At 72.6% G+C, this 57,061-nt stretch carries 48 protein-coding genes, 5 pseudogenes and 1 riboswitch (1 of these 54 cut by a window edge); of the genes and pseudogenes, 24 read left to right on the forward strand and 29 right to left on the reverse strand.

The window, feature by feature from the left end:
- Positions 1-123: 123 nt before the first annotated feature.
- The 3 genes from ACIBO1_RS06335 to ACIBO1_RS06345 all read right to left on the reverse strand — a co-directional run bounded on the left by ACIBO1_RS06335 (position 124) and on the right by ACIBO1_RS06345 (position 2,203).
- Positions 124-228, reverse strand: a complete 105-nt coding sequence (locus tag ACIBO1_RS06335; protein WP_396741961.1) for an Ms5788A family Cys-rich leader peptide — start codon at positions 226-228, stop codon at positions 124-126.
- A 45-nt stretch (positions 229-273) separates the two neighbouring features.
- Complete coding sequence (locus tag ACIBO1_RS06340) at positions 274-1,059, reverse strand: DUF2993 domain-containing protein (RefSeq protein WP_396741963.1); 786 nt, start codon at positions 1,057-1,059, stop codon at positions 274-276.
- Between the two features lie 109 nt (positions 1,060-1,168).
- Complete coding sequence (locus ACIBO1_RS06345) at positions 1,169-2,203, reverse strand: hypothetical protein (RefSeq protein ID WP_396741965.1); 1,035 nt, start codon at positions 2,201-2,203, stop codon at positions 1,169-1,171.
- Positions 2,204-2,453: 250 nt separating this feature from the next.
- Between ACIBO1_RS06345 and ACIBO1_RS06350 the strand changes: the two genes are divergently transcribed.
- The 3 genes from ACIBO1_RS06350 (at position 2,454) to mshD (ending at position 5,146) form a co-directional block, all read left to right on the forward strand.
- The gene (locus ACIBO1_RS06350; protein ID WP_350699330.1) at positions 2,454-3,191 is read left to right on the forward strand and encodes a response regulator transcription factor; all 738 of its coding nucleotides are present in this window, start codon (positions 2,454-2,456) and stop codon (positions 3,189-3,191) included.
- Between the two features lie 110 nt (positions 3,192-3,301).
- On the forward strand, positions 3,302-4,168 hold the full coding sequence (locus ACIBO1_RS06355) for a polysaccharide deacetylase family protein (protein WP_396741967.1): 867 nt from the start codon (positions 3,302-3,304) through the stop codon (positions 4,166-4,168).
- Positions 4,169-4,225: 57 nt separating this feature from the next.
- Positions 4,226-5,146, forward strand: coding sequence for a mycothiol synthase (gene mshD / locus ACIBO1_RS06360; RefSeq protein WP_396741969.1), 921 nt, complete (start codon positions 4,226-4,228; stop codon positions 5,144-5,146).
- Positions 5,147-5,152: 6 nt separating this feature from the next.
- On the opposite strand, the gene ACIBO1_RS06365 is transcribed toward mshD, so the two are convergent.
- Positions 5,153-5,998 (reverse strand): NUDIX hydrolase, encoded by an 846-nt coding sequence (locus ACIBO1_RS06365; RefSeq protein ID WP_396741971.1) that lies wholly within the window; start codon positions 5,996-5,998, stop codon positions 5,153-5,155.
- Between the two features lie 76 nt (positions 5,999-6,074).
- Here ACIBO1_RS06365 and ACIBO1_RS06370 point away from each other — a divergent pair, with 76 nt between their 5' ends.
- Positions 6,075-7,043, forward strand: coding sequence for a Gfo/Idh/MocA family protein (locus tag ACIBO1_RS06370; RefSeq protein ID WP_396741973.1), 969 nt, complete (start codon positions 6,075-6,077; stop codon positions 7,041-7,043).
- A 62-nt stretch (positions 7,044-7,105) separates the two neighbouring features.
- Here the strand turns inward: ACIBO1_RS06370 and ACIBO1_RS06375 are convergent, their stop codons facing one another.
- The 4 genes from ACIBO1_RS06375 to ACIBO1_RS06390 form a co-directional block, all read right to left on the reverse strand.
- Positions 7,106-8,110 carry an anion permease gene (locus ACIBO1_RS06375; RefSeq protein WP_396741975.1) on the reverse strand — a complete coding sequence of 335 codons (1,005 nt, stop codon included), beginning with the start codon at positions 8,108-8,110 and terminating at the stop codon, positions 7,106-7,108.
- Between the two features lie 4 nt (positions 8,111-8,114).
- Complete coding sequence (locus ACIBO1_RS06380; RefSeq protein WP_350699318.1) at positions 8,115-8,741, reverse strand: DUF47 family protein; 627 nt, start codon at positions 8,739-8,741, stop codon at positions 8,115-8,117.
- A 129-nt stretch (positions 8,742-8,870) separates the two neighbouring features.
- A complete protein-coding gene (locus tag ACIBO1_RS06385) occupies positions 8,871-9,800 on the reverse strand; it encodes a PPK2 family polyphosphate kinase (RefSeq protein WP_396741977.1) in 930 nt (309 codons plus the stop codon).
- Between the two features lie 58 nt (positions 9,801-9,858).
- Positions 9,859-10,365: a DUF402 domain-containing protein gene (locus ACIBO1_RS06390; RefSeq protein ID WP_350699314.1), complete on the reverse strand. Its 507-nt coding sequence runs from the start codon at positions 10,363-10,365 to the stop codon at positions 9,859-9,861.
- A gap of 67 nt (positions 10,366-10,432) precedes the next feature.
- Here ACIBO1_RS06390 and ACIBO1_RS06395 point away from each other — a divergent pair.
- Both ACIBO1_RS06395 and ACIBO1_RS06400 read left to right on the forward strand, forming a co-directional pair.
- A pseudogene (locus ACIBO1_RS06395) lies at positions 10,433-11,866 on the forward strand (ATP-dependent DNA helicase); the annotation flags it as partial.
- Positions 11,867-11,989: 123 nt separating this feature from the next.
- Positions 11,990-12,667, forward strand: a pseudogene (locus ACIBO1_RS06400) (ATP-dependent DNA helicase); the annotation flags it as partial.
- A 79-nt stretch (positions 12,668-12,746) separates the two neighbouring features.
- Here ACIBO1_RS06400 and ACIBO1_RS06405 read toward each other — a convergent pair.
- Positions 12,747-14,045, reverse strand: a complete 1,299-nt coding sequence (locus ACIBO1_RS06405) for an AI-2E family transporter (protein ID WP_396741979.1) — start codon at positions 14,043-14,045, stop codon at positions 12,747-12,749.
- A gap of 170 nt (positions 14,046-14,215) precedes the next feature.
- Here ACIBO1_RS06405 and ACIBO1_RS06410 point away from each other — a divergent pair, with 170 nt between their 5' ends.
- Both ACIBO1_RS06410 and ACIBO1_RS06415 read left to right on the forward strand, forming a co-directional pair.
- The gene (locus tag ACIBO1_RS06410) at positions 14,216-14,554 is read left to right on the forward strand and encodes a GroES family chaperonin (protein ID WP_396741981.1); all 339 of its coding nucleotides are present in this window, start codon (positions 14,216-14,218) and stop codon (positions 14,552-14,554) included.
- 143 nt (positions 14,555-14,697) lie between these two features.
- On the forward strand, positions 14,698-14,865 hold the full coding sequence (locus tag ACIBO1_RS06415; RefSeq protein WP_162854396.1) for a hypothetical protein: 168 nt from the start codon (positions 14,698-14,700) through the stop codon (positions 14,863-14,865).
- Between the two features lie 16 nt (positions 14,866-14,881).
- Here ACIBO1_RS06415 and ACIBO1_RS06420 read toward each other — a convergent pair whose 3' ends face one another.
- Positions 14,882-16,384 (reverse strand): PrsW family intramembrane metalloprotease, encoded by a 1,503-nt coding sequence (locus tag ACIBO1_RS06420; RefSeq protein ID WP_396741983.1) that lies wholly within the window; start codon positions 16,382-16,384, stop codon positions 14,882-14,884.
- An 18-nt stretch (positions 16,385-16,402) separates the two neighbouring features.
- On the reverse strand, positions 16,403-17,617 hold the full coding sequence (locus tag ACIBO1_RS06425; RefSeq protein WP_396742457.1) for an aromatic acid exporter family protein: 1,215 nt from the start codon (positions 17,615-17,617) through the stop codon (positions 16,403-16,405).
- Between the two features lie 175 nt (positions 17,618-17,792).
- On the opposite strand from ACIBO1_RS06425, the gene ACIBO1_RS06430 reads away from it, so the two are divergent.
- On the forward strand, positions 17,793-18,482 hold the full coding sequence (locus ACIBO1_RS06430; protein ID WP_396741985.1) for a metal-dependent phosphohydrolase: 690 nt from the start codon (positions 17,793-17,795) through the stop codon (positions 18,480-18,482).
- A gap of 48 nt (positions 18,483-18,530) precedes the next feature.
- Here ACIBO1_RS06430 and ACIBO1_RS06435 read toward each other — a convergent pair.
- A pseudogene (locus ACIBO1_RS06435) lies at positions 18,531-18,743 on the reverse strand (DUF4031 domain-containing protein); the annotation flags it as partial.
- Between the two features lie 23 nt (positions 18,744-18,766).
- On the opposite strand from ACIBO1_RS06435, the gene ACIBO1_RS06440 reads away from it, so the two are divergent.
- Positions 18,767-20,161, forward strand: a complete 1,395-nt coding sequence (locus tag ACIBO1_RS06440; protein ID WP_396741987.1) for an FAD-binding oxidoreductase — start codon at positions 18,767-18,769, stop codon at positions 20,159-20,161.
- A 45-nt stretch (positions 20,162-20,206) separates the two neighbouring features.
- Here ACIBO1_RS06440 and ACIBO1_RS06445 read toward each other — a convergent pair whose 3' ends face one another.
- Complete coding sequence (locus ACIBO1_RS06445; RefSeq protein ID WP_396741989.1) at positions 20,207-20,707, reverse strand: hypothetical protein; 501 nt, start codon at positions 20,705-20,707, stop codon at positions 20,207-20,209.
- Positions 20,708-20,817: 110 nt separating this feature from the next.
- Complete coding sequence (locus tag ACIBO1_RS06450) at positions 20,818-22,677, reverse strand: glycerol-3-phosphate dehydrogenase/oxidase (RefSeq protein ID WP_396741991.1); 1,860 nt, start codon at positions 22,675-22,677, stop codon at positions 20,818-20,820.
- 50 nt (positions 22,678-22,727) lie between these two features.
- Here ACIBO1_RS06450 and ACIBO1_RS06455 point away from each other — a divergent pair, with 50 nt between their 5' ends.
- From ACIBO1_RS06455 to ACIBO1_RS06465, 3 genes are all read left to right on the forward strand, one after another.
- Positions 22,728-25,319, forward strand: coding sequence for a S8 family serine peptidase (locus tag ACIBO1_RS06455; protein ID WP_396741993.1), 2,592 nt, complete (start codon positions 22,728-22,730; stop codon positions 25,317-25,319).
- A 73-nt stretch (positions 25,320-25,392) separates the two neighbouring features.
- Complete coding sequence (locus tag ACIBO1_RS06460) at positions 25,393-26,334, forward strand: GNAT family N-acetyltransferase (RefSeq protein ID WP_396741995.1); 942 nt, start codon at positions 25,393-25,395, stop codon at positions 26,332-26,334.
- A 69-nt stretch (positions 26,335-26,403) separates the two neighbouring features.
- The gene (locus ACIBO1_RS06465; RefSeq protein ID WP_396741997.1) at positions 26,404-26,643 is read left to right on the forward strand and encodes a hypothetical protein; all 240 of its coding nucleotides are present in this window, start codon (positions 26,404-26,406) and stop codon (positions 26,641-26,643) included.
- Between the two features lie 52 nt (positions 26,644-26,695).
- On the opposite strand, the gene groL is transcribed toward ACIBO1_RS06465, so the two are convergent.
- From groL to ACIBO1_RS06480, 3 genes are all read right to left on the reverse strand, one after another.
- A complete protein-coding gene (gene groL, locus ACIBO1_RS06470) occupies positions 26,696-28,318 on the reverse strand; it encodes a chaperonin GroEL (RefSeq protein ID WP_350699293.1) in 1,623 nt (540 codons plus the stop codon).
- Positions 28,319-28,591: 273 nt separating this feature from the next.
- A complete protein-coding gene (locus ACIBO1_RS06475; RefSeq protein ID WP_396741999.1) occupies positions 28,592-30,028 on the reverse strand; it encodes a hypothetical protein in 1,437 nt (478 codons plus the stop codon).
- Between the two features lie 126 nt (positions 30,029-30,154).
- Complete coding sequence (locus ACIBO1_RS06480; RefSeq protein ID WP_099852798.1) at positions 30,155-30,355, reverse strand: cold-shock protein; 201 nt, start codon at positions 30,353-30,355, stop codon at positions 30,155-30,157.
- 210 nt (positions 30,356-30,565) lie between these two features.
- Between ACIBO1_RS06480 and ACIBO1_RS06485 the strand changes: the two genes are divergently transcribed.
- On the forward strand, positions 30,566-31,096 hold the full coding sequence (locus ACIBO1_RS06485; protein ID WP_396742002.1) for a GNAT family N-acetyltransferase: 531 nt from the start codon (positions 30,566-30,568) through the stop codon (positions 31,094-31,096).
- Between the two features lie 1,011 nt (positions 31,097-32,107).
- Here ACIBO1_RS06485 and paaN read toward each other — a convergent pair.
- The 4 genes from paaN to ACIBO1_RS06505 form a co-directional block, all read right to left on the reverse strand.
- Positions 32,108-33,781 carry a phenylacetic acid degradation protein PaaN gene (gene paaN, locus ACIBO1_RS06490; protein ID WP_396742004.1) on the reverse strand — a complete coding sequence of 558 codons (1,674 nt, stop codon included), beginning with the start codon at positions 33,779-33,781 and terminating at the stop codon, positions 32,108-32,110.
- Between the two features lie 52 nt (positions 33,782-33,833).
- Positions 33,834-34,853: a GNAT family N-acetyltransferase gene (locus tag ACIBO1_RS06495; protein WP_396742006.1), complete on the reverse strand. Its 1,020-nt coding sequence runs from the start codon at positions 34,851-34,853 to the stop codon at positions 33,834-33,836.
- A gap of 282 nt (positions 34,854-35,135) precedes the next feature.
- The gene (gene thrC / locus ACIBO1_RS06500; protein WP_396742008.1) at positions 35,136-36,422 is read right to left on the reverse strand and encodes a threonine synthase; all 1,287 of its coding nucleotides are present in this window, start codon (positions 36,420-36,422) and stop codon (positions 35,136-35,138) included.
- 9 nt (positions 36,423-36,431) lie between these two features.
- Positions 36,432-36,567: riboswitch (SAM riboswitch) on the reverse strand.
- A gap of 195 nt (positions 36,568-36,762) precedes the next feature.
- Complete coding sequence (locus ACIBO1_RS06505; protein WP_396742010.1) at positions 36,763-37,212, reverse strand: DoxX family protein; 450 nt, start codon at positions 37,210-37,212, stop codon at positions 36,763-36,765.
- A gap of 400 nt (positions 37,213-37,612) precedes the next feature.
- Between ACIBO1_RS06505 and ACIBO1_RS06510 the strand changes: the two genes are divergently transcribed.
- Positions 37,613-38,359, forward strand: a complete 747-nt coding sequence (locus ACIBO1_RS06510) for a DUF4232 domain-containing protein (protein ID WP_396742012.1) — start codon at positions 37,613-37,615, stop codon at positions 38,357-38,359.
- Here the strand turns inward: ACIBO1_RS06510 and ACIBO1_RS06515 are convergent.
- Both ACIBO1_RS06515 and ACIBO1_RS06520 read right to left on the reverse strand, forming a co-directional pair.
- On the reverse strand, positions 38,296-39,195 hold the full coding sequence (locus tag ACIBO1_RS06515; RefSeq protein ID WP_350699279.1) for an ABC transporter permease subunit: 900 nt from the start codon (positions 39,193-39,195) through the stop codon (positions 38,296-38,298). The two genes, ACIBO1_RS06510 and ACIBO1_RS06515, sit on opposite strands and share 64 nt — an antisense overlap.
- A complete protein-coding gene (locus ACIBO1_RS06520) occupies positions 39,195-42,062 on the reverse strand; it encodes an alpha/beta fold hydrolase (RefSeq protein ID WP_396742014.1) in 2,868 nt (955 codons plus the stop codon). The genes ACIBO1_RS06515 and ACIBO1_RS06520 overlap by 1 nt, the downstream gene beginning before the upstream one ends.
- A 367-nt stretch (positions 42,063-42,429) precedes the next feature.
- Here ACIBO1_RS06520 and ACIBO1_RS06525 point away from each other — a divergent pair, with 367 nt between their 5' ends.
- The 8 genes and pseudogenes from ACIBO1_RS06525 to ACIBO1_RS06560 form a co-directional block, all read left to right on the forward strand.
- On the forward strand, positions 42,430-43,602 hold the full coding sequence (locus ACIBO1_RS06525; protein ID WP_396742016.1) for a hypothetical protein: 1,173 nt from the start codon (positions 42,430-42,432) through the stop codon (positions 43,600-43,602).
- Positions 43,589-46,264: a nitrate- and nitrite sensing domain-containing protein gene (locus ACIBO1_RS06530; protein ID WP_396742018.1), complete on the forward strand. Its 2,676-nt coding sequence runs from the start codon at positions 43,589-43,591 to the stop codon at positions 46,262-46,264. Before ACIBO1_RS06525 ends, ACIBO1_RS06530 begins: the two co-directional genes overlap by 14 nt.
- Positions 46,261-46,731 (forward strand): roadblock/LC7 domain-containing protein, encoded by a 471-nt coding sequence (locus tag ACIBO1_RS06535; RefSeq protein ID WP_131055729.1) that lies wholly within the window; start codon positions 46,261-46,263, stop codon positions 46,729-46,731. The genes ACIBO1_RS06530 and ACIBO1_RS06535 overlap by 4 nt, the downstream gene beginning before the upstream one ends.
- Complete coding sequence (locus tag ACIBO1_RS06540; protein ID WP_396742019.1) at positions 46,728-47,210, forward strand: DUF742 domain-containing protein; 483 nt, start codon at positions 46,728-46,730, stop codon at positions 47,208-47,210. Before ACIBO1_RS06535 ends, ACIBO1_RS06540 begins: the two co-directional genes overlap by 4 nt.
- Positions 47,188-47,952, forward strand: a complete 765-nt coding sequence (locus tag ACIBO1_RS06545; RefSeq protein ID WP_350699269.1) for an ATP/GTP-binding protein — start codon at positions 47,188-47,190, stop codon at positions 47,950-47,952. The genes ACIBO1_RS06540 and ACIBO1_RS06545 overlap by 23 nt, the downstream gene beginning before the upstream one ends.
- Before the next feature lie 41 nt (positions 47,953-47,993).
- Positions 47,994-48,503: a hypothetical protein gene (locus ACIBO1_RS06550; protein WP_396742021.1), complete on the forward strand. Its 510-nt coding sequence runs from the start codon at positions 47,994-47,996 to the stop codon at positions 48,501-48,503.
- Between the two features lie 38 nt (positions 48,504-48,541).
- Positions 48,542-49,127 (forward strand): annotated as a pseudogene (locus tag ACIBO1_RS06555) (ATPase); the annotation flags it as partial.
- A gap of 95 nt (positions 49,128-49,222) precedes the next feature.
- A pseudogene (locus ACIBO1_RS06560) lies at positions 49,223-50,839 on the forward strand (AAA family ATPase); the annotation flags it as partial.
- A 198-nt stretch (positions 50,840-51,037) separates the two neighbouring features.
- On the opposite strand, the gene ACIBO1_RS06565 reads toward ACIBO1_RS06560, so the two are convergent.
- The 6 genes from ACIBO1_RS06565 to ACIBO1_RS06590 form a co-directional block, all read right to left on the reverse strand.
- Positions 51,038-51,538, reverse strand: coding sequence for a GNAT family N-acetyltransferase (locus ACIBO1_RS06565; RefSeq protein ID WP_350699264.1), 501 nt, complete (start codon positions 51,536-51,538; stop codon positions 51,038-51,040).
- 103 nt (positions 51,539-51,641) lie between these two features.
- Positions 51,642-52,613, reverse strand: a complete 972-nt coding sequence (locus ACIBO1_RS06570) for a hypothetical protein (RefSeq protein ID WP_396742024.1) — start codon at positions 52,611-52,613, stop codon at positions 51,642-51,644.
- A gap of 54 nt (positions 52,614-52,667) precedes the next feature.
- Positions 52,668-53,078: a DUF3263 domain-containing protein gene (locus tag ACIBO1_RS06575; protein WP_396742026.1), complete on the reverse strand. Its 411-nt coding sequence runs from the start codon at positions 53,076-53,078 to the stop codon at positions 52,668-52,670.
- A gap of 153 nt (positions 53,079-53,231) precedes the next feature.
- Positions 53,232-54,239, reverse strand: coding sequence for an ABC transporter permease subunit (locus ACIBO1_RS06580; RefSeq protein WP_396742028.1), 1,008 nt, complete (start codon positions 54,237-54,239; stop codon positions 53,232-53,234).
- Entirely contained in the window at positions 54,236-55,246 is a 1,011-nt protein-coding gene (locus ACIBO1_RS06585; RefSeq protein ID WP_396742030.1) for an ABC transporter ATP-binding protein, read from the reverse strand. The genes ACIBO1_RS06580 and ACIBO1_RS06585 overlap by 4 nt, the downstream gene beginning before the upstream one ends.
- Before the next feature lie 154 nt (positions 55,247-55,400).
- Positions 55,401-56,186, reverse strand: a complete 786-nt coding sequence (locus tag ACIBO1_RS06590) for a DeoR/GlpR family DNA-binding transcription regulator (RefSeq protein WP_350699255.1) — start codon at positions 56,184-56,186, stop codon at positions 55,401-55,403.
- A 284-nt stretch (positions 56,187-56,470) separates the two neighbouring features.
- Between ACIBO1_RS06590 and ACIBO1_RS06595 the strand changes: the two genes are divergently transcribed.
- Positions 56,471-57,061, forward strand: partial view of an SIS domain-containing protein gene (locus ACIBO1_RS06595; protein WP_396742032.1) — the 5' portion only. 339 nt of this gene lie beyond the right edge of the window; only the first 591 of its 930 coding nucleotides appear in the window; its start codon is at positions 56,471-56,473; its stop codon lies off the right edge, out of view.

The raw sequence follows: 57,061 nt of genomic DNA on the forward strand, positions 1-57,061 counted from the left end.
TAGGAACGGATCACGGGATTCGTGCGACGGCGCCGCTGCCGGGCGTCCGGTGGGGTGCACCGGGATCAGGTACGCGTACCCCGAGTGCCTTAGGCCGCTAGGCGGCCCGAAACAGCCCCGCCGTCAGATGACGGGGCGACACAGGCAGGTGGCCACGCGGCACAGGTCGACCGCGCGCCGTTTGGTGAGGAGCGTCCCCATGACCAGGGAGCCTACCAGCGATCTCATGAATCTCCACCGGGCCGACCAGCATCCGGGACGTCGGCGCCGGGGTCAGCCGACCGAGTTGATCGGTACGTCCCGTGCGTCCGCGGTCACCGTCAGCCCCTCCGGCCTCGGCACGACCTCCCGGACGGTGAGCTGGAACGGCAGCTCCGGCAGGGGTACGTCGACCGAGATGCTGCGGGCGAAATTGTTCAGCAGAGTGCGGGCGATCGCGACGTTGGGCAGCCCCTCGGCGTCCAGGTCCTCGAAGCGGAGCGCGATCTGCCCCTGCTCACCGACGACGATCTCGGCGATGCCGGTGACGGTGAGCCGCTGGCCGAGGACGTCCAGCGGGGCGGTCACGGCGAGCTTCCCGTCCTGCTCACCGAGGGTCAGGCCCTCGCGGTCGAGCAGCGCGGCCAGACTCTGGTAGCTGATCGTGCCGGTCCCGTTGACCGTCTCGGCCACCACCTCGCCCTGGCCGGTGCGCAACGTGTCCAGCGAGGCGCGCACGTTGCGGGCGTCCACGTCCAGGCTGGGCAGCGCGACCGCGTCACCCTGCACCGAGCCCTGTACGTCGCGCAGCCGGATGGTGATCCGCTCGTACCGGCCGTCGAGCACCTGGGTGAGGAAGGGGAACCCGCCCAGCTCGACCTCGGGCGGAGAGGACTGCGCACCCTGCTGGGCCACCTGCTGGCGGACCTCGTCGGCGATGGTGCGTTCGGCCACGTTCGCCGCGACCCGGTCGGCGATCGCGATCAGCCCGACGAGTACGAGCAGCAGGACGACGAAGCCGATCAGTACCTTGCGCCCCCGTCGCCGCGGTCGCCGTCCATAGGTCTGCTCGTGCTCCACGCCTTCTCCTGTCCTGTCGCGTCGACACCGGTCGAATCACCGGTACGCCCGGCGGCGCACCGGTGTTACCCGATGTCCGGATCCCTCAACCGCCCGCCGCAGCGGCCGGCTACAACACCAGTCGGCACATCAGGTACGCGGCCGGGGCGGCCATCGCGAAGCCGGCGAGCGGCCCCTGCACGTGCCGGGCCGCCCACGCGTCGGGCAGCTCGCCCGCCATCAGTCGACCCGCCGCGGCGTACCCGGAGGCCAGGTCGGCCAGCACGGCGACGACTGCGGTGACCAGGCCGATGATCGCGGCCCGGGTCGGGGTGAACGGGGTGACCAGATAGCCGCCGAGCAACGCGCTCACGAGCGTACCCACCATGGCGCCACCGACCACCCCGGCGGCCCCGCGCGGCACCTGGGGCGCGAGTCGGGGCCAGGCCGCGACGGCGTCGGTCAGCCGGGCGACGGTGAGCGCGACCGCGCTCGCCGCGAGGCAGACCGCGATCGCCTGGGTGCCGGCGGGAACCCGGGTGAGCACGATGAGCGTGGCGAAGGCGACCGGGCCGAGCACGATGGTCGCGGTGGTCCGCACCGAGTCGGTCACCCGCACCCGGTCCACCCGCCGGACCAACTGGCCGAGCACCGCGACGAGCACCCCGCCGACCGCGACGTAGAACAGCGGCAGGAGGCGAGGTTCGGCCGTGCGGATGGCCACGGTGTCGGCCACGGCGGCGGCCAGCACGCCGGCACCGATCACCACCGCGGAGGCCGGCGGCCGGTTCACCACCGTCCAGGCCAGCACGAACAGCACCTGGACGAGGAACACCACGATGGCGAAGGGCACCCGGTCGCCGGGCCCGGAGGTCTGCGCGCCGACGATCAGACCGACGCCGAGCAGCGCGGCGAACCCGCCGACGGCGAGGGAGAGCTTCTTGGGGACCTCGACCGGTGGTTCCTCGTCCTCGTCCTCCTCCTCGTCGAGCGCGTCGTCGGCACGCCGGGGCGAGCCGCCACGGCGCAGCCGTCGCGGGCCCCGGGAGCGGCCCCGCTCCTCGGTCTCGACGGCCGGACCGGTACGCGGTGCCGAGCCCTCACCGGAGGGCGCGTCGTCCGCCCACGGGTCGCGGTCGGTCTCGGGCGAGTTGGAGGGAAACACCCACCGATCGTGCCAGACCATATGCACAACTCGGGTGCCACGGTTTCCGCGACGTTAAAACCTGGGCCGCGATCAGGGGCAGAAGGTGCAAACAGGAAACCGTGACAAGGTCCAAGCCGGGCCATCGGCTAGTCTCAAGCCGAAACCCGCCCGTCAGCGACGCCGGGACCCACGGAAGTTCCCAGCGCCCACTCGTCCTGAGTGCCGCTGGTCGCGTGCGGCCACACCGGCCGCCGGGACGGAGGTGATCGTGGAGATCCTGCTGCTGGTGACCGCACGGGCAGGCGAACCATCCGCAGTGCTGCCGGCACTCGACCTGCTGCCGCACTCGGTTCGCACCGCACCGCGCGACGTCCGCACCCTGGTCGCCGGCCCGAGCCCGGACGCCGTACTCGTCGACGCCCGCTCCGAGCTGAGCGAGGCGCGGGCGACCTGCCGCATGCTGCACGCCACCGGGCTGGGCGTACCGCTGGTCGCGGTCGTCACCGAGGCCGGCCTGATCGCGCTCAACGCCGACTGGGGCGTGGACGACGTCATCCTCGCCTCCGCCGGCCCGGCCGAGGTGGAGGCCCGACTGCGGCTCGCGGTCGGCCGGTTGAGCAACGCCACGGCCGGCGCCGGCGGCTCGATCCGGGCCGGCGAGCTGATGATCGATCCGGACACCTACGCCGCCAAGCTGAAGGGTCGCCCGCTCGACCTCACCTACAAGGAGTTCGAGCTGCTGAAGTTCCTGGCCCAGCACCCGGGCCGGGTGTTCACCCGCGACCAGTTGCTGCGCGAGGTCTGGGGCTACGACTACTTCGGCGGCACCCGAACGGTGGACGTGCACGTTCGCCGCCTGCGGGCCAAGCTCGGCTCCGAGTACGAGTCGATGATCGGCACCGTGCGCCAGGTGGGCTACAAGTTCGTCGTGCCGTCGAACCGGGCACTGGCCGAGGCCACCGAGCACGCGGCCCTGGCGCTGCGCCCCCTCACCGTCGAGGGCTAAATCCCTATACGCCCCTTTTGGTCGACTTGCCGGCCTTATGGTGACTGCCGAGTCGACCAGCAAAAGGGGCTGCGGTGGGCACGTATTACGGGAGCTCGGCACGACGACCGGTGGGCGCGGCACAGGCGGTCGGCATCATCGCGCTCGTGGTGTCCGCGGTGCTCGGTTCGGCGTACCTGCTCGGGCGCAACCTGCTGCCCGAGGAGCCGCGCAACGACTCCGCGGTCACCGCGACCGGTGCCGAGCACCCCGAGTACGCCGACCAGGTCCCGCCCTCGGCGGACTCCCCCGCACCCACCGGCACACCCAGCTCCGTCCCGCCCAGCGGCGTCCCGCACGACCCGGACCACGGCGAGAACCAGGACCCCAACTTCGGCCCGATGGGCACCCGGGTCACCACCGGCACCGGCACCGTCGCCCTCACCTTCGACGACGGGCCGAACCCGGACTACACGCCCCAGGTGCTCGCCCTGCTGCGGGAGCACCGGGTCACCGCGACCTTCTGCCTGGTGGGCCAGAACGTCCAGGCGTACCCGTGGCTCGTCCAGCAGATCGTGGCCGACGGCCACACGCTGTGCAATCACAGCTGGGACCACGACGTGACGCTGGGCGCGCGGTCACCGGAACAGATCCGCAACGATCTGCTGCGGACCAGTGAGGCGATCCGCGCCGCCGTGCCGGACGCCCCGATCGCCTGGTACCGCCAGCCCGGCGGCGCCTGGACGTACTCCCTGGTCGCCACCGCCCGGGAACTCGGCATGACGCCGCTGCACTGGACGCTGGACACCTCCGACTGGCAGCGGCCCGGCGCGACCCGGATCGCCGCGTCGGTGCTCGACGGGGTGCAGCCCGGTTCGATCGTCCTGCTGCACGATGCCGGAGGCGACCGACAGGGCACAGTGGACGCCCTGTACCGCATCCTGCCCGAACTGAGCGGCCGGCTCGACGTACAGGCGTTGCCGCGTCACGGCTTCTGACCGGCGTCGTCCCGCCCACCGCCGCGATGCCGCCGGTGACCCGGATACGGTGACGGGATGAGCGGCACTCGATCGACCGGCGACCAGGTCCACCGCACCGAGCGGCTCGGGCCGACGGAGATCGCCGAGGTACTGGCGCTGGCCCGGGCGGCGGGCGACTCCGACGGCGCGGACCCGCTGGACGAACACGTCCTGCTCCGGCTGCGCGACGAGCGGGCACCCGCGATACACCTGCTGACCCGCGACGACGGCACCCTCACCGGGTACGCCCACCTGGACACCGGCGACCCGGGCAGCGGGATCGGGGCGGAACTCGTGGTGCACCCGGCGTACCGGCGACGCGGCATCGGTCGGGCGCTGGCCCGGGCGGTGGTCGCCGCCGCACCCGGGCCGCTGCGCGCCTGGGCACACGGCGACCACCCGTCGGCCGCCGCGCTCGCGGTGGACCTCGGCTTCCGCCGCGCCCGGGTGCTCTGGCAACTGCGTCGACCGCTGACCGCACTGGACCCGCCACGCCTGCCCGACGGGGTGGAACTGCGTGCGTTCCGCCCCGGCCAGGACGACGACGCCTGGCTGACCCTGAACGCGCGGGCCTTCGCCGACCATCCCGAGCAGGGCCGGTGGAGCGCCGACGACCTGCGGGTACGCCTCGACGAGCCGTGGTTCGATCCGGCCGGTTTCCTGCTCGCCGTCGAATCGGCGACCGGTCGGCTGCTCGGCTTCCACTGGACGAAGGTGCACGAGCGAGAAGGCTCGGCGCGCATCGGCGAGGTGTACGTACTCGGGGTGGACCCGTCCGCACACGGCGGCGGTCTCGGTCGGGCGCTGACCACGGCGGGGCTGGCGTACCTGCGGGAGCAGCGCGGTCTGGACCGGGTGATGCTCTACGTCGACGAGTCCAACACCGGCGCGGTGGCGCTCTACGAGCGGACCGGGTTCGCCCGCTGGTCCGCCCACGTCAACTACCACCTGGGCTGAGGCGGGTCAGTGCGTCGGCGGGTCGCCCAGATAGAAGCGGGGATCGACCTCGTCGGAGAGGTCCAGCACCGGCGTGATCGGGGTGGCCGCGTCCCGGGCCGCCGCCGCTCGCGCCACCGCTGCCAGGTCGTCGCAGGCGGCCACCTCGGCGAGTGTGACCTGGGTCGGCGGCAGCATCGTCAACTCACCGGCCGCAGCCCGTCGGCAGGCGTCCGCAGGACGGATCCAGAGGGCGTGGTCGGCCTCGCCGGAGACCTCCCGGGTCCGCTGTCCCTCGGGCAGCAGCGCGACGAAGAAGTACGTGTCGAAGCGGCGCGGCTCGAAGTCCGGAGTCACCCAGCGGCTCCACGGCAGCAGCAGATCGGAGCGGAGCGTCAGGTCCCGCGCGGCCAGCAACTCGGCGAAGCCGGTACGCCGCTGCTCCAGGTCGACCCGGGCGGCCTCCCAGCCGTCGTCGCTGACGTCGCCGACCACCCGTCCCGTGTCCGGGCCGGCGAGCAGCACCCCGGCCTCCTCGAACACCTCGCGGGCCGCCGCGCAGACCACCGCCTGCGCGGCCTGCGGCGGCACACCGAGCCGTACGCCCCAGTCGGCCGGCTCGGGCCCCGCCCAGTCGAGGTGTGCGGTCGAGTCCGAGGGGTCGACGCCGCCGCCGGGGAAGGCGTACATGCCGCCGAAGGCCATCGCCGCGACCCGGCGGATCAGGTAGACCTCGAAGCCCTCGTCGGCCGGGCGCAGCAGCAGCACGGTGGCGGCCGTCCGGGGAACCGCGGGAACCCCGCCCGACGCCTGGAACCGGCGGGCGTGCTCCACCAGCGCGGGCGGCGCGGGATAACCACGATCCAGGGTCATACGCCGAGCTTAGAGCGATGTCCCGAGCGGTGGATCAGCGGTGCCGCCCGGAGGTGATCTTCGGTAGCGTCACGCCATGACTCGTTGGGGCATCCTGGCCACCGGCCACATCGCCGCTCGCTTCGCCGAAGACCTCCGCCTGGTGCCGGGCGCGGAACTCGTCGCGGTCGGCTCACGGACCGCCGAGAGCGCCGAGCGCTTCGCCGAACGTCACGGCGTGACCCGAGCGCACGGCACCTGGGACGATCTGGCCGCAGACCCCGAGGTGGACGCGATCTACGTCGCCACCCCGCACGCCGCGCACTACGAGGCGGCACGCACCTGCCTGGCCGCCGGCAAGCCGGCGCTGGTGGAGAAGCCGTTCACGCTCGATCTGGCCACCAGCACCGAGCTGGTCCAGACCGCGCGCGCGGGTGGCGTCTTCCTGATGGAGGCCATGTGGATGCGGTGCAACCCGCTCATCCTGCGCGCCTGCGAGTTGATCGCCGAGGGGGCGATCGGCACGGTCACCGGCGTACGCGCCGACTTCGGCGTGGCCGGGCCGTTCCCGCCCGAGCACCGGATGCGGGCCCGGGCGCTTGGCGGGGGTGCGCTGCTGGACCTGGGCGTCTACCCGGTGAGCCTGGCCCACCTGATCCTCGGCGTGCCGCAGCACGTCCGGTCGTGGGCGAAGCTGGGCCCGGAGGGCACGGACGAGAACACCGGCATCGTCCTCGGGTACGACTCCGGGGCCGTCGCCACGCTGAGCTGCGGCATGGTCGGGGCGACCGGGCTCACCGCCTCGATCATCGGCACCACCGGGCGGATCGAGCTGCCCGATCCGTTCTTCCGGCCGGACGGCTTCGTCCTGCACCGGGCGGACTCGCCGGCCGAGACGATCAGCGCGGAGCTGGTCGGCAACGGCTACCAGTACGAGGCGATCGAGGTGCAGCGCTGCTTGGCCGAGGGGCTGACCGAGAGCCCGCTGGTGCCGCACTCGGCGACCCTGGAGATAATGACCCTGCTGGACGACGTCCGCGCGCAGATCGGCGTCTCCTACCTCTGAGCGATGTTAGGAAGGGTCCCCTGCTATGCGCGAGGCGTTAGCAGGGGACCCTTCCTTTCACCTCAGCTGAACAGGGGGCGCACGACGAAGTACATCAGCGCGCCGATCGAGCCGGCCGCCGGGAAGGTCAGGATCCAGGCGCCGACGATGTTGCCGGCCACGCCCCACCGCACGGCGGAGAGCCGCTTGGTCGCCCCGACGCCCATGATCGCCGAGGTGATCGTGTGGGTGGTCGAGATGGGCGCGCCGAGCACCAGCGCGTTGAAGTAGAGCACGCCGCTGGCCACGGTCTCGGCCGCGAAGCCCTCCGGCGGACGCAGGTCGATGATCTTCCGCCCGAGGGTACGGATGATCCGCCAACCACCGGCGTACGTGCCGGCGGCCAGCACGGCGGCCGAGGTCCAGAACGCCCACTCCGGGATGTAGGTGGCGTCCTCCTGGTAGCCACCGACGAAGAGGGCGAGCACCACGATGCCGATGGTCTTGGCGGCGTCCTGCATGCCGTGGCCGACCGACATGGCCGCCGCCGAGGCGGTCTGCGCCCAGCGGAAGCCCCGGTTCAGCTTGCCCGGGTGACCCTTGCGGAAGATCCACTGCACGGCGATCATCGCGATGTAGCCGAGGATGAAGCCGACCATCGGCGACAGGATCATCGGGATGATCACGTTCTCGCCGATGCCCGACCAGAGCACGGTGCCGGAGGCCGCCACGGTCGAGCCGACCAGGCCACCGATCAGGGCGTGCGAGGAGGACGACGGCAGCCCGAAATACCAGGTGATGATGTTCCAGGTGATCGCGCCGATGACACCGGCGAAAACGATACCGAGGCTGGACACACCGGTGGGCAGAGCCACCAGCCCGCTGCCGACGGTCTTGGCGACCTCGGCGCCGAAGTGGGCGCCGATGAAGTTGCCGACCGCCGCCATGGCGAGCGCGACCCGGGGTGTGAGCGCCCGGGTGGAGATGCTGGTCGCGATCGCGTTGGCGGCATCGTGGAAGCCGTTGGTGTAGTCGAACACCAGGGCCACCCCGATCACCGCAAGCACCGCGATGAGCTCGGGACTCACAGGATCAGGACTCCTTGACCGCGATGGTCTCGACGGTGTTCGCCACGTGCTCGAAGGCGTCGCACGCGGCCTCCAGCTCGTCGGCGACCTCCTTCATCTTGAGCACGGTCAAGGCGTCGTACTCGCCGGAGAAGAGCCGCACCAGCAGCATCCGGTACGCCTGGTCGCCGTCGTTCTCCAGGCGGTTGATCTCGATCCAGTAGTCCTCCAGGTCCTTCATCGACTTCAGCCGGGGCATCGCCTCGGCGGTCAACTTGGCCTGCTGGTCGAGGACGTGCACCAGCTCGTGCATCTCCCGGGGCAGCGAGGGCAGCTTGGTCAGCCCGTACAGGTAGAGCAGGTTGCCGACCGCCTCCAGGTGGTCCATCACGTCGTCCAGCAGCGACCCCAACCGGTAGATGTCCTCCCGGTCGAACGGAGTGACGAAGGTCGAGTTGATCTTCTTGAACAACTCGTGGGTGATCTGGTCACTGTCGTGCTCGACCTCGGTGAGCCGTTCGCTGACCGACTGCACCTCGACATCGGGCAGGGCCAGCTCGTTCAGCAGCGCGGTACCCCGGACCAGGTTCTGCGCAGCCCTGGTGAAGAGCTCGTAGAAGGCGCCCTCGTTGGGGCGGAATGAAAACCTCACAGCACGGACCTCGTCGTGTCGGTGGTAGGGGTGCAGCCGCCGTCCGGCGCCCTGCTGAGGGAATGCTAGGGAACCCCCCGAGCGGTCCTTCGTCGGCCCACCCCTGGCCAGGTGCCATTCACCGCTCGTTCAACTTCCGTTCACCTTCAGCAGACCCGCTGTGCTCAACAACCGCTCCCGTTCACCCGCGATGTCGAAATCCGCGGGCGGATACCCGAGCGAGAGGGTGTCGAACGTCTCACGCAGCAGGTGCGCCACCGCCCAGTCCCGATACCACTTCCGGTCCGCCGGCACCGCGTACCAGGGCGCGGCGTCACTGCCGCACCGACCGAGCAGCTCCGCGTACGCGGCCTGGTAGTCGTCCCAGCGGGCGCGGGCGTCGACGTCGGAGGGGTGGTACTTCCAGTGCTTCGTCGGGTCGTCCAGCCGGGCCAGCAGCCGGCGCGCCTGCTCGGTGTGCGAGATGTGCAGGAAGACCTTGACGATCGCCGTCCCGCCGTCGGTCAACTCCCGCTCGAAGTCGTCGATCTCGGCGTACCGGGGCCGCCAGACCTCCTCCGGCGCGCGCTCCTGCACCCGGGGCACCAGGATGTCCTCGTAGTGCGAGCGGTTGAACACCCCCAGATGACCTGCGGGCGGCAGCGCCTGTCGGATTCGCCACAGGAAATGGTGCCGTAGCTCCTCGGCGGTCGGCGGCCCGAACGCCCGGATGTGCACGCCGAGCGGGTTCATCGCGCCGACCACCCGCTTGACCGTGCCGTCCTTGCCACCGCAGTCCATCGCCTGGAGGACCAGCAGCACCCGCCGTCCCGACCCCGGGTCGGCCTTCGCACCGGCGAACAGCATCTCCTGCTGGCGGGCCAACCCGTCGCCGACCCACCTGACCTGCCGGCGGGCCCAGCCCTTGCGGTCCGGCCCGGTCACCTCCGGGCCGGGCAGCCCGGGCGTCGCACGCGAATCGATCGCCCCGAGGTCGACCGGCCCTCCGGGCGGCACCCGGAGCAGGTCGCGTACCGCGCCGCCGACCGGCGCCACCACGTCAGTTCCCTCGTAGCCCATCGCAGCATCATCGCGCGGCGACGGTGGTGGCGCGCGGCGACGCCGACGCGAGCCGGGCTCAGACCACCAAGGCCAACCATTTGCGGTACGCGGAGGCGAACGGCTCGGTGCCGTCACCCAGGGCACCGAGCAGCCACCGTGCCGCCGCCTCGGCCTCCACCACCAGGTCGTCGGGGTAGCCGAAGCGGGCCCGGTGCTCGGCGAACTCGTCCTCGTCACGCAGCTCGACCAGGCCGGTCTCCCGACGCCGGACCACGTCCAGGTCCAGGTCGATCAGGTGCACCGTGTCCTCGCCCTCCCAGCGGGCCGGGCTGGTGATGTCGCAGTAGACCTCGCTGGTGCGCGGGGGCGGGTTGAACATGCCGGTCCACCAGGCGTGGTGCGGCACGAGCAACACGAACGGGATCTGCTCGACCGACGGGCGGCCGTGGTAGACGGAGCTGGTGCCGGCCGACACGCCGAGCCAGACGCCGAGGTCGTCCTCGGTCAGCCGGCGGGCCGGGTAGTCGCGGTGGGCGCTGCCGTCGTACTTGCGGTAGATCACGCGGACCACGTCGCTCGGCATGAGTCGCACCCTAACCGATTCCGCCCACCCGTCGCCGTCAGGAAGTTACCGGACGACGGGGAGATATCTGCCGCACCGTGACACCGCAACACGGCCGCTCGGTACGGTCCGCGTCCGCCCCGGCGGGTACCGTGCCACGGTGACTCCGCCCCGTACCGCCACCGGCTCCGCCCGCGCCAAGGCCCACCGTCGAGGTGACCGGCCCGGCGGTGCCGACCTGCTCGCCGCCGCGGTCGGCGCGGTGCCCGGCGGCGCGGCCCGTCCCGGTCAGCAGCAGATGGCCACGGCCATCGAGGAATGCGTCTCCTCCGGCGACCACCTGCTGGTGCAGGCCGGCACCGGGACCGGCAAGTCGCTGGCCTACCTGGCACCGGCGCTGACCGTCGACGGTCCGGTGGTGGTCTCCACCGCCACCCTGGCGTTGCAGTCCCAACTGGTCGAGCACGACCTGCCGCGACTGGCCGACGCGGTCGAGCCGGTGCTCGGCCGGCGGCCGACCTTCGCCGTGCTCAAGGGCCGCCACCACTACCTCTGCATGGCCCGCCTGGAGAACTCCAACGAGGACGAGCCGGAGGACACCCTCTTCGACGCACCGACCGAGCGCCCCAGCGGCGGCACCAAGTGGCTGGGCGAGGCCGGTCGGCTCGGCAAGCAGATCCAGCGCCTGCGGGACTGGGCCATGGAGACCGACACCGGCGACCGGGACGAACTCGACCCGGGCGTCGACGACCAGGCCTGGCGGCTGGTCTCCATGCCGGCCCGGGAGTGCGTCGGCGCGAGCCGCTGCCCGTACGGCGCGGAGTGCTTCGCGGAGGCGTCCCGGGCCCGCGCCCGGGAGGCCGACATCGTGGTGACCAACCACAGCCTGCTCGCCGTGGACATGCTCGCCGGACGGCACATCGTCCCGCCGCACAAGCTGCTCGTCGTGGACGAGGCGCACGAGCTGGCCGACCGGGTCTCCTCGGCGGCCCAGGCCGAGCTGACTCCGGAGATGATCGACCGGTCCGCCCGGCGGGCCCGCCCGTTGCTGCGGCCGGAGACCGCCGAGGCGCTGACCGCGTCCGGTGACGCCCTCGCGGTCGGGCTGGCCGAGGCACCGGTCGGGCGGATCACCGGTGGACTGCCCGACCCGCTGCGCGAAGCCTGCACGCTGCTCGACGCGGCGACCCGGGCAGCACTGGACAGCATCGGCGACATCAAGGCCGACGACCCCGACCCGGTACGCAAGCAGCAGGCCAAGTCCGTGCTGGACGAACTCTCCACCACCGCCCAGCGGCTGCTGGACGAGGCGGAGCACGACGTGGCGTGGGTGGAGCGCAACGACAACAGCGGGCGGCGGGCGCTGGTCGTCGCGCCCCTCTCGGTCGCCGGCACGCTCGCCACCCACCTGTACGACGAGCGGACCGTGGTGGCCACGTCGGCGACCCTGGCCCTGGGCGGGCGCTTCGACACCGTGGCCCGGGCCCTGGGGCTGGACGCGCCGCCGCCCGCCCCGCCGACGCCGGCCGCCGCCGCGCTCGCCGACACCACCCGTCGGCCCCGGACGGCGTCGGGCGGCGCGACGCCGGTCGACACCGGATCGGGCGGCGATCCCGCCGGGTCCACGGCCGAGGCGGCGACCGACTCCGGCGCGGGCTGGCGGTCGCTGGACGTCGGCTCCCCCTTCGACTACCCCCGCCAGGGCATCCTCTATGTGGCCGCGCACCTGCCCCGGCCCGGTGTCTCCGGGCTCCCGGACGCCGCCGGGGAGGAGTTGCTCTCACTGGTCACCGCGCTGGGCGGCCGTACGCTCGGGCTGTTCTCCTCCCGGCGGGCCGCGCAGCAGGCGGCGGAGTTGCTGCGGGCGCGCACCGACCTGCCCGTGCTGCTCCAGGGCGAGGAGGCGCTGCCGCTGCTGGTGCGCAGGTTCCGAGAGGAGCGGTCGAGCTGCCTGTTCGGGGTGATGTCGCTGTGGCAGGGAGTGGACGTGCCCGGTGACGCGTGCCAGTTGGTGGTGATCGACCGGCTGCCCTTCCCCCGGCCGGACGAGCCGCTGGCCGCCGCGCGGGCGGCGGCGGTGGACGCCCAGGGCGGCTCTGGTTTCGCCGCCGTCAGCGTTCCGATCGCGGCGGTACGCCTGGCCCAGGGGGTCGGGCGACTGATCCGGGCCACCGGTGACCGGGGCGTGGTGGCGGTGCTCGACTCCCGGCTGGAGACCGCCCGTGGCTACGGGCCGTTCCTGCGCCGTTCACTGCCGCCGTTCTGGTACACGACCCGGCGTGAGGTGGTCCAGGGCGCGCTGACCCGGCTCGCCGCCGACTGACGTCGGCTCGACCGCGCCGGGCAAGGCTGGGCCAGGCCGCGGACCCAAGCCGAGCCGGGCAGGGCCCGGCCACCGTCGGTCAGGGGGCGCGGGAGGCGACGACCACCGCGTCCGGCGGGGTGTCCGGCACGCGGCGTGCGGCGAGGCGGCGTACCGCCGTGTTGAGCACCGCGATCAGCGGCACGGCGACGAGGGCGCCGGTGATCCCGGCGAGCACCACACCGGCGGCCAACCCGATGATCACCGCGAGCGGGTGGATGGCCACCGCCCGGCCCATGATCAGCGGCTGGAGGATGTGCCCCTCCACCTGCTGCACGCCGATCACCACGCCGAGAATGATCAACGCGGTCACCGGACCGCTGTCGACCAGCGCGACCAGCACCGCCACGCCACCGGAGAGCGTGGCGCCGACGATCGGGATGAACGCGCCGAGGAAGACCAGCGCGGCCAGCGGGAACGCGAACGGGATGTCGAAGATGACGAGGAAGATCCCGATGCCGACGGCGTCGATGAAGGCGACCAGCACGGTGGCCCGGACGTAGGCGCCCAGGGTCGCCCAGGAGGCCCGACCGGCGTCGTCGACCTTCCACCGCGCCGCCACCGGCAACAGCCGGACCAGGAACCGCCAGATGACGGTGCCGTCGCGGAGGAAGAAGAACGCCGCGAAGAGCACCAGGACCGTACCGGTCAGCACCTCGGCCAGGGTCGCGGCGGTGGAGAGGGCGCCGCTGGTGAACCGCTCGGTGTTGTTGTTCACGAACTGCTGGATCTCCTCGATGTACCGGTCGAGGTCGTTGTCGGACAGGTGCAGCGGCCCGGTCTTGAGCCAGTCCTGGATCTGTTGCAGTCCCTGGGTCGACTTCGCGGCCAGTTCCGGGACGCCCTTGATGAACTCGTTGACCACCAGGGTCAACGTGCCGATCACCGCGGCCAGGCCGGCGACCAGCACCACCGCCGTCGCCAGCGACCTCGGGAACCGGGCCCGCAGCAGCCACCCGACGGCAGGGGCCAGCAACGCCGACAGCAGCAGGGCGACGGCGAGCGGAATGATCACGATGCTGATCGTGCTGACGACCTTCACCAGCGCCCAGAACACGACGCCGACCACGATCAGCCGCCAGGACCAGCCGGCGGCGATGCGTAACGCGTGCGGCACGTCCGCGTCGTCGCGGCTGGAGGTGGAGGCGGGCCCGGGCTCCGGTGACTCCTCGTCGACCACGGTGGCGGCCGACGTCGCGGCCGGACCGGGCCGCGACGGTGAGGCCGTGGCGGCCGGCTCCGGCACGTCCGGTGGCCGGTTCCGGGCGGTACGCACCGAATCCCGACCCGACTCGTACGCGCGACGCACGCGGCTGCGGATCCGCTCGAACCGGCTCACGGGCACCTCCAGGCAGATTTCGGCCCGCGCATGGGCGCCAGGGGCGGACAGGATACGTCCGACCGCTCCACGGTAGGGCAAACTTCCGCCACACATTGCCCCCACGGACGGCTGCCCAACCCGGGTGACCACCGGTGGTGCGTCGGAGGCGACACGGTAGCGTCTGCGGCGTGACAGCCGACCCGAATCTCGACTCCGGCCTGCCCATCCGGCTGCTGCACGACCGCGTGCTGGTGCGGGTGGACGGGAGCGAGGGCGAGCGCCGGTCCACCGCCGGCATCGTCATCCCCGCCACCGCAGCCGTGGGCAAGCGTCTGGCCTGGGCCACCGCCGTCGGAGTCGGGCCGCACGTACGCTCGATCGTCTCCGGTGACCGGGTGCTTTTCGACCCGGACGACCGCTCGGAGGTGGAGCTGCACGGGCGTGGCTACGTGCTGCTGCGCGAGCGTGACGTGCACGCGGTGGCCGCCGAGCGGGTCGAGGAGGACGCCACCGGGCTCTATCTGTGACCCCGGTGGCACCGAGACACCCGGCGACGGCAGCGCCCCTCGTGGGCTGCCCGACCATCCCCGAACGGCACTGACTCCGTCCGCGTCGTTTGCCACGCTCCCCGGCGGGAAGCCAGCCGCACCACCGGCCCTGGGGAGGGACGATGCCGGTATTCGTGAAGAAGGTGCTGGCCTGGGGCAGCCTCGCGTTCCTGATCTACTTCATGGCCTTCCGGCCGGAGGGCGCCGCCCAGATGTTCCGGTCGATCGGGGCGGCCCTGATGATGATGGCGCAGGGGCTCGGGGACTTCCTGACCAGCCTGATGGCCTGAACAGGCGCCCGCCCGCTCAGCGGTGGCCCGGCGGCCAGTGCGCGGGCGGGTGCTGCCCGTGCCAGCCGTACGGGCCGTACCCGGCGGGATAGGCGGGCGGCGGCGGGGGCTGCGGTGGCGCGAGCACCACCGGGATGGGCACCACCGGCTCCTCCGGTGCCTCGACCGCCCGCTGTGAGCCGTCCGGGAAGCGCAGGTGGTATCGCTGCCCGTCCCAGACACCCACCGGGGTCTGCGGGTCCCGGCCCACGAAGTACGACCGGTACAGGCTGATCGAGTCCAACAACTCCCGTTCCTCCCGTGCCGTCCGTTCCCGGTCGGCGGGCCGGCGGTCCAGGCCCCGCGTCGCGCCGTCGCGCAGCAGCGCCAGCCGGGTCGCCGCGAACTGGTAGCCGCGCATCGCCCGCAGCCCGGCCTCGCCACCCACGCGCTGCGCCCACACCCGGGCCGCGTGCCGCCGCCCGAGACTGCTCAGCGCCGCCACCTCCGGCGGGGTCAGCCACCCGGCCCGGACGTAGTCGGGCAGGACCCGCTCGGTGAGCCGACCCTCCCAGGCCCGCAGCCAGACCGCGAAGCCGACCATGCCGAAGAAGATCGGCACCATCACCCCGACGATGCCGACCACCGAGATCAGCACCTCGCCGGTGGCCTCGGCCAGCGTCGGCAGCAGGTTCCACGCGCCGTGCAGCATCATCGCCAGCAGCAGGCCGGCGACCGGGGCGAAGAAGCGGACCCGCCGGTCGGCCGACCGGGCGGCGATACCGAGACCGATACCGGCCAACGAGGTGAACAGCGGGTGGGCGAAACCGAACAGCAGGATCCGGCCGATGAAGATGGCGATGACCTGCTGTGCGCCGGTCGCCGGGCCGTACTGCTCGACGCCGGAGGCGTACCCGAGGCCGCCCAGGTAGAGGATGTTCTCCACCATCGCGAAGCCGATCGCGGAGAGTCCGCAGTAGACCAGTCCGTCGGTGATGCCCGACCACTCCCGCCGCCGGAAGATCAGCAGCAGGATCGGGCCGAGGGTCTTGGTCAGCTCCTCGATGAACGGTGCGACCAGTACCGCGGTCAGCCCGGCGGGCAGTCCCTGGTCGTCGAACCAGTTGGCGGCCGTCTCGTTGACCAGCAACGAGATCGACGTGGAGACGAAGGCGCCCCAGGCGAAGCAGAAGATCAGATACTTCAACGGCTCCGGTTCGTACCGGTCGAGCCAGAGGAAGCAGGCCACCAGCACCGGGACCGGCAGGATCGCGGCGGCCGTACCGACCAGCAACGCCTCCGTGCCGATGCTGGCACCGATGGTGAAGATGATGAAGATCGCGCCGACGGCGATCAGCAGGATCACCCCGGCCAGCACCAGGGCCCGCCGCCAGCGGAACCGGCGACGTGGCATGCCGGGCGCGCCGGGGCCACCGGGTGGCGCGCCGGGCACGGGAGGCGACGGCGGCAGGTATCCGCCGGACGGGGTGTCGGCCATGCGGTCAGCGTAGTCATGCCGAGCCCACCCGGCCCGGCGCATCGGCACCACGCCCCCGGCTCAGCCGACCGGGGGTGCGGTGGGCGCCTTGGCGGCCGGTTCCGGGCCGGCCGGAGCACCGGGCCGGTCCAGCTCACCGAAGGACTGCCGGACCAGCCGGTTCGCCTCCTCCTGGCTGATCCCCGAGGCCACCATCAGGTCGCTGGCGGTGGTACGCACCTGGGCGACCACCACGCTGCCGGAGAACCCGACCCCCTCCGCGTACGCCCGGCCGGCCTCGCTGACCGCGCGCAGCGACCGTTCCCGGGCCTGCTCGGGCTCCTCGCCCTGGGCGAACTCCTTCTTGAGCAGGCGGACCGACTCGGCGAGGTGCGCGACCGCGTCCGGCATCGGCCCCGGGACCGGTTCGTCGTCCTCGATCAGGGTGACGGCCCGCCGGATCAGCGTGCCGCTGTTGCGCATCGCCCGGTCGATCGGCTCGGCCGCCTCGGCGTAGTGGGTCAGTTCGCTGCGCCGGTGCCAGCGCGCCGGGGAGAGCAGGGCCGTCTCCTTCGCGCCCTCGATCGCCTCGGTGAGTGCGGACAGCTCCTCCTTGTTGTCCCGCAACCGGTCCAGCGCCTGCTGGATCCGGTCGCGGTCCCGGTCGCGCAGTCCGTCGGCGGCGTGGTCGAGCTGCTCGGCGAGCAGGTCCAGGGCCGGCCGGGCGGCGCGGTTGAGCACCCGTAGCGGGTTGAGTGGCAGCAGGACGGCGGTGACCAGCAACGCGATGCTGCCGCCGACGAGCGCGTCGATGAACCGGGGGATCTCCAGGTCCTCGACCGACGGGCTGAGCGTCGCGATCAGCACCGCGGTGGCCGCCGCCTGGATGACGATGGCGACGCTGCCCCCGGCGAAGATGGTGAGCAGGATCGCCGAGGTGACGATCAGTCCGAGCTGCCACGGACCGGTGCCCAGGAAATAGACCAGCAGGTCGCCGACGAACACCCCGACACCCACCCCGATGATCAGCTCGGCGGTCCGACGGAACCGTTGGCCCACCGAGACGGCGAGGGTGCCGACCGCCGAGATCGGCGCGAAGACCGGCTGCGGGTTGCCCAGCAGTTCGTGCGCGGCCACCCAGGCCAGCCCGGCCGCGAGACCCGCCTGGAGGGCCAGGGCGAGCGACATCCGCACCCGGTGCAGGCGGTCCTTGAGGGTCGCCTTGCCCCGGTGGTGCAGTTGCGCGACCGTCTCCGCGATCCGCTGCGTGTCCACGTCCGACAGGCCGTCGCGCATGCGGTTGCCGCGCAGCAGGCGCAATCGTCGGTCCCGGGCCACCGCCATGGCCGCGACTACCCACGGCACGACCGGACATTCCTCGCCGACTAGGTGCACCCTCCCGTCGGGTGACGGTCGGTGCGTCGGGAACACCGGGGACGGGACGCCCACCCGGTGCGGCAGACTCGTCCGGGTGACCGGGCTGATCGAACGCTGGCGTGCCGCCGCCCGCTCGGCGGGCGCGACCACGCCGACGGCGGTGGACGACGCCGGGGCCGAGCTGCTCGCCCGGTGGCGGGAGCCGCACCGCCACTACCACACCGTCGACCACCTGACCGCCGTGCTGGACGTCGTCGACCGGTACGCACCGGCCGCGTCCCGACCCGACCTGGTCCGGCTCGCCGCCTGGTGCCACGACGCGGTGTACGACCCCCGGGCACCCGGCGACCGCAACGAACGCGACAGCGCGGCGCTCGCCGAGGTCCTGCTCACCCGGGCCGGGCTGCCCGCCGCCGAGGTTGCCGAGGTCGGCCGGTTGGTCCTGCTCACCGCCGGGCACGCGGTGGACCCGGCGGACGCCGACGGTGTGCTGCTCTGCGACGCCGACCTGGCGGTGCTGGCCGCACCGGAGCCGGAGTACGACAGGTACGCCGCCGCGATCCGCCGGGAGTACGCCCACGTGCCGGAGCCGGACTACCGGGTCGGTCGGGCCCGGGTGCTCGCCGGCCTGCTCGCCCTGCCCGCGCTGTTCCGGTCAGCTCCGCTGGCCGACGCCGGACAGGCGCGGGCCCGGGCCAACCTGAGCCGCGAACTGACCGCCCTGACCGGCCGGGATCCGGGCGGCGAGGTGTTTGGGGCGGCGCAGTCCGGTGGCCCGCAGTAGCCGGACCAGTTCGCGGCTCGGCACCACCTGCGCACCGAGCCAGACCGCCATCGCGAAGCGCTCCGCCGGGATGTCGTAGTGGTCCCGGTCGAAGCCGCGCCGGGGAGCGCCAAGCGTCTCGGCGAAGGCGTGCAGCTCGGCGACGGAGACGTCACTGATCAGGTGGGACCAGAGACGACCCCGCGCCGGCCAGGCCGGCCGGTCCACGTAGATCACGGCAGCCACGGTACCCGGCGGCGACCCGAAGTTGATGATCACCATCGGCCGGTCGTAGCCTCGGCCCCATGGCCAGCCTCCTCGACGACCTCCGCGCCGCGCTCGGCCCGGACGCGGTCCTCACCGACCCTGACCTGCTGCGCGGGCACGAGCGGGACGAGGCCGACCTGTGCGAGTCCGGCACGCCGCTGGCGGTGGTCCGGCCGCGCCGCACCGAGGAGGTGGCCGCCGTGGTCCAGGCGGCCGGGCGGCACGGCGTACCGGTGGTGCCGCAGGGCGCGCGGACCGGGCTGGCCGGTGCGGCGAACGCCGTCGCGGGTGCGGTGGTGCTGAGCACCGTGGCGATGGACGCGATCCTGGAGATCGACCCGGTGAGCCGGATCGCAGTGGTCCAGCCCGGCGTGGTCAACGCGGCGCTCAGCGCGGCCGTGGCCGCGCAGGGCCTGTGGTACCCGCCGGACCCGGGCTCCTGGGAGTCCTCCACGATCGGCGGCAACGTCGCCACCAACGCGGGCGGCATGTGCTGCGTCAAGTACGGCGTCACCACCGAGTACGTGCTCGGCCTGGAGGTGGTGCTCGCCTCCGGCGAGGTGCTGCGCACCGGCCGGCGTACCGCCAAGGGGGTGGCCGGGTACGACCTCACCCGGCTCTTCGTCGGCTCCGAGGGCACCCTCGGGGTGATCACCGAGGTGACCGTGGCGTTGCGGCCCGCCCCGGCGGAGTCGTTGACCCTGGTGGCGGTCTTCGGCTCCACCACCGAGGCGGGCGACGCGGTGGCCCGCGTGGCCGCCCGTGGCCTCTCCCCCAGCCTGCTCGAACTGCTCGACCGCACGCACCTGGTGGCGATCGAGGCGTACCGGCCGATGGGGCTGCGCACCGACGCCGAGGCGCTGCTGCTGGCCGCCGTCGACACCGGTCCCCGCGCCCCCGAGGACCTGGCCGAGTTGGCCGCCGTCTGCACGGACGCCGGTGCCGCCGAGGTGTACACGGCCACCGACGCGGTGGAGGCCGCCGCCCTGCTACAGGCCCGACGCCTGGCCCACCCGGCGATGGAAAAGTACGCCTCGGACACGTACCCGGGCGGCAACGGCGGCCTGATCATCGACGACGTGGCGGTGCCCCGGGCGGCGCTGGCCGCGCTGCTCGACGGGGTCGCCCGGATCGCCGCCGAGTGCCGGGTGCCGATCGGTGTGGTCGGTCACGCCGGTGACGGCAACATGCACCCCAACATCGTGGTCGACCGGGCCGATCCGGCCAGCCTGGAACGGGGCCGGCGGGCCTTCGACGAGATCATGCGGCTCGGCCTGGCACTCGGCGGCACCTGCACCGGTGAGCACGGCGTGGGGCTGCTCAAGCGGGAGTGGCTGGCCCGCGAGATCGGGCCGGTGGGCGTCCGGGTGCATCAGGCGATCAAGGACGCACTCGACCCGTCCGGGCTGCTCAATCCCGGCAAGGTGCTCTGAGCGGCACGATGCTCGTTCCCGGCGAGGTGCTCCGGGCGGGCGGCCTCAGCCGACCATCTCGGCCGGGGTGTTCTGGGTGAGCAGCAGCAGGATCTCCTCGGCCACCTCGGGGCGTTCCTCACCGGGGCAGTCCTGCGAGGTGATCAGACCCGCCGAGGTGAGCAGGCTGGACGTCAACGCGCCGACGCAGGTGACCCGGTAACCCCGGGCCTCGTCGGTCTCCTTCGCCAGCCCCGGATCGGCGAGCAGCTGCTGCAACCGCTCGCGGTGCTCCTCGCTGAGCGTGCCGGTCGAGGTGACGCCGTCGCCGGCACAGTCGATGCACTCCCACCGGCCGTCGGGGGCCACGTTCAGGGTGCGCAACGGACCGTCGCTGCCGAGGTTCTGCAACAGGCTGACCCGCCCCTGGCCGCTGGTCGCGGCGCCGCCGGCACCGGGCTGGTCGGCGGTCGACCCGCTCGCCGACGTCTCCGGTTCGGCGCGCTGGCCGAACGGGGCGCATCCGCTCAGGGCGACCATCACCAGGATGGTGACGGGCAGGGACACGAGCCGTGACCAGGGTTGCGCTATCACGCGCGGAACTTACCTTACCGTAGGTAGGGCACGGAACCGTCCGGACGGACATCCACCGCGCCCGATCTCCAGAATGGACACGGTCAGCGCGGCAGCCCGGCCGCGCCGTCGTCGGCGCCACGGTCCGCCGGGTAGCCGCGCACGTCCGGCGCGCCCAGCCGGGCGGCGTCGGCGGTCGCGTCGTCCGGCATCAACTGGGACTGCCGCTCCGCCTCCACCCGCGCCCGGTAGTGCGTCACCTCGCGCTCCCGGCGGGCCGCGTCCCAGCCCAGCACCGCGCCCATCAGCTCGGCCGCGTGCTCGGCCGACTCCAGCCCCCGGTGCGCGGTCTCGAAGGAGATCCGGGTACGCCGGGTGAGCACGTCCTCCAGGTGCAGCGCACCCTCGGCACGGGCCGCGTAGGTCACCTCCGCCGCGAGGTACTCCGGCGCGCCGGCCAGCGGGGACGCCTGCAACGGGTCGGCGTCGATCAGGGCGAGCAGGTCCAGAGTCAGGCTGCCGTAGCGTTCCAACAGGTGCTCAACCACCCCGACCGGCACCCCGTGCCGACGGGCCAGGTCGGCCCGGTCCCGCCACATCGACGCGTATCCGTCCGCGCCGAGCAACGGCAGGTCGGCGGTCCGTGACGGGCGTTGCGTACCGAGCCGGTGGGCGGCCCGGTCGACCACGTCCGACGCCATCACCCGGTACGTCGTGTACTTGCCGCCGGCCACCAGCAACAACCCGAGCATCGGCTCGATGACGGCATGCTCCCGGGACAGCTTCGAGGTGGAGTCCGCCTCACCGGCCAGCAACGGGCGCAGCCCGGCGTAGACGCCCTCGATGTCGGCCGTGGTCAGCGGCCGGTCCAGCACCGTGTTCACCTGCCGCAGCAGGTAGTCGATGTCGCTGGCGGAGGCCGCCGGATGCGAGCGGTCCAGTCGCCAGTCGGTGTCCGTGGTGCCGATGATCCAGTGCCCGCCCCAGGGGATCACGAACAGCACACTGCGAGCGGTACGCAGGATCAGCCCGGTCTCGCCGGTGATCGCCGAGCGGGGCACCACCAGGTGCACCCCCTTGGACGCCCGGACCCGGATACCGCGCCGCAGCCCGACGTCGTCCAGCATCCGCGACATGTCGTCGGTCCACACGCCGGTGGCGGCGATCACGGTGCGGGCGCGTACCTCGAACTCGCCCTCCGGGGACCCGGCCGGTGCCTCCAGGTCGCGGACCCGTACCCCGGTCACCTCGCGGGCCTGCCGGATCAGCCCGACCGCCCGGGCGCTGCTCACCACCGTCGCGCCCAGGCTCGCCGCGGTGCGGGCCAGCGTCACCACCAGGCGGGCGTCGTCCACCTGGCCGTCGTAGTAGCGGATCGCACCGGCCAGTCCCTCGGTGCGCAGGCTCGGGAAGACCCGGCGGGCACCCTCGCGACTCAGGTGCCGGTGCAGCGGCATGCCCCGGCCGCCGCCGAAGAGACCCGCGAAGACGTCGTACGCGGCCACTCCGGCGCCGTAGTACGCCCGGCGCAGCACCCGGGCCGGAAGATCGCGTACGCCCTGCCCGGCGGGGAGCGGCACCAGGATCGGCACCGGACGCACCAGGTGCGGCGCCAACCGGGTGGCCAGCAGCCCCCGCTCGGTGAGCGCCTCGTGCACCAGGTTGAACTCCAACTGCTCCAGGTAGCGCAGGCCGCCGTGGATCAGCTTGCTGGATCGGCTGGACGTGCCGGCCGCGAAGTCGCGGGCCTCGACCAGGGCCACCTTCAGCCCACGGGAGGCCGCGTCGACGGCCGCACCGGCTCCGGTCACGCCACCGCCGATGACCAGTACGTCGAAGCGCTCGGCCCGTAGCCGACGCAGGTCGTCGGCCCGGCGGGCGGGCGAGAGCTGGCCGGCAACGGATCGCAAGACGTGGGGATCGCGCACCCGTCCACGGTAGCCGCAGCGATCACCTGGTGGCATGCGACGGCCGCCCGGGACGGCCGGTGGAAGCCGGACCGTAAGGTGTGCGGATGCGTGACGATCACTTGACGTCCGGTGACGCCGGCAGTCCCTGGGCCGTTGTCGCAGCGGTGCTGGTCGGTGGCGTGACGGTCACCATCGCCCTGCTGACACAGGCCGGTGGTTGGCTGGTCGACCAGGTGCTGCTGCTCAGCGGGCTGGACCGGTTCGTGCCGCTCTGGCCGCTCGCCAGCCTGTTCGCCGTGCTCCTGATCGGTGCCGCCACGCTGCCGCTGGCCCTGGTCCCCCGCTCGACCACGATCCGCGCCACCGGCCGGGTCTGGCTGGCGGCGACGCTCGCGATGGGCGTACTCGGGCTGCTGCGGACGATCCCCCCGGTGCACCACGAGGCGTACCTCGCCGCACTGGCCGTGACCGCCGCGCTGCTGGCGCTGCTCGCGCACCGGCTCTCCCCCCGTCTGGCCCCCGCTCCCCGCCGCGCCCGCCCCGGGCCGCTTTCGCCGCCCGGTTGGCCCACGACACCGCCCGGCTGGCCCACCCCGCCGCCGGGATGGCCCAGCACGCCGCCGGGTCCGCCCGGGGCGGGGCCGGAGTCGCCCGGAGAGCAGCCGGTCGCTGCTCCGGTCAGCGATCGTTCCGGACCGGTTGATGATCCGTCGGACGCGGTCGGGCCCGACCGGGCCGCGCCGCCGGCTCCCCGGCCGACCGTGGTGACCCTGCTCGGCATCGCGGGTGGGCTGGTCCTGCTGATGCCCTGGGTCCGGTTCGGCGCGCTCGGCGGGCTGCTGGAGACGCTGCTGGCCGGGCTGGCCGCCGCCGCCGTGGGAGCGCTGGCCGGCGAACTGCTGGACGCCCGCTTCTGGGGCCGCCACGAGGTCGGCGAGCCGCCCCGACCGGCCCGGCTGGTACTGCTCGGCGGGCTGGTCGCCGGGGTGGTGCTGCTGCTGGTCGGCGCCGGTACCGGCCAGTCGGGTGCCCAGTTGCCGCTGCTGCTGACCCTGCCACCGGCCGGCTTCGCGCTGGCCGCGCTGCGGGCCCTGGCCCGGCGAACCGACCGGCGGCACGGTCGCCTGCCCACCGCCTGGCTGGTCGGGCTGGGCGTCTTCGGTCCGTTGGCCTTCACCGACCCGGAGGAGGTCACCCTGCTGCTGTCGGGCAGCCGGGACATCCCGTTCTGGGTGGCCGTCACCACCGGTGCCGGGCTCCTCATCGCGCTGCTGCTCTCGACCGCGTACGCGCTGGTGCTGGCCCGGCCCTCGGCACGCCCGCCGCGCCGGGCCACGGCCTGGACGACCGCCGTGGTGATGCTGCTGACGGTCGGCGTCGGAGGCGTCGTCGCCGGCCAGCCGGGGCTGCACGGGGAACGGTTGTTCGTGGTGCTGCGCGAGCAGGCCGACCTCACCGGCCTGCCGGCCGGGGCGGGCAAGGCGGGCCGGGACGCCCGCGCCGAAGAGGTCTACCGGCGGCTGGTCGACACCGCCGAGCGGACCCAGGCCGACCTGCGCCGGGATATGCGCCGCCTGCGGCTCGACCACACCGCCTATTACCTGGTCAACGCGATCGAGGTGGACGGCGGGCCGGTCACGCGGGCCTGGTTGTCGACCCGGCCCGAGGTGGCGAGGGTCCTGGTCAGCCAGCGGTTGCGCCCGCTACCGGTGCCGGACGGCACGACGCGTGGCGACGCGTCCGCGCCGACCGGACCACCCTGGAACATCACCATGATCGGTGCGGACCGGGTCTGGTCCGAGCTGGCGGTGACCGGCGCCGGGGTGACCGTGGGCAGTTCCGACTCCGGGGTGGACGCCGCGCACCCGGCGCTGACCCCGGGCTTCCGGGGCGGCGACGACTCGTGGTTCGACCCGTGGAACGACACCCGTACGCCGACCGACCGCAGCGGGCACGGCACCCACACGGCGGGCAGCGCCGTCGGGCGGGGCGGCATCGGCGTGGCACCGGGAGCGCAGTGGGTGGGCTGCGTCAACCTCGACCGCAACCTGGGCAGCCCCGCCGCGTACCTGGACTGTCTCCAGTTCATGCTGGCGCCCTTCCCGCCGGGCGGCGACCCGTTCGCGCAGGGACGCCCGGCCCGGGCCCCGGAGATCCTGACCAACTCGTGGGGCTGCCCGTCGATCGAGGGCTGCGATCCCCGGACGTTGCTGCCGGCCGTCGACGCGTTGGAGGCCGCCGGGATCCTCGTGGTGGCCGCCGCCGGCAACACCGGACCGTACTGCCGCTCCATCCAGGACCCGCCGGCCCCGTACCCGGACGTGCTGACGGTCGGCGCGGTGGACGAGCGGCGGCGGGTCACCGACTTCTCGTCCCGAGGTCCCACCCCGTCGGGCGTGCACAAGCCGGACCTGGTGGCGCCGGGTGCGGACATCCTCTCCGCGATGCCCGGGGGCGGTTACGCCGCGCTCGCCGGTACGTCCATGGCGACCCCGCAGGTGGCGGGCGTGGTGGCGTTGATGTGGTCGGCCAACCCGCAGCTCGTCGGTGACCTGGACCGGACCCGGCGGATCCTGCGCGAGACGGCCACCCCGATCGACGCCCCGAGCGGCTCCCGCAACTGCGGCGGTACGGCGAACGTGGCCGGCGCCGGGCTGGTCGACGCGTACGCCGCCGTCGAGGCCGCCCGGGACTGACGCCGGATCGCGGCCTGACACCAGACTGATCGCGGCCTGACACCGGACTGGTCGTGATCTAGGGTCGGCAGACATGGACGGGACCACCATCGTCGAGTTGACCGTCGAGCGGGCCGCCGAGGTGGTGGACCTGTGCCGCCGGGCGCTCGACCTGCCGGAGGACGCGGCCGAGGCGGAACCGCTCGTGGCGACGCTCTGGCACCGGGCCGCCGCCGACCGGCCGGTGCGGGTGTTCGGCGCGTACCGGGAAGATGCCCTGGTCGGCGTCCTGATCGGGTCGCGCTCCGGCGAGGCCGGGCACGTGGACCTGCTGGCGGTGGCCCCGGAGGTACGCCGTCAGGGGGTGGCTCGGGCCCTGCTCGGGCACGCCGAGCGGATGCTGGCCGAGTCGGGTGCGGTCGAGATGGTGCTCGCCGGGAACCCGCCGCACTACGGCTGGCCCGGCATCGACGTCCGCTACACCCCGGCGATCTGTCTCGCGCTCGCGCTCGGCTACCGCCAGGACGGCACCGCCTGGAACATGACCGCCGACCTGTCGTACGACTCGTCGCCCGCCCTGCGCTCCACCGAAGCCGCCGAGACCCGGCTGGCCGGGCAGGGCGTGACCGTACGCCGGGCCGAGTCGAGCGACCTGCCGGCGCTGGCCGCGTTCGCGCGTACGACCTTCGGCGGGGCGTGGGACGCCGAGCTGGCCGGTTCGGTGGGCCGTCCCGACGCCGGCTGCCACCTGGCCGAGCGCGACGGTGAGCTGCTCGGCTTCGCCGCGTACGGGTCGTCCCGGCCGAGCTGGTTCGGGCCGATGGGCACCGCGCCCGCCGCCGAGGGGTCGGGGATCGGCGGTGTCCTGCTCCGTCGCTGCCTACGGGACCAGCGGGCGGCCGGCGTCGAGTTCGCGCAGATCGGCTGGGTCGGGCCGGTGCCGTTCTACTCGGGCAGCGCGGGTGCCCGGATCGAGCGGGTCTTCTTCCTGTACCGCAGGGCGCTCGGCAGCCGGAACGAGTCAACCGGCTCATAGCCGCCGATAGCACCGTTCACCCACCGCGGTCATCGACGCCCCCTACGGTTTTGCATAGAGGAGGCAGCCATGACCACGGATGACGAGCAGACCCGGGACACCCTGGCGGTGCCACTGGTCGCGGTTCCCGAACTCCCGGCCCAACTGCCGATCGACCGGCTGGACTACGGCGACGCCGAGCAGTTGGCGGAGATGAGCGGGGCAGCCGAAGCACCCGAGGAGCCGCTCATCCTGGTCGACGAACCGGCACCGCACCGCCCACCGTACGACCGGGCGCAGCGGCGCGACGAGCGGCCGCTACCGACATAGGAAAAGGGCGGACCGCTGACGCGGCCCGCCCTTTCCGGTGTTGGAGCTGGACTCAGAAGTCCATGTCCCCGCCACCCGGACCAGCCGGGGCGGCCGGGGTCTTCTCCGGCTTGTCCGCCACGACGGCCTCGGTGGTGAGGAACAGCGCGGCGATCGACGCGGCGTTCTGCAGCGCCGAGCGAGTCACCTTGGCCGGGTCGATGATGCCCGCGGCCAGCAGGTCCACGTACTCACCGGACGCGGCGTTCAGGCCGTGGCCGGCGTCGAGGTTGCGGACGCGCTCGACGACGACGCCACCCTCCAGGCCGGCGTTGACGGCGATCTGCCGCAGCGGGGCGTCCAGCGCGATCTTGACGATCTGCGCGCCGGTCGCCTCGTCGCCGGCCAGGTCCAGCTTGTCGAAGGCGGTCTTGCCGGCCTGTACCAGCGCGACACCACCACCCGGGACGATGCCCTCCTCGACGGCGGCCTTGGCGTTGCGGACGGCGTCCTCGATGCGGTGCTTGCGCTCCTTGAGCTCGACCTCGGTGGCCGCGCCGACCTTGATCACCGCAACACCGCCGGCCAGCTTGGCCAGGCGCTCCTGCAGCTTCTCCCGGTCGTAGTCGGAGTCGCTCTTGTCGATCTCGGCCCGGATCTGGTTCACCCGGCCCTGGATCTGCTCGGCGTCACCGGCACCGTCGACGATGGTGGTCTCGTCCTTGGTCACCACGACCTTGCGGGCGCGGCCCAGCATGTCGAGACCGGCGGCGTCCAGCTTGAGGCCGACCTCCTCGCTGATGACCTGGCCACCGGTGAGGATGGCGATGTCGGTCAGCATGGCCTTGCGGCGGTCACCGAAGCCCGGCGCCTTGACGGCGACCGACTTGAAGGTGCCCCGGACCTTGTTGACCACCAGGGTGGCCAGGGCCTCGCCCTCCAGGTCCTCGGCGATGATCAGCAGCGGCTTGCCCGACTGCATGACCTTCTCCAGGATCGGGAGCAGGTCCTTGACCGACGAGATCTTGCTGTTGGCGATCAGGATGTACGGGTCGTCGAAGACGGCCTCCATACGCTCCGGGTCGGTCATAAAGTAGGCCGAGATGTAGCCCTTGTCGAAGCGCATGCCCTCGGTGAGCTCCAGCTCCAGCCCGAAGGTGTTGCTCTCCTCGACGGTAATGACGCCTTCCTTGCCCACCTTGTCCATCGCCTCGGCGATGATCTCACCGACGGTGTTGTCACCGGCGGAGATGGAGGCGGTGGAGGCGATCTGCTCCTTGGTCTCGACGTCCTTGGCGAGCTTCAGCAGCTCCTCCGAGACGCTGGCCACGGCGGTCTCGATGCCCCGCTTCAGGGCCATCGGGTTGGCGCCGGCGGCCACGTTGCGCAGACCCTCGCGAACGAGAGCCTGGGCCAGGACGGTCGCCGTCGTCGTGCCGTCACCGGCCACGTCGTCGGTCTTCTTGGCGACCTCCTTGACCAGCTCGGCGCCGATCTTCTCGTACGGGTCCTCGAGCTCGATCTCCTTGGCGATGCTCACACCATCGTTGGTGATGGTGGGGGCACCCCACTTCTTCTCGAGCACGACGTTGCGGCCCTTGGGGCCGAGGGTCACCTTCACGGCGTCGGCGAGCTGGTTCATGCCCCGCTCAAGGCCACGGCGAGCCTCTTCGTCGAACGCGATCATCTTGGCCATACGGCGTTGTCCTCCTGGACACTCACGGACCAGCCGGGGTGTGCCCCGGACGGGCCGTCTGGTGTACGCACCTTGGGACGTCGCCACCTGGCGACGGCGACGTCTCCTCGGCCGGGCCGGATAGCCCGCGACGACCGGCCACTGCCCCGCCCGGGGTCGTCCCCCGAGTGCGGCGGTGGCCCCACCGTCCCGACCAATTGGCACTCACGCCATGCGAGTGCCAATGACTTGTTTAGCACTCTGCCCTGCCGAGTGCAAGCACGACCGCCGCGATCAGCCGAGTTCGTGCGCCAGTTGGGCGTCGTTCACCGGACCCTCGTGTGCCCGCTGCTCGGCGTACGTGACGACCAGCCCGACCAACTGGGCGAGGTGGGCCGGCAGGGTCAGCAGCGCCGTCATCACCGTCACCACGACCGTGCCCACGGTCACCATCCGGGTGTCCATCGGACCGGTGCCGATCGACAGCAGCGCCGCCTGCTCGATCATGGCCGCGGCCAACGACACGGCGATCACCGCGCCGATCACCAGCGCCAACCGGCCGAGCAGCAGGCCCAGCCGCTGCCGCAGCATCTGGTGCGAACGGCCGATCGGGTTGTCCCGCTCGAACAGGTAGACCGGGCCGACCATCGCCAGCGCGAACACCGCGTAGATGCCGGGCAGGAAGCAGAGGCAGAGGCCGAACAGCACGATCATGCCGAACAGCAGGGTCCAACCCCAGAGCCCGAGCGCCCGCCGGAGCCCGTAGCGCAGGGCCGTGCCGAGGTCGACCGGGGCACCCGCCGCCTGCCGGGCGATCACCCAGGTGCCGGCGGCCCACCCCACGCACTGCGCCAGGCTGGCGATCAGACCCGCCCCGAACAGGCTGCCCACCCACACGAAGGCGTCAGCCCAGAACCCGGTGGGCAGCACGGCGCTGTCGCCGGCGAGCTGGTCCTCCCAGCGCGCGGTGGGGTCGATCACCAACCCGAGCACCGCCACCACCATCGCCGGCAGCACCTGCGTGATCAGAACGATCGGCAGCAGCACCGGCCAGCCCCGACGAACCGCGCCGACACAGCGCGCGTACCAGCCACCCACCCCGGCACCGGGCGGATTCACCAACGGGCTGGCCGGGTCGAGGCCGTGCCCCGGGTACCCACCGTAGGGCGACGTCGGATAGGGCTGACCGGGATAGGGCTGACCGGGATAGGGCAGCGGCCCCCCGACCTGACTCGGGTACGGCTGACCGGGATAGGGCTGACCCGGATATGGCTCACCCGGATAGGGCTGACCCGGATCGGGCGCTGGTGCACCCGGCTGGCCGGGCACGCCGGACTCGGGGCCACCGCCCCACGGCGCGGCGGCCGCCGACCCCACACCCGGGGCCGGAGCGGGCTCGCCCGAGACGCCCGGCCCCGGCGACACCACGGACGGCTCACCGGCACCCGGCGGCGAGACCGACGCCGTCGGGTCAGTCGGTGGCGTCGGGGCCGTCGGGTCGACCGGCGGCGTCACGGATCCGGCCGACTGCGGGTAGGGGGCGGTGGGGTCGACCGGTGGCCGCCCGTCGCCCCGCTCGGTGGACCGATCAGGCTCGTTCGCGGATGGGTCGGGCCCGGTGGCGACTGAGTCGGGCTCGTTCACCAGCGGGGTCGGCTCGTTCGCGGGCGAGGGCCGGTCCGGCTCGTCGGGGGACGAGGACGGACCCGCCGGGGGCGGCTGGTCGGACATGGACGCTCCTCAGCGATGGCTGGATCGGCCCATGATCTTCCCTGGTCGGCCCCGGCGCCGCAGCCCTGCATCGGCCACGTTCCCAAAACCCCGTCCGACGATCAGCCGGCGAGGTCCGGGGTGTGCTCAGATGACGCGTACCCGCTCGGCCTGGGGGCCCTTCTGGCCCTGGGCGATCTCGAACTCCACCCGCTGGCCGTCGTCCAGCGCCTTGTAGCCGTCCATCTCGATCGCGGAGAAGTGGACGAAGACGTCCTGCCCGCCGTCGACGGCGATGAAGCCGTAGCCCTTTTCGGCGTTGAACCACTTCACGGTGCCCTGTGCCACGGTGTTGTCCTCACTCTGCGCGGCGTACCACAACTCCGGGCACCGGCACGCCGAGCACCCGAAGACCACCGGTTTCAGCGATCCGCGACGACCCCGAAAACGGTGACCGAAATCGCACGGTACACGAGGCGTGACGACCGCGCACGACCACAAATCGGGCGTATTCCGACTGACGGCATCGCCGTACGTCATTGTGGTAAGCATGCCGACATGACCAGCGCCATCGACGGGACCGGCACCCTGCGGGCGGACGTCCGCCGGGTCGAGCCGACGGACGCCGCCCGGATGCGGGCCCTCCGGCTGGAGATGCTCGCCGACGCCCCGCTGGCTTTCCTGGAGACCATCGCGGAGGCCGCCGCCCGCCCGCACGCCGAGTACGCCGCCCGGATCGCCCAGGTCTCGGCCGGCACCCACACCGCCCAGTTCGTGGCGGACCCCGGCGGCCGGCTGGTCGGGCACGCCGGCGGCGTCGCCCACCCCACGGAACTCGCGGTCACCGTGGTCTACGCGGTCTACGTCACCCCGACGTGGCGCGGCACGGGCCTGCTCGGGGACCTGATCGAAGCGGTGGGTGCCTGGTCCCGAGACTGCGGGCGGCGCGAACTGATGCTCGAAGTCGTGGTGGGCAACGACCGCGCGTTCCGCGCCTACCAACGGATCGGCTTCGCCGACACCGGGGTACGGGTGCCGCACCCCACCGTCCCCGCCCTCCGCGAACTCCAGATGCGTCGCCGGGCGTAGTCGGCGGTCGTTCAGGGGTGTCCGGGCGGCCCACCGAGGTCGGGGTGAGGGCTTCCGGGCAGCCCACCGTGGTCGGGGTGAGGGTGTCCGGGCAGTCCACCGTGGTCGGGGTGAGGGCTTCCGGGCAGCCCACCCTGCTCCGGGCGGTCAGGCTTGATCCCTCCGCAGGGTGGGCTGCCCGGAAACCCGACCAGGTCCGGCTGCCCCCGTGGACTTGCCCTGGGTCGGGCCGCCCACTGGCCACTCCCTGCTCGCCCGCTGCCTGCTCGTTTCCAACCCCGGCTCGGCCTGGCCCTCCAGGCCCAACTCCCGCTCAGCCCGACTCCTGCTCGGCGACGACGGTCGCGGGGTAGCGGACCGGCCAGGCTGTCCCAGCGGATGCGGCGCATGCCTAGTCCCCTGCGCCGCCTTTGCTCTGCTTCAACCCGCGCAACGAACAGGGCGATCCGTTCCTCCTGACAGATACCGCACTGGCAATGCCCTGACAATTGCCCAGAACCAGCACGTTCTCCCGGAAGTGTTGCGTGGAATGAAGCAGAGCAAAGGCGGCAGGCTGGAGTACCGCCGGCACCCCGCCCCAGCCCTTCCCGACCCGGCCCGAAACCCAGCCCGCCCGACCCAGCCCGGCCCGACCGACTCGGCGCGAGCAGAGCCGAGCAGAGCCGAGCAGAGCCGGCCCAGCCCAGCCCAGCCGAGCCCAGCCGAGCCCAGCCGAGCCCAGCCGAGCCCAGCCGAGCCCAGGCGAGGCGAGGCGAGGCGAGGCTGAGCAGAACCCGGGTCCCGGGCCACCGCACGACGCGAACGACAACCCTGCCCCGTCCGCCGATCAGCTCAGCTCATGCTCCGACGGTGACTCACCGGGGTTCCGGGGCAGCCCGACCCGCGCAGGGATCAAGCCTGACCGCCCGGAGCGGGTCGGGCTGCCCCGGAACCCCACCACCGCAAGCACCCGGAACCCCACCACCGCAAGCACCCAGAACCCCACCACCGCAAGCACGAAGCACACCCCCCTTAGGCGTGCCGCCGGCTCTGCACGATGCGGAAGCGGTTGGCGACGTACGCGCCGTCGGTGAGCGCCGAGTTCGCCGCCGCGTTCGCCCCGCTTCCGTGGAAGTCGGAGAACGCCGCCGACTGGTTCACGAAGACGCCGCCGGTGAGGTTGCCGGACAGGTGCACCCCGACCTCGATCGCGGTGGTCTCGGCGGCGTCCAGCACCGCCTCGTCGGTGGAGTAGACGGCGGCGGTGAGCGCGCCCTTCTCCCCCACGGTCACGCGGAGGATGTCGAGGCTGTGCGCGGTGGAGTCGGTGGCGATGGCGAAGGAGATGGGTCCGAACCACTCCCGCGAGTAGGTCGCGGTCTCGCTCGCGTCCAGCTTGACGACCGCTGGCGTACGGACCACCGCGTCCGGGAACGACGGGTGCGTGACGGTACGCGACTCCAGCACCGGCGTACCGACCTTGGTGACCTCGTCGAGGCGGTCCAGGACGCCGTCGTTGACGATGGCGCCGGTCAGCTCGACCCCGCGCGCCGGGTCGGCGGTGAGCTTGCCGACCGCGGCGGCGATTCCGGCGGCCACCTCGTCGAAGCTCTTGTGTCCCTGGTCGGTGTCGATGCCGTCCCGGGGGATGAGGATGTTCTGCGAGGTGGTGCACATCTGGCCGCTGTAGAGCGTCAGGGTGAAGCCGAGGTTGCGGCACATGCCGGCGAAGTCGTCGGTGGAGTCGACCACGACGGTGTTGAGCCCGGCCTTCTCGGTGTAGACCGCCGCCTGCCGGGCGTTGGCCTCCAGCCAGTCGCCGTACTCGGTGGAACCGGTGAAGTCCACGATCTTGACGGCCGGGTGCAGGGCCAGGGTGGAGGCCAGCTTCTCGCCGGGTGCCTCGGGGGCGAGCAGGACCAGGTTCGGGTCGAAACCGGCCTCGGCGAGCACCTCTCGGGCGTAGCGCACCGTCACGGCCAGCGGGAGTACCGCGCGCGGGTGCGGCTTGACCACCACCGGGTTGCCGGTGACCAGGGACGCGAACAGTCCGGGGTACGAGTTCCAGGTCGGGAACGTGTTGCAGCCGATGACCAGGGCGACGCCGCGCGGCACCACGTGGAACGTCTTGGTCATCCGCAGCGGGTCGCCCTTGCCTGCGGCCTTCTCCCAGGCGGCGGTCCCGGGGTGCCGGGTCATCTCCGCGTACGCGTAGGCGACGGCCTCCAGCGCCCGGTCGAGCGCGTGGGCGCCGCCGGCCTGGAAGGCCATCACGAACGCCTGTCCGCTGGTGAACTGCACGGCGTTGGCCAGTTCGAAGACGTGCTTGTGCAGCCGCGCGAGGATCTCCAGGCAGACCCCGACCCGCGCCTGCGGACCGGCGTCCCGCCACGCGGGCAGCGCCGCAGAGGCGGCGGTGACGAGCTGGTCGGCGGTGGCGTGCGGGTAGCGGACGTCCAGCGGGACGCCGAACGGGCTGGTCTCGGTCGCGACCCGGTCGCCGTCGCCCGGCTGGTCGAGCGGGAAGTCTCCACCCAGGTACGCCTCGAAGGCGGCCTTGCCGTCGGCAGCCGCGGTCTCGCCGTACACCCGGGGGCTGGGTGATTCCGGATAGGCGGACCAGTACCCGCGCTCCGTGATCGCGGTCAGCGCGCGGTCGAGGGTGTCGGCGTGCCTGTCGTAGAGGGGGTGCGGGGTCTCCGTCATGCCCGCCATCATGCAACAGGAAGCCCCGGGATCAGTAGGGGCGTGTCACACCTCAGACGTCGAGCTGCCAGTTGCTCCACCGGTCCATCACCCGGAAACCGAGCTGCTCGTTGATCGTGATCATGTGATCGTTGCTGTCCGCGTTGAAGGTGTCGATCACCTGGACGGCGGGCTCGTGGGCGAGCAGGTGACGAAGGTTCTCGATCTTCGTGAGCAGGCCGAGGCGGCGCCCCCGGTGCTCCGGGTCGACGATGGTGATCTGTTGGAAGGCGTGCCAGTCGGCGGTCGGTGACATGTCGAGCAGGGTCCAGGCGACCAGTCGACCGGACTCCCGGTGCCGTACGCCCGCGTGGTAGCGCCGCTTGCCGCGCGCTTCGAGCGCCCGCTCGGTGCCGCGTACCCGCTCCGCGTCGACCTGCTCGGGCTCCCACGCCAGGTCACCCATGGGCGCGTCGGCCAGCAGTCGCCCGTCCAGGTACGCGACGTCAGCGATCAGGTCGTCCGGCGTGTTCCCGCGCCAGAACAGCACCTCGTAGCCGGTGGCCCGGGACCGGGCGTCGGCGAGCAGCGTGTCCAGTGCGGCCTGGTCCAGCTCGGCGATGTGCAGTCGCCGCCGTACGTCGGCCAGGGCGTCGACCGCGCCGACGGTGGCGGCGAACCGGGTGGCCGGGGCGGGTTGGTCGGGATCCTCGCGCAGGTGCGCCCGGCTCATCGCGCTGACCCGTTTGCGTCCGCGCTCACGCAGCAGGCGCAGGCCGCGCTCGAACAGCGCCCGACCGACTCCCCGGCGGCGATGGTCCGGATGCACGACGAGTTCGGCGGAGGCGTTCTCGGTGTTGTCCAGCTGCGGCAGGTCGAGCAGCAGGTAGCCGGCGGGGACGCCGTCGACGTGGGCCAGCAGGGCGAGCGTCTCGGTGCCCGGCATCGGTTGGTGGAACAGCGAGGTGAACCGCTGCCGGCTGAACGGGGGGTAGTCCGGCAGGTCGGTGGCGGAGTAGTCGGCGCCGACCCGGAACGCCTGCTCGATGGCCGACTCGTCGTCGGCACCGAAGGAGGTGATGGTGATGGCCATGTCCGCAGCCTGCGCGACGACGAACGAAGGGGCCAGCGATTATTCGCCGGCCCCTTCGGAAAGCTTGGTCGGGAGGGACGATCGCACAACGCCTCCGGCGCTGGGTCGTAAAGACTGAAAGTCTACGGCGAAACGCCCTCCCGCACGAAGCATCTTGCGCCGCCCGGTTCCTGCCGTCAAGTACTCGACGGCGTGTTTTCTGCACTCACCGCTAAAAGCCCGTTACCCGGCGGATCGGTCGGCGTGCAACATGCCACCCGGTCGACGGGCTCGCGGTGTGCCTCAGCCGAGCAGTCCGGCGTCGCGGGCGGCCCGCAGCGAAGGCTTGATCCGGTGGGTCGGCCCGACCTCGCCCGCGACGGCGTCGAGCGTCTTGAGCCCCTCGCCGGTGTTGTAGACCACCGTCTCGGCGGTCGGGTCCAGCTTTCCGGACTCGACCAGCTTGCGCAGCACCGCGACGGTCACCCCGCCGGCCGTCTCGGCGAAGACCCCGGTGGTACGCGCCAGCAGCCGCACGGCGGCCCGGATCTCGTCGTCGTCGGCGTAGTCCATCCAGCCACCGGTACGGCGGACCGCCTCCAGGGCGTACAGGCCGGCGGCCGGGTCACCGATGTTGAGCGACTTGGCGATCCCGGTCGGCTTGACCGGGGTGATGGTGTCGCCGCCGCCGTGCAGGGCGGTGGCGATCGGGTTGCAGCCGGCCGACTGGGCGCCGAAGACCTTCCACCCGCCGGCCGGTGCCTCGACCAGGCCGATCTCGACCAGCTCGCTGAACGCCTTGTCGACCTTGGTGAGCAGTTCGCCGGAGGCCATCGGGATGACCACCTGGGCCGGGATCCGCCAGCCGAGCTGCTCGGCGACCTCGTAGCCGAGCGTCTTGGAGCCCTCGGCGTAGTACGGCCGGACGTTGACGTTGACGAAGGCGGTGTCCTCGAACTCGTCGGTCTCCACCAGCTCGCCGCAGAGCCGGTTCACGTCGTCGTACGAGCCGTCGATGGCGACCAGTTCACCGCCGTAGACGGCGGTCGTCACGACCTTGCCCTGCTCCAGGTCACTGGGGATGAAGACCACCGACGGGGTACCGGCCCGGGCCGCGTGGGCGGCGACGGAGTTGGCCAGGTTGCCGGTGGAGGCGCAGGCGAACCGGGAGAAGCCGAGTGCCCGGGCGGCGGTCAGCGCGACCGAGACGACCCGGTCCTTGAACGAGTGGGTGGGGTTGGCGCTGTCGTCCTTGATCCAGAGCGGGCCGGTGATGCCCAGCTCGGCGGCGAGCTGGTCGGCCGCGACCAACGGCGTGAAACCGGGGTCCAGGGTGACCCGGGTGGCCGGGTCCTGGCCGGCGGGGAGCAGCGCCGCGTAGCGCCAGATGTTCTGCGGGCCCGCCTCGATCTGCTCGCGGGTCACGGTGGCGAGGGCCGCCGGGTCGTAGTCGACCTCCAGCGGGCCGAAACACTCGTAACAGGCGTGCTGTGCGGCCAGCGGGTAGCGCGCGGAACAGGCACGGCAGACCAGGGCGCGGGCGGGGCTGGCGGTGGTGTCGATCCCGGTAGGGGCGAGCGTCGACGTCATGTCCGAGTCCTCTCATCTTCCCCCACATCGCACCCTGCGGCGGGGACGGAATTGGCACCTGCCCCACGGGACGCTCAGCGATGAGCGCGTGGGGTGGTTGCCGGGGCGTCGTCGGGCCGTATCCCTCAGCCCCTCTGGATGAGGTATTCAGTTGTGCCGCCGAGTCTAGGCAATCCCGGCGCGCTCGTCAGCGTTCGATCTCAGCCTGTGAGCGATTCCTCACCGCCGCCACCGCCTGAAAGACCGCGACGACCCTGGACCGGAGAGGCTCCGGCGGTGCCGGAGGAGACCCGGTCCAGGGTCGCGCACGAGCGTCGGCCTGGTCGCCGCACCAGCCGGATCAGGCCGGTACGGACCTGCGTTCGGCCGCCTTCACGTCCAGTGCGGCCCCGCTGCGCTGGCGCAGCAGGTTGTCCACCGCCCAGCTACCCGGACCGAGCACCGCGATCAGCAGGAACGACCAGCAGAACAGCACGGACAACTCGCCGTGGTTGCGCAGCGGCAACAGCGCCTCGGGCTGGTGGACCACGAAGTAGGCGTAGGCCATCGAGCCCGACGCCAGCAGGGCCGCCGGTCGGGTGAAGAGGCCGACGAGCACGAGGGCGCCGCAGACGGCCTGGATCAGCGCGGCCCACCAACCTGGCCACGTGCCGAGCGGGACGGCTTCACCGCTCCCCCGGGCACCGCCGAAGACGCCGAACAGGGACGACAACCCGTGACAGAGAAACAGCAGGCCGATGACCATGCGGAACAGGGACAGGGCCGGCCCGCCGAACCGGTCAGTACGCATTCCGGAACCTCCATTGTGGATGGACGAGGGCATCCAGAATGCGGGACTGATAAATATTTGTCGATGCAATCTCTTCTTTTGGGAACGCTCCCACATCGATGGTAGCGACTGGAACTTCCAAAGAAACCCCCCGCGACGATGATCCTTTTGGTCACCCTCGGTAAGTTCCCCTGTACACGGTCGACACATGACGGCAACATGTTGCGCCCCCACCGGCCAGAGCCGGCCACCCAGCCGGGTCTGGAGGCGGCCACCTTCGTCCCACCAGCCGGTACGCCGAGCGGTACCCGGTCCCGCGATGCCGCCACGAGCCGCCCACCCGGGGGCATCGGTTCCCCTCCCCGGCGATCGAGACGTGTGATGCGACGATGAGCCGATGCGAGACATCCACGGGGGATCGATGCCGACTACCACCACGAGATACGGCGACGCGGGCCCGGCCGGACGGCGTCCTCGGCTCGTCGCACTGCTGACCGCTGCCGCGATGCTCGCCGGCTGCGCACCGGTCGACGGGCCGGGCGGCGGGCCGGGTGACGCCCCGGCGGAACCGGCCGGCGCGGCGGCGCTGGCACCGACCCCGACCGGCCCGGACGGACCGGAGGTCTGCCCCGAGTCAGGCGTACTGATCCGCTACCTCGGTGTCAGCGCGGCCATGGGGCTCCGGGCGATGGGCGTGGAGCTGGTCAACTGCGGCGACCAGCCGTACCGGCTGCACGGCTACCCGGCGCTGCGGCTCTACGACGGCGAGGGAGCACGGATCACCGTCCGGGTGGTCCCCGGGGCGACAGGGATCGCCTCGGGCTTCGACGCCCCACCCCGGCCGCTGGTGCTGGCACCGGGCGACGCGGCCGGAGCGGCCGTGATCTGGCGCAACCTGGTCGACGATCCGACCGTGGTCGCCACCGACGCCGCGCGCCTGGAGATCGCTCCGGTGACCGGACAGCCGGCGCAGGACCTCGACATGGAGGGGCCGATCGACCTCGGCAACACCGGCCGGATCGGAGTCAGCGCCTGGAAGGAGCGAACGGCGTCGACGCCGACGCCCGCCGACCGGACGGACGGACGGCGGCGTCGACGCCGCACTCAGCTGGTGATGTCCTTGCGGGTGAAGCGCCAGAAGGCGAGCCCCCAGAAGAGGGTGGCGTAGCAGATCGCCGAGATGGCGCCCCGGACGATGTCGTCGGTCTGCACGGGCGTGGAGAGCAACCCCAGCCAGGCGGTGCTGTAGTGGGTCGGCAGGAACGACCGGATCGCGCCGAGCGCGGTGATCTGGTCCAGGATGCTGGAGAGGATCCACAGCAGCACCGCACCGCCCACCGCGCCCAGCGCGGCGTCGGTGACCACCGAGAGCAGGAACGCCAGACCGGCGACGACCAGCAGCACCACCGCCAGATAGCCGAGCACCGCGAGCAGGCGGAGCAGCCCCTCGCCGGGTTCGAGCTGCGCGGCGACCGTGCTGCGCAGGGGTGACCAGCCGTACCGGAGGGTGCCGATCAGCAGGGCCGTGCCGGCGAGCAGCACCAGCGCGAACGCCGAGTACGCGAGCGCCACCAGCAGCTTCACGGTCAGCAGCCGGGCCCGGGGCACCGGCACCGCCAACAGGTAGCGCAGGCTGCCCCAGCTCGCCTCGCTGGCCACCGTGTCACCACAGAACAGCGCCACCACCACGACCAGCAGGAACGAGGCGGAGACGAAGATGGTGAACAGGGTGAAGTTCAGCCCGCCCGAGGTGGCGAACGAGACCAGGCTGCCGAACTCGCCCCGGCCGCTGTCGTCGTCACCCGAGTCGAACTGGAACGCGATCAGGATGATCAACGGCAGCAGCACCATGAAGCCGAGCGCCAACTGGGTACGCCGCCGTGCCGCCTGTCGGCGGAACTCGGCCCCGAACGGCAGCGTCCTCGACGGCCGGTAGCCGGCGGCGGCTCCCGACGGAGCCACCCCGGACTCCTCCCGCGTCGGCTGCACGGTCGATCCCGCCATCACCGGTCCCCGCTTCCCCGAGAGTTCTCGCCCACCAGGGCGAGGAACGCGTCCTCCAGGCGGCGCCGGGGCACCACCCGGTCCACCCCGATACCGGCCCGCACCAGCTCGGCGACCACCTCGCTACGGGCGGTGCCGTTGGTGTCCACCACCAGGTGCCCTTCGGCGTCGTCCAGCACCCGTACGCCGCCGAGGTCGTTGAGCACGTCCCGGGCCGCGGTCGGGTCGCTCACCTCGAACAGCACGCTCGGCGAGTCGCCGACGATGTCCTCCACCGGCCCGGAGGCCACGATCCGGCCCTTGTTGACCACCACGGCGTGCGTGCAGGTCTGCTCGACCTCGGCGAGCAGGTGACTGGAGACCAGCACCGCCCGGCCGTCGGTGGCGTACCGCTGGAGCACCCGACGCATCTCGGCGATCTGCGGCGGGTCCAGCCCGTCGGTCGGCTCGTCGAGCACCAGCAGCTCGGGCAGGCCGAGCATGGCCTGGGCGATGGCCAACCGTTGCCGCATGCCGTGGCTGTACTTGCGGACCCGCCGGTGCACCGACGAGCCCAGCCCGGCGATCTCCAGCGCCTGCTCGAAGTGCGCGTCGGCCTCCGGCCGTCCGGTCGCCCGCCAGTACGCCTTGAGGTTCTCCAGGCCGGACAGGTGCGGCAGGAACCCGGGCCCCTCGACGAGCGCGCCGATCCGGGAGAGCACCGGCGAGCCGGGCACCAGCCGGCGCCCGAAGACATAGATCTCCCCGGCCGTCGGCTGGGTCAGCCCCATCAGCACCCGCAGGGTGGTGGTCTTGCCGGCACCGTTGGGCCCGAGCAGGCCGACCACCTGACCGGGGTGCACCTCGAAGTCCACCTCGGAGACGGCCACGAAGCCGTCGGCGTACTCCTTGCGCAGATGGCGCACGGCCAGCGGGGTGTCCGCGTACTCGGGATGGATCGAGGTGTCCTGACGGCGGTGCCGCAGGCGCAGCACGGCCACCAGCACGACGAGCCCGATCACGATCGCGGCGATCAGCCCGACCAGCACCCAGCGCCAGAGCGCCGCCTCGGTGGGGATCGGGTCGCTGTCGACCGTCGGCAGGCTGACCGGCGTCTCACCAACGGCGACCGTGTAGACGGCCGGCTCGATCGGGGTGGTGTACGCCTGGTCCGAGGTGGCCACCACCAGCCGGAGCCGGTGCCCGGCCTCCACCCGGTGCACGATCGCCGGCAGGGTCACGGTGACCGGCTCGGCGGCGTCGACGGTGGACGGCAGGCCGGTGAGCCGGATCGGCGCGATCAGCCCGCTGGGCAGGGTGGCCGCCCCCTCCGGGTCGACGACGTAGAGCTTGGCGAAGAGGACCGCCTCGCCGCTGCTCGACGCGGCCCGCAGCGAGACGGTGGGCGAGCCGACGATGTCGACCGCCTCGGTCAGCGGCTCGGACTCGAACCGGGCGTGCTGCCCGGGTATGTCGCCGGCCACGCCGCTGAGCAGGGAGCTCAACGAGCCGGCGAAGGGCACCGAGGAGATCGCGGCGGGGTTGCCGCCGGGCGGGTTCGCCACCGGCTGGGGCGGCCCGGCCACGGTCACCTCGCGGCGGGAGTCGCCGCCGAGACCGGGGTAGTCCTCGGTGCGGTATCCGGTGGCGACCAGCCCCCGGTCCATGGCGTCGAAGCCGGCGATCCGGGAGAAGGTGAAGGTGTCGCCGGGTGCGTCCCCGGTCTGCGCGACGTAGTGGTCGAGCCACTGCGCGGTCAGGAACTTCACCCGGTCGGAGTCGGTCTGCGGTCCGGAGCCGCCGTCGTGGCCGCCGGTGAACCAGGCGACCCGCACCGGGGTGCCGTTGGCGGCGATGCCCCGGGCGTTGGCGTCGGCCTCGCCGAGCGGGAAGAGGGTGTCCGCCGCGCCCTGTACCAGCAGGGTGGGCGCCTCGATCCGGTCCAGCACGCCGGCCGGGCTGGAGCGGCGCAGCAGGTCGACGGCGGCCTGGTCGGCCTGACCGGTGGCGGCGATGCGCAGGTACGCGGCGCAGACGTCGGCGGCGAACCGGCCGCAGGAGGGATCGGGCAGGCCACCGGCGGCCGGTGCGCCCGGTGCGGTGCCCGGCCCCTGGCCCGGCGCGGGGCTGGGCGGCCCGGCCTCCGGCGCGCCCTCCGGCGACTCGGCGCCGGTGCCGGAGATTCCGGCCGGCCCGGAGCCGACGGCGCCGCCGCCACCGAAGAAGATGCCGGCCCAGCCGGACTTGAACACCCCACCGGCCGGTTCCCCACCGGTGCTCTCCGGCAGGAAGGAACGGGACAGGTCGTTCCAGGTGATCATCGGGACGATCGCGTCCACCCGCTGGTCCTGGGCGGCGAGCAGCAGCGCCAGCGCGCCGCCGTAGGAGCCGCCGACCACGCCGACGCGGGGGTCGCCGGTCGCGTCGGTCCGGATCTCCGGACGCTCGGCCAGCCAGTCCAGCAGTCGTTGCGCGTCGCGGACCTCGTGGTCGGGGCTGTCCAGGTGGATCTGGCCACCGCTGCGGCCGAAGCCCCGGGCGGTCCAGGTCAACACCGCGTAACCCCGGTCGGCCAGGTCCTCGGCGTCGGTGCGGACCGAGTTCTTGGTGCCGCCGAAACCGTGCGCGAGCAGCACCGCCGGCACCTTCCGATCGGCGGCGGCCTCGCGCGGCAGATACAGCGTGGTGTCCAGGTCGACGGGCTCGTCGCCGTTCGGCCCGGATCGCACGGTGAGCATCGCGGACTCGGTCCGAAAGCTCGGCCGGTCCGGCCACACCGCCCAGACGACGACCGCCGCGAGCAGGGCGACGGCCACTGACGCGGCGACGGACCGGCGGCCGGTGGGTAGGGCACGACGAATCCGTGCGGCCGAGAACGGCGATCTCATGCGGCACACGGTACGGCCCGCAACCTGAGTGGTAGCTGAGATCCGCCGTACGTCCGTCCTACTCGGCCGATCGTCATCCGCAAGGGGTCGACCGCACATCCTCCGCAGCGAACCTTTGGGATGAATTCGCATCCTGGAAATTAATGCCTTTCACTGGAAACTACGCGTAACTACGACGTATCTCCACGGAAAGAACCACCCACCGTAGTCAATCAGTTAATCCTCCGTCACATCGCTCGAAGTGACGCAAACCTGACCCGGAGAGACCCATACAGACAGTCCCCGTTCGATTAGTTTTCCGGTCCGGCGCACGGGACCGGCTCCTTGACGCCATCCCCCGACCACTGCGCCACCCGGAGGAGAAAAAATGACCGTTCCCGCTTCGCGGGTCCGTCGCCAGCCCCGGACACCGGGCCGCATACTGCCGCTGCTACTCGCCACCGCGCTGCTGCTGCCGGTGGCGTTCCTCGTCGTACGGGCCCACCAGTACATCGACGCCGACCGCGAGGCCCTGAAGCAGGAGCGACTGGGCGTGGAGTACCTGCGCGCCCTCGGACCGGTGACCGAGGCGCTGGTGGACGCGCAGAGCGCCGCCGTGGCCGACCGTCAACCGCCTCGGGAGAGCCTCCAGCAGGCCGTCGAGCGGGCCGCCGCCGTCGACGCCCGCATCGGTGGCGAGCTGAGCACCAGCGAACGGTGGGCCGGGATCCGGGCCAAGCTGGAGGCACTGCCCGAGCGGTCGCTCGACCCGGAGGCGGCGTACAGCGCCTACCGGGAGGTCACCGACCTGCTGCTGGCCCTGCACGGCAAGGTACGCGAGACCTCCGGCCTGATCCGGGACTCCGGCGCCGCCTCGTACTTCCTCCAGGACGGCGTCGGCGAGGAGATGCCGGAGGCGACGGTGGCCGCCGGGCGACTCGTCGACATCGCGGTCCTGGCCCAGCAGCGGCCCGCCAGCGACCGGGTGCGTACCCTCAGCGAGCTGGCCACCCTGCGGCTCGCCGCGCTGCAACCCGCCAACGACCTGGTCAACAACCTGCGCGCGGTGGTGGACAGCTCGGCCAGCGCCGACCTGGGCGCGAGCGTGCTCACGCCGTTCGACGCCTACCAGCGGGCGGCCGAGGCGATGGCGGTCCACTCCCAGCCGGACAACCGGACCGGCACCGTCAACCTGGTCCGGCTGACCAGCGCGCGGGACGACGCCCAGCGGGCCGCCACGCAACTCCAGCCGATCCTGCTCGACGAGATCGACCGGCTGCTGGTGGAGCGGATCGACCAGCTCGACCGGGACGACCGGCTGACCATGGTCGCGGGCGGCGTCGCCGGACTGTTGCTGATCGCCCTGGCGGTGACCGGATGGTTGTCTCGCCCGAGAGACAACACCGGCCGGCCGCAAGGCACCGACGCCGAAGCCGGCGACCCGGAGCAGCCGACCGACAGCCCGTGGGAGCCCACCCGTACGCCGGGTGACCGCGCGCTCCAGCCGGTCGGGCACGGCCACGACCCGGATCGGTGGAGGCCCTTCGATGCTGCTCGATAGGCTCCGGATCCGGGGCAAACTCGCCCTGTTGGTGCTCATCCCCCTGCTCTGCATGCTCGGGCTGACGCTGCCGGTGGTGTGGGAACGCGCCGGGGTCGCCCAGCGGGCCGGCGACATCGAGAGCACCGTCAGGGTCGCCAGCCGCGTCGGCACCCTGCTGCAACACCTCCAGCGGGAGCGGATGCTCGCCATCGGCCTGCTGCTGCGGCAGGTCGAGCGCACCGACCTGGTGCAGGAGATCGCGGAGGTGGACGACCTGATCGTCGACCTGCGCACCGAGTTGGGTGACGAACTGTCCCCGGAGGTGACGACCGCGCTCGACGGGGTCCGGCAACTCGCCCAGGTACGCACCGCCACGCTGGCCGGACAGGCCAGCCCGGACCAGGTCATCGGCGCGTACGGGCCGGTGCACATCAGACTGATCGACTCGTTGCGCCTGCCGTACGACGTGGACACCCGCACCTCGGCCGGGCGGCAGGTGCTGGCGCTGGACGGGATCCTGCGCAAGAGCGAGGGGCTCGGCAGCGGCGCCGCCCTGCTGGTGCTCGTCGCGGCCAGGCCCAGCCCGCAGCTCGCCACCGTCTTCGTGGCCAACATGGCCACCCTCCAGTCGCAGACCACCCAACTGCTGGGCCTGATCACGCCCGAGCAACTGGCCCTGATGGACATCGAGCAGGCCGCCCTGGACGCCCGGACCGGGCCCGGCTTCCTGGACCAGAGTTCGCTGGACCCGGTGGGCGCGGTGTCGCAGACGCCCGTCGAGGTCCTCTACCCGACCATCTCCTCACTGATCACCCTGGGTCAGTTCGTGGAGAAGAAGCTGGTCGCCGACGTGACCGCCGAGGTCCGGGCGGACCGGCAGACCGCACTCGCCGAGGCGTACTGGGTGACCGCCCTGGTACTGCTGATCCTGGTCGTGGTGGTGTTGCTCGCCCTGGCCATCGGCCGGACCGTCGCCCGGCCGCTGACCCGACTCACCCGCTCCGCCGACCGGGTCGCCCGGGTCGCCGAGTCCGAACTGGTGCGGGTTGCCGACGACGAGACCGACACCGCCCAGCCGATCCGGCTCGACCGGGTCGACGTACGCGCCCTGGACGAGATCGGTGACCTGGCCCGTGCCTTCGAGCGGGTGCAGAGCACCGCAGCCCAGTTGGTGGAGCGGCAGGTGGCCAGCCGGCGCAACGTGGCCCAGATGTTCGGGCACGTCGGCCGGCGTACGCAGAACCTGGTCGGCCGGCAGATCGCGCTGATCGACCGGCTGGAGCAGCAGGAGGCCGACCCGGGACGGCTGGAGAGCCTGTACCGCCTCGACCACATCTCCAGCCGGCTGCGGCGCAACGCCGGCAACCTGGTGGTGCTCTCCGGCGCCACGGGCGACGTCACCCACGTCGCGCCGGTCCCGCTGGCCGACGCGGTCCGCCTCGCCCTCGGTGAGATCGAGGACTACACCCGGGTCGACGTGGCGGTCCCGGCCGAGGTGTCGGCGGCTCCGGCGATCATCGGTGACCTGGTGCTGGCGCTGGCCGAGCTGATGGAGAACGCCACGGTCTTCTCCCCGCCGCACACCCGCGTGGTGGTCGGCGGGGAGATCACCGAGGACGGCGCCCGGCTGACCGTGGTCGACCACGGGATCGGCATGACCGAGGCACGGCTGGCCGACGAGAACGTCCGGCTCACCCGCCGGGAACGGCTCGACCTCGCTCCGACCGAGGTGCTCGGACTCTTCGTGGTGGGTCGGCTGGCCCGCCGGCACGGCTGGGGCGTCGGCCTGTCCGCGACGCCGGGCGGCGGCGTCACCGCCACCGTGCTGATCCCCCGGGCGTCGCTGGTCTTCGGCACCGGCGGCGTGATCCCCACCGCCCGGGCCAGCGTGCCCGTCGCGCTGCCCACCCGGCACCAGCCGGACCCGGGCACCCCGCCGCCCATGCTGGCGCTGGGCGGCCCGGCCCAGGCCGAACCGGTGCCGGTCGGGGCCGGCGGTCCGGTCCGGCCACCGGTCGAGGCCGCCGCGCTGCCCGGCTTCGACCAGAAGCTGCTCAGCCGGGCCACCGAGAGCATGGAGCTGGGTGCGTCCTGGGACGCCTTCGCCACCGCTCCGGGCACCGTGACGCCGGACCACACCGTCACGCCGGACCACATCGTCACGCCGGACCGTCCGGCCGTCGGCGATCCCGCTGCACCGGCCGGGACCGAGCCGGCACAGGGGCCGCCGCCCACCCCGACCACCCCGACCGCGCCGGCCACCCCGACAGCGCCGACCGCGCCGAGCGGCCCGTTGCCCGGCATCCGGCAGCGGGTGCCCGGTGCCAGCCTGTCCAGAAGTGCACCTCGGGTGGGTCCGGTGGACGCCACCGGCGCCGACCCGGTCGCCGCCCGCGCCCTCGTCGAGCAGTTCGAGTCGGGCGTACGCCGGGCCGAGCAGAGCCGGGCGGCGGCGCTCCCGCAGCCGGTCGAGCCCGCGCCATCCGGTGCACCCACCCAACTGAGCCGGCGGGTGCCGGGCGCAAACCTGATCGCCACCACGCCCCGCCAGACGATGGCGCAGAACCCCGGTGACCCGGCCGAGGTCCGCGATCTCATCAACGCGTTCGAGACCGGCGTCGCCCGGGCTCTGCGCGATGTCCGTCCCGACCGCAGCGACGAAGAAGGAACGCCACTTTGACCAGCCCGCACGTACACGAGAACCTCGACCACCAGAGTCACCCGGCCGGCGACCTCAGCCCCGAGGCCCGCACGTTCAACTGGCTTCTGGACACCTTCACCTCAAGCACGGCAGGGGTGCTGGAGGCGATCGCCGTCTCGTCCGACGGGTTGCTGATGGCCATGTCCGCGATCAAGGACCGGTCCAACGCGGAGCGGCTCGCCGCAGTGGTCTCCGGCATGACCAGCCTGGCCGGCGGCGCCGCGAGCTGGTACGCGCTGGGCGGGCTGAACCGGGTCGTGGTGGACATGGCCGAGGGTTACCTGCTGATCAGCGCGATCAGCAGCGGCTCGGTGCTCGGTGTGGTCGCCGACCGGTCGGCCAACCTCGGCACCGTCGCATACGAGATGACCCTCTTCGCCGGTCGGGCCGGAAGCGCGCTCACCCCGCGCCTGATCGCCGAGCTCAAGAACTCCGTTCAGCAATGAATCCCGACGCCGCCGGTGCGGAACCGGAGCCGGTGTTCCGGATCCGGCCCTACCTGCGCGAGCCCGCCCCGGCCGGCGACGCCGGACCGGCGGACGCACCGGCGGCGGTCGGATCGGAACCGGAGGCGGCCGGTCCGACCGGACTCCGCCCGTTCGTGCTCACGGCCGGGCGGGTGGCCGGCGCGGACCCGTCGATCGGCCTGGAGACCCAGGTGACCGCCCGGCCCGGCCCCGAACCGTGGACCAGTGTGACCGCCCGGCTGACCCCGGAACTCCAGGCGATCGTGGCACTCTGCGGCGACCCGATCTCGGTCGCCGAGATCTCCGCGAAGACCCGGTTGCACTTCGGTGTGACCCGGGTCCTGGTGGGCGACCTGCGGGCCGCCGGCCATCTGGACGTACACGTCAACGCTGCCGACGACGCCCTCGACCCCGACGTCATCCTGCGAGTGATTGATGGACTTCGTGCAATCTCCTGACTGGCCGGTCGCCCCGCAGGGCGCGCTCTCCGCCAACAGCGCCGCGGCCCGCTACGGCGGCTCCGCGCCGGTCCCCCCGTCGGTGGGACGGGCCACCCCGCCGCCACCCCCCGCCCCGGTGGCCCCGCCACCGCCGTACCGGCCCCCGGCGGGGTCCGGTGGTACGGGTGCGCACCGCCGGACCCCGCCGATCCCGGTCAAGATCCTGGTGGCCGGGGGCTTCGGAGTGGGTAAGACCACCACCGTGGGCGCCATATCGGAGATCGTGCCGCTGACCACCGAGGCGGAGATGACGATCGCCGGCATCGGGGTCGACGACCCCGGCCAGCGCTCGGACAAGACCACGACCACGGTGGCGATGGACTTCGGGTGCGTCACCATCGACCGCAGCCTGAAGCTCTATCTGTTCGGCACGCCCGGCCAGGCCCGCTTCGGCTTCATGTGGGACGACCTGGCCCGGGGCGCGCTCGGTGCGCTGGTGGTGGTGGACAGCGCCCGGCTGGACGACTGCTACCCGGCGATCGACTTCTTCGAACGGGCCGGCCTGCCCTTCGTGGTCGGGGTGAACGCCTTCGACGGGCATCTGGCGCACGACCTCAACGCGATCCGGTGGGCCCTGGCCATCGGTGAGCACGTACCTCTGGTGCAGTTCGACGCCCGGGACCGGCTCTCGGTGCGGGACGCCCTGCTGGTCGTCCTCGATCGGGCGCTGGACCGGGCGATCCGGGACAAGCGGGCCTGAGCCGACCGGCTCACGGCCGCTCGTGGGAAGGGGTGAGGCGGATGAGGGGCGGACTGGACGAGACACTGGCCCGGATGCGTCGGCGCGAGGAGGCGCTGCGCCGCCGGTCCACGGATCCGTCGGCCGACGACCAGCCCGATCCGGAACCGGACGTGCCGTCCGGCGCGGCGGTGAGCCGGACGGACAGCCGTAACGCGGGTCCCGGCTGGGCCGGGGCGTCGGAGCGCGTACCCGGAACGCCCCCGCGGCACGTCGTGGAGGAGGTCGCCGAGGCGTTGCGCGCCGTGGTCGCGGCGCATCCGGGCACCAGCGTCACCGTCCGGGTCGATCACGACGGCACCGCGTACGACCTGCGGGTGGCCTGGGTCGGCCAGGAGGTCGCGGTCAGCGGTCAGCGCGCCACGCCACCGCCGGCCTGGCCGTTGGCGACCGGCACCGCGCCCGGTTGGTCCGACACTCCGGACGCGCCGGAGCCGGACCCGGCGGCCCGGCTGGCCGAGCTGATCCGTCGTGACCCGTCCCTGCTCACCGGCGAGCATCCGCCGGGCTGATCGCACATGGGGTGACCGGGCCGGTTAGGGTCGCTCGGGTGGGCGAACCCGAGTTGACCCTGATCGCGAGTCTGCGTCCGGCCGCGCTGGACGCCCGGCGTGGCATCGTCCGGCTGCACCCCGAGGCGCTCACCGCCCTCGGGTTACGGGCCGGTGATCCGGTCCGGTTGACCGGTCGGCGGGTGACCGCCGGCATCGCCGCCGAGGCCGAGCCGGAAACCGGTGCCGGCCTGCTGCACGCCGACGACCTGACGCTGGGCAACCTCGGTGTCCGCGACGGCGGGGAGGTCACGGTCAGCGCGGCCCCGGTCACCGCCGCCCGTCGGGTGCTGCTCTCCGGCCCGGCCCAGATCGTCGCGGTGGTCTCCCCGGAGATGCTGCGACTGGCGCTGCTCGGCAAGGTGGTCACCGCCGGGGACGACGTCTCCCTGCTGCCCCAGGACGTCCTGCCGGACGCCTCGACGCGCACGCTGGTGGAGGCCGCCCGACGCAGCCTCTCCACCCGGGTCGGCTACGCCTGGACCAGCACACTGCTCCGCGTCGTCGACGCCGACCCCGCCCCGGGGGCCCTGGTCACCATGGACACCCTGGTCGGGTGGGAGCACGGCCCGGAGACCCGGGGCGAGACCGACGTCCGCCGGTCGGCGACCGCCGTCGCCGCCGGGCTGGGGCGACCGGCCGGTGGGCGTACGACGGTGGGCGGTGACCGTCGCACCGACGCCGACGCGGAGACCGGTGCCGAGGTCTGGGCCGACAGCGAGGTGCACCAGGAGCACGTCCCCTCGGTGGACGAACTGCCCGGCCTGCGGTCGCAGGCCGAGGAGCTGACCGAACTGCTGGACCTGGGCTTCCACCACGGCGAGGTGCTCGGCCGGCTGGGCACCACCGTCGCGCTCGGCGTACTCGTCGCCGGCCCGGCCGGTTCGGGGAAGTCGGCGCTGGTCCGGGCGGTGGCCGCGCAGGTCGGTGCCCGGGTGCACCAGCTCTGGGCGCCCGAGGTCGCGGCGCTGACCAACTCCTCGGCCGCGGCCCGGCTCCGGTCGGTGACCGCCGAGGTGGTCGCCGGTGGCCCGGCCGTGCTGCTGGTCTCGGACGTGGAGGCGCTGGCCCCGGCGGACAGTCCCGGCCCGGTCGCGACCGTGTTCCGGCAGTGCCTGGCCGAGATCGTCCGGGCCGGATCGGCGGTGGTCTGCACCACCGGTCGTTCCGAGGCCGTCGACCCGGCGCTGCGCGCCCCGGACCTGCTCTCGCTGCGGATCGACGTCCCGCTGCCCGACGCCGCCCTGCGTCGGGAACAGCTCACCGTGCTGACCCGCCCGGTGCCGCTCGCCGAGGACGTACGGCTCGACGAGGTCGCCGGGCGTACCCCCGGGTTCGTCGCCGCCGACCTGGCCGCGCTGGTGCGGGAGGCCGGCGTGCGCGCGGCCCTGCGGCAGAAGTCGGTGGAGAACCCGACCGTCGCGATGGCCGACTTCACCGCCGCGTTGGAGGTGGTCCGGCCGACCACCATGGCCGCCTCCACGCTCGAACTGGCCCGGGTGACCCTCGACGACGTCGGTGACCTGGTCGAGGTCAAGCAGACGTTGACCGAGTCGGTGCTGTGGCCGCTGACCTACCCGGACACGTTCGCCCGCCTCGGCGTGCAGCCACCGCGTGGCGTGCTGCTCTACGGTCCGCCCGGCTGCGGCAAGACGTTCCTGGTGACCGCGCTGGCCGGGTCCGGTCGGGCGAACGTGCTCTCGGTCAAGGGCGCCGAGCTGCTGTCCAAGTGGGTCGGCGAGAGCGAACGTGCGGTCCGTGAACTGTTCCGGCGGGCCCGGGAGGCCGCGCCGACGCTGGTGTTCCTGGACGAGGTGGACGCCCTGGCGCCGGTACGCGGCCAGGCCAGCGACGGCGGCACCACCGACCGGGTGGTGGCCGCGCTGCTCACCGAGATGGACGGCGTCGAGTCGCTGCGCAACGTGGTGGTGATCGGCGCGACGAACCGGCCGGACCTGGTCGACCCGGCGCTGCTGCGTCCCGGACGGCTGGAACGGCTGGTGTACGTACCGCCGCCGGACGCCGAGGCGCGGGCGGAGATCCTGCGGGCCGCCGCCCGCAACGTGCCGCTCGCCGAGGACGTCGACCTTCCCGCGCTCGGCGCGGAGCTGGACGGCTTCTCCGCCGCCGACTGCGCGGCGCTGGTCCGGGAGGCGGCGCTGGCCGCGATGCGCGAGTCGCTGACCGCCGCCACGGTCACCGCCGACCATGTCGCCACCGCCCGTTCCCGGGTACGCCCGTCCCTGGACCCCGCCCAGGTCGCCTGGCTGGCCGCCTACGCCGACAAGCGCAGCTGACCCACCCCGCGCCCCCTCGTCGCCCCGACCGCCCCGACCGCCCCGACCGCCCCGACCGCCCCGACGATCATGGAGTCGCGGCGGTGACAAAAGCCGCGCATCGGTGCGAGCCGTCGACCACAACTCCATGATCGGCGAGGCGGCGGGGATGGGGCGACGAAGCGGCGGGGACGGGTGGGCGGCGGGGAGGGGTCGGGGTCAGCGGGTGGGGTCGAGGGAGATCTCGGCGGACACCCGGTCGCCGTCCTCGCGCAGTTTGGCGCCGCACCTCTCCAGCACGTACAGGGCGCCGTGGTTGTCCGCCGTGGTGTCCGCGACCACGGTCCGCACCCCGGCGTCCGGCGCGAGGTTGAGCAGTTCGCACAGCGCCGCCCGCCCGATGCCCTGACCTCGGGCGGACTGGCCCAGCCACATGCCCACCTCGACGGTGTCCGGCGTGTCGCGCCGGGTCATCCGGATCATGCCGACCACCTCACCGCCGGCCAGGATGGCGTACATGGCGGTGCGGGTCGGGCCGTCGAGCCCGCCGAAGCTGGCCCGGTGGTAGTCCCGGAACGCCTCCCGCCGCGCGTGCGACCAACCGGCCGGTGCCTCCACCGGCGGCATCACCTCGGCCGGTTCCGCCTCGGCCGCCGCTACGGAGAGCAACGGTTCGAGGTTCTTCTCGTCTACCGGCTCCAACCGGACCGCACCCGTCACGTGCCGCAGTCTCCCGCGCCCGGCGCCGCAAGTCCACCCGGTCCGCGCCGACCGACCCCTCCGGCGGACGGGTTCGACCGGTCGGACCGGATTTCGTCCTACCTCACGCTCCGCTGTCGTCCGGCCGAGTGAACTCGCAGTAGACAGCGGACGCGTCGTCGGCCGGTTTGTGCCGGCGCAGCCGGTCGGGGTGGTCCCGCTCGGCCGCCCGGACCAGGTCGACGAGCCCGCCCGGCCCGCCGGTGGACACCACGTCCAGCAGGCCGGCCCAGTCGAAGAGGCCGAACTCCTCGACGGCGGCGGAGGCTCCGTCGCTGAGCAGCACCGCGCGCCGCAGCGCCTCCGGGCCCCGCAACGGCAGGGTGCCGACCACCGCCTGGTACGCCGCGTCCGGGTCGGCGGCGGCGACCCAGTAACCGTGCGTGCGGTTCATCTGCTCGCGCTGTGCGGTGACGGCGTGCCGGAAGCGGGTCGCCCGGTCGGCCGAATCGGGCAACGCGGTGGCGACGGCACGCAGGCGGGCCACCGAGGTGGCCAGCCGGTCGTCGGTCACCACCCCGACCCGTCCGCCGATGTCGAGCACCAGCGGACTGTCGCAGAGCACCAGGTAGTCGACCTGGTCACCACCGTCGCGCAGCAGACACACCGTGCTCGACGGCGTCCCGGGGTGGTCGAGATCACACTGCCCGCCGTGGTCGGCGCGGACCGCCAGGATCGCCGCCGCCAGGTTGCTCACCAACGTCGCCGCCGGGCGGGTCGCCTCGGCCAGCCCCAGCCGGGCGGCCAGGTGCCGGACATACCACTGCGGCCCGTGGACGCAGCCGGTGTCGAAGCCCTCCGGGACGGTCGCCCCGTCGAGTACCCCGACCAACGGGCCGAAGCGGAACACCAGGTCCTCGTTGACCGTCCGGCCCGGTGGCGGAGCGGACGCGGAGCGTACCCGCATGGTCGGCGCGGTGCCGACCGCCAGGCCCCGCCGACGTTCCTCGGAGACGGCCTCGGGCAGCCCCGCGTCCGTCCTCGGATACGTCGCCTGTGCGCTACGCCTCGGTCGCGCCGGGTCGGCTCCGGTCATCGTCGCCACCTCCGTGCCCCGGCTACCCGCCGCACGGTCCGACATTCTTTCCGGTCAGCGGCGCCTGTTCCGCGCGCGGGAGGCGCGCAACCGGACCAGCCGGCCCACCAGCACCGGGTCGGCGGCCAGCGCGGCCGGATTGTCCAGCAATCCGTTCAGCAACTGGTAGTAGCGGGTCGCGGAGAGCCCGAAACGGTCCCGGATGGCCTGTTCCTTGGCACCGGCGTGCCGCCACCACTGACGTTCGAAGGCGAGGATCTCGCGGTCGCGCTCGCTGAGCCCCGCAGGGGGCGGAGCGGCCGCCTCCGGCGCGGCGTCGCCGTCCGGGTCGGGTTCACCCGGGCCAGCGGCATCCACGTCCGGCGGCGCCGGGGTCGACTCCACCTCGGGGGCGGACCGTGGCGGCGGCACCGTGACGGCGTCCGGACCTGTCTCCGCTGTCTCAGCGGCGTCGGCGGGCTGCATGGGGCTCCTCTGCGAGGGGCGGCCGGCGCGAGCAGCACCAACCGGACCACCAGCCTAACCAGGGGCATCATCCGACGCACTGTGCCGCGAACGCACCACCGCCACTACCGACCCCGGGGTCGGTGGTGGCGGTGGTGTCCGTAGTCGGTCGGGTCAGTTGATGTCGCGGCGGCGCATCGCCCAGAGTGCCCCGCCGAGGACCAGCACGATGCCGACGGTGAACAGCGCCGACGAGTGCTGCCAGGTGATGTCCAGCGTGGCCGGTTCACACATGCCGGTGTACGAGTCGTTGCAGGAGCGCCAGTCCTGGAGCTCGACCTTCTTGGTCATCCAGGCGTACGCGTAGGTGGGCAGCAGCCACGCGTCGAGGTAGCGCACCTGGATCATGCTCAGCAGCATGGCGATCGCCACCTGACCGACCACCAGCACTCCGATCGCCCCGCCGAGCGCCATCGCGGTGTGCCGACCCAGCGACGCCAGGGCGAAGCCCACCGTCGCCGCCACCAGCGCCAGCACGATGCCACGAAGCCCGGTGAGCAGGAACGACTGCCAGACGCCGGAGGTCATCTCCGCGGTGCTGCCGCGCAGGTTGGCGACCAGCCACAGGCTGCCGAACCAGGCCACCGTGGCAGGCAGCGCCAGGGCGAGCAGCCCGGTGAGCAGCGCGCCCAGCTTGGTCAGCAGCACGGTCAGCCGTTTCGGTCGCCAGAGCAGCAGGTTCATCATCCCGCCGGTGCTCCACTCGGCGCCGACGAAGGAGGCACCGACCACGAACCCGATCAGGGCCAGGATCGCGGCGAGCGGGATCAGCATGTCGCCGAAGCTGTCCCGGAAGTCGAACGTCGAGGGCAGGAACCACTCCGCCTGGATGTCCTCACGCGCCGGCGCGCTGATGTCGGCGCAGTCGTCCGTCCAGAACTCCTCGCCCGCCGTCTTCGCCCGCTCGCAGGCGGCGCGTTCCTGCTCGGCCCCGCGGACCTGCTCCTGGTGCTGCCGGTCGGCGGCGCGCTCGGCCTCGGCCCACTGGCCCGCGTCGATCTTCTGGTTGCTGAGGAACATGCCGACCACGACGAGGGCCAGCACCAGCAGGCCACCGGCCGTCATGAAGCGGGTGAAGCGCCGCTTGGCCAGCCGGCGCAGCTCGGTACGGAAGAGACTCACGCGCCCCAACCTCCTGCGGTGGGCGCGGACGGTGCCGCCCCATCCATTCGTACGGACTGGTCGACCTGCCGGTGCTGACCGGGGACCGGTGCGGTGGCGGTCAGTTCGAGGAAGACGCTCTCCAGGTCCACCGCGATCGGTGCGAGTTCGCTGACGTAGAGGCCCTGCTCGGCGAGGAGCCGGGTGACGGTGGCCGGCTTGTCCACCCCGGCGAGCATCAGGTGATCCTCGTTCGTGGTGACCCGTACGCCGGCCTGGGTCAGCGCGGCGGCGGCGACCGGCAGGTCGGTCACGGCCTCCAGCCGGACCCGCACCCCGCCGGACGAGTGCTGCGCCAACACCTCGTCGACCGGGCCGAAGGCGACCCGCCGGCCCAGCGAGATGATGGTGACCGAGTCGCAGATGAGCTGGATCTCGCCGAGGATGTGGCTGGACAGCACCACCGTCATCCCGGACTCGGCCAGGTTGCGCATCAAGGTGCGCATCTCCCGGATGCCGCCCGGGTCGAGGCCGTTGGCCGGCTCATCCAGGATCAGCAGCCGTGGGTTCTTGAGCAGCGCCGACGCGACCGCCAGTCGTTGCTTCATGCCGAGCGAGTACGTCTTGACCCGCTCGCCGGCCCGGTCCCGCAGCCCGACGAGTTCCAGCACCTCGTCGACCCGCTGCGCGGGCACGTCACCGGCGCCGGCCAGCAGTGACAGGGTGTCCTTGGCGCTGAAGTGCGGGAAGAACTGCGGGCTCTCCACGATCGCGCCGACCTGACCGGCGACCTGCGGCAGCGCTGCGGGCACCTCGTGCCCGAGGATCGCCATTCGGCCGCCGTCGGGCCGGATCAGGCCGAGCAGCGTACGCAGTGTGGTGGTCTTGCCCGACCCGTTGGGGCCGAGGAAGCCGTGCACCTGCCCCGCCTCGACGCGCATGTCGAAGCCGTCCAAGGCGTTGCGGGTGCCACGTCGTCGGCTCCGGTACGTCTTTCGTAGACCTTCGATTTCCAGGACAGCTGGCAAGCTGCACCTCCCCCGTTGGTGTGTGGGCGACGACGACACCATACGCGGTATGCAGCGGAAGGCAATACCCGGTATGCATCGCCACGCCGAGAGATGTGTTAGCAGGGGTCCCCTGCTCTACCGGAGACGTTAGGAAGGGGCCCTTCCTTGCAGGTCAGGCGCAGATGACGTGGACGCCGGCGACGCGGAAGGCATCGACCACCTCGGGCGCCGCACCCGAGTCGGTGACCAGCGTCTCGACCCGGTCCACCGAGCAGATGCGGGCGAAGGCGTGACCGCCCAACTTGGACGAGTCCGCGATGATCACCACCCGCTTGGCCCGGGCCACCATCAGGTTGTTCATCGCCGCCTCGCCCTCGTGGTGGGCGGCGGCACCGAGCTGCGGATCGATCGCGTCCACGCCGAGCAGCGCCACGTCCAGGGTGACCTCGCGCAGCAGCGCCCCGCCCAGCGGGCCGACCAGCTCGAACGACTTGGGACGCACCACCCCGCCGGCCACCACGACCTTCATCCGGGACCGGACCAGCAGCTCGTTGGCGATGTTCAGGGCGTTGGTGACCACGGTCAACTGCGCGCCCTCGGCGTTGGTGTTGAGATCCGGGCGGACGGCCAGCGCCCGGGCGACCTCGGTGCTGGTGGTGCCGCCGTTGAGGCCGACCACCGTGCCCGGCGACACCAGCGCCGCGGCGGCGGTGCCGATGCGCTGCTTCTCGGCGGAGTGCTTGGCGGTCTTGTAGCGCAGCGGCAGGTCGTACGAGACGCCGTTGGCGACCGCACCACCCCGGGTACGCGTGATCATCTGCTGCTGGGCGAGCTGGTCGAAGTCGCGGCGGATGGTGGCCTGCGAGACGTCCAGGCGCTCGGCGGCCTCCTCGACGGTGACCCGGCCGGAGTCGGTCAGCATTTCGAGCAGGGCGTTCCATCTCGCGTAGCGGTCCACCCCGGAGCCTCCGTCACTGCACGATCCGTGATTGGTTGCGTGCACAGTAGTGCGCGAAACTAGGATGTGGCAAAACCTCCGGCTGCGCGTTCACCCCTGCGGTTGCCATTACCACCGCGTTTCGAGCAGAATGGCGCTCGAAAGATGCGGTTAACGAGCTTAATCGCGCAGCTAGCCGCACTGCGCACCTGAGTTGCACCGCGCGACAAGCTGCACCGCCGCGGTGGAAGCTGCACGACGCGACACGCTGCCCTGCGCAGCGAGCCGGCCAGCGAGGAGTTCTCATGGCGTACGTTTCCGCAGAGATCACGAGTCAGCCGGACTGCTGGCGCCGGGCGGCCGACCTGGCCCCCTCGGTGGTCGACCGACTTCCCCGCACCGGTGAACGGGTCGCCGTCGTCGGCTGCGGCACCTCGTGGTTCATGGCCTCCGCGTACGCGGCCCGCCGGGAGGCCGCCGGGCACGGCGAGACCGATGCCTTCCAGGCCAGCGAGTTCCCCGCCGGCCGACGGTACGACCGGCTGCTGGCGATCACCCGCTCCGGCACCACGACCGAGGTGCTCGACCTGCTCGCCGCGGTACGCGGGCAGATCCCGACCACCGTGCTGGTGGGCGACCCCGCCTCACCGGCGGTCGACATCGCCGACGCCACCGTCACCATGCCCTTCGCCGACGAGCGCTCGGTGATCCAGACCCGCTTCCCCACCACCGCGCTGGCGCTGCTCCGCGCCCACCTGGGCGACAACATCGCCGCGCTGGTCGCCGACGCGGAGGTCGCGGTCCGCGCCCCGCTGCCGATCGACCCGACCCTGATCGAGCAGGTCACCTTCCTCGGCCGGGGCTGGACGATCGGGCTGGCCCAGGAAGCGGCGCTC

The sequence above is a fragment of the Micromonospora sp. NPDC049903 genome (genome assembly GCF_044460945.1).
In the GTDB taxonomy this organism is placed as follows: domain Bacteria; phylum Actinomycetota; class Actinomycetes; order Mycobacteriales; family Micromonosporaceae; genus Micromonospora.

Coding starts and splice junctions, on each gene's coding strand:
- thrC (WP_396742008.1), bottom strand. CDS start 36,422: ATGACGTCGACGCTCGCCCCTACCGGGATCGACACCACCGCCAGCCCC.
- ACIBO1_RS06370 (WP_396741973.1), top strand. CDS start 6,075: ATGACTCGTTGGGGCATCCTGGCCACCGGCCACATCGCCGCTCGCTTC.
- ACIBO1_RS06455 (WP_396741993.1), top strand. CDS start 22,728: ATGCGTGACGATCACTTGACGTCCGGTGACGCCGGCAGTCCCTGGGCC.
- ACIBO1_RS06385 (WP_396741977.1), bottom strand. CDS start 9,800: ATGGGCTACGAGGGAACTGACGTGGTGGCGCCGGTCGGCGGCGCGGTA.
- ACIBO1_RS06570 (WP_396742024.1), bottom strand. CDS start 52,613: ATGACCGGAGCCGACCCGGCGCGACCGAGGCGTAGCGCACAGGCGACG.
- ACIBO1_RS06525 (WP_396742016.1), top strand. CDS start 42,430: ATGACCGTTCCCGCTTCGCGGGTCCGTCGCCAGCCCCGGACACCGGGC.
- ACIBO1_RS06545 (WP_350699269.1), top strand. CDS start 47,188: ATGGACTTCGTGCAATCTCCTGACTGGCCGGTCGCCCCGCAGGGCGCG.
- ACIBO1_RS06420 (WP_396741983.1), bottom strand. CDS start 16,384: ATGCGCCGGGCCGGGTGGGCTCGGCATGACTACGCTGACCGCATGGCC.
- ACIBO1_RS06520 (WP_396742014.1), bottom strand. CDS start 42,062: ATGAGATCGCCGTTCTCGGCCGCACGGATTCGTCGTGCCCTACCCACC.
- ACIBO1_RS06485 (WP_396742002.1), top strand. CDS start 30,566: ATGACCAGCGCCATCGACGGGACCGGCACCCTGCGGGCGGACGTCCGC.
- ACIBO1_RS06465 (WP_396741997.1), top strand. CDS start 26,404: ATGACCACGGATGACGAGCAGACCCGGGACACCCTGGCGGTGCCACTG.
- ACIBO1_RS06540 (WP_396742019.1), top strand. CDS start 46,728: ATGAATCCCGACGCCGCCGGTGCGGAACCGGAGCCGGTGTTCCGGATC.
- ACIBO1_RS06475 (WP_396741999.1), bottom strand. CDS start 30,028: ATGTCCGACCAGCCGCCCCCGGCGGGTCCGTCCTCGTCCCCCGACGAG.
- ACIBO1_RS06440 (WP_396741987.1), top strand. CDS start 18,767: ATGGCCAGCCTCCTCGACGACCTCCGCGCCGCGCTCGGCCCGGACGCG.
- groL (WP_350699293.1), bottom strand. CDS start 28,318: ATGGCCAAGATGATCGCGTTCGACGAAGAGGCTCGCCGTGGCCTTGAG.
- ACIBO1_RS06515 (WP_350699279.1), bottom strand. CDS start 39,195: ATGGCGGGATCGACCGTGCAGCCGACGCGGGAGGAGTCCGGGGTGGCT.
- ACIBO1_RS06365 (WP_396741971.1), bottom strand. CDS start 5,998: ATGACCCTGGATCGTGGTTATCCCGCGCCGCCCGCGCTGGTGGAGCAC.
- ACIBO1_RS06575 (WP_396742026.1), bottom strand. CDS start 53,078: ATGCAGCCCGCCGACGCCGCTGAGACAGCGGAGACAGGTCCGGACGCC.
- ACIBO1_RS06415 (WP_162854396.1), top strand. CDS start 14,698: ATGCCGGTATTCGTGAAGAAGGTGCTGGCCTGGGGCAGCCTCGCGTTC.
- paaN (WP_396742004.1), bottom strand. CDS start 33,781: ATGACGGAGACCCCGCACCCCCTCTACGACAGGCACGCCGACACCCTC.
- ACIBO1_RS06335 (WP_396741961.1), bottom strand. CDS start 228: ATGAGATCGCTGGTAGGCTCCCTGGTCATGGGGACGCTCCTCACCAAA.
- ACIBO1_RS06450 (WP_396741991.1), bottom strand. CDS start 22,677: ATGCCACCAGGTGATCGCTGCGGCTACCGTGGACGGGTGCGCGATCCC.
- ACIBO1_RS06460 (WP_396741995.1), top strand. CDS start 25,393: ATGGACGGGACCACCATCGTCGAGTTGACCGTCGAGCGGGCCGCCGAG.
- ACIBO1_RS06510 (WP_396742012.1), top strand. CDS start 37,613: ATGCCGACTACCACCACGAGATACGGCGACGCGGGCCCGGCCGGACGG.
- ACIBO1_RS06390 (WP_350699314.1), bottom strand. CDS start 10,365: ATGCCGAGCGACGTGGTCCGCGTGATCTACCGCAAGTACGACGGCAGC.
- ACIBO1_RS06550 (WP_396742021.1), top strand. CDS start 47,994: ATGAGGGGCGGACTGGACGAGACACTGGCCCGGATGCGTCGGCGCGAG.
- ACIBO1_RS06505 (WP_396742010.1), bottom strand. CDS start 37,212: ATGCGTACTGACCGGTTCGGCGGGCCGGCCCTGTCCCTGTTCCGCATG.
- ACIBO1_RS06495 (WP_396742006.1), bottom strand. CDS start 34,853: ATGGCCATCACCATCACCTCCTTCGGTGCCGACGACGAGTCGGCCATC.
- ACIBO1_RS06425 (WP_396742457.1), bottom strand. CDS start 17,617: ATGCGCGACGGCCTGTCGGACGTGGACACGCAGCGGATCGCGGAGACG.
- mshD (WP_396741969.1), top strand. CDS start 4,226: ATGAGCGGCACTCGATCGACCGGCGACCAGGTCCACCGCACCGAGCGG.
- ACIBO1_RS06530 (WP_396742018.1), top strand. CDS start 43,589: ATGCTGCTCGATAGGCTCCGGATCCGGGGCAAACTCGCCCTGTTGGTG.